The following is a 56059-nucleotide window of genomic DNA, read 5'->3' as shown; positions in this document are numbered from 1 at the left end:
CCAGCTCTTCGGCCACCTCCGCCGCCGATCGGGGCGCGGGCGCGAGCCGGACCGGCTCCGGGGCGGGCGGCAGCACCTCCTCGTACACCTCGGGCCCGGCGCCGTTCACGGCGGCGCCCAGCACGCCGGCCGCGCGCAGGCGCAGCGTCGGGGTCAGCTGCCCCGCTGCCCGGGCGAGTTCGCCGTGGACCTCGTCGGAGCCGACCTTCTTCGCGTGGCGCTCGACCAGCTTGAGCGCTCGCTCCTGCACCTGGGTGTCCTCGTGCCCGAACGCCTGCGCCACGACCGGCAGCAGTTCCTCCGCGGTATCGGCGTCGCGGGACAGGACCTTGCCGAGCAGCACCAGCTGGGCCCGCACGAGCTTCTTCTCGGCCCGGAACAGCAGCCCTTCGGAGGCCTCGGCCAGCTGCCGCGTGGTCAGGTCGCCGTCCAGCGCCAGGGCGGCGAGCACTTCTTGCGCGTGCGAGGCGACGGGGGAGACCGCGTCACGGGCGAGTGCCGTCCAGTCGGCGATCCGGGCCCGCTGCTCCTCCTGGGTGAGGCCGAGTTCGGTCAGCAGCGGAAGGAAGACCCGGTGGTCCGTGGGGCCCCCGCCGCGCAGCAGCCGGGCCACACAGGCGTCCACCAGGACGGCACGGTCCAGGAAGCCCTCCCGGGTCAGGGCCACGAGCGCGGCCCCCCAGGAATCCGGCCCGTGTCCGAGCGTCCAGCGGACCTCGGAGAGATCGGCGAGGGTGAAGAGCGCGCCGACCAGCGGGGCGAGGTTCGGTTCACGCCGCAGGTGATCGAGGACGGTGCCCCGGTGCCGGCGGAGGCCGATGTGCCGGATCCAGCCGACCACGTAGGCGTCCGTCAGCGGCACCTCGCACCCCGACCGGCTCACCAGTCCCGCCATCAGTTCGTACGGCACACCCGCCGACCCCGGCCGCTGGGCCAGCCGGTGGGCGACATCGGCCAGCCAGCCGCTGTCCCGGTGCTCCAGCGCCCGCAGCAGGGACGCGACGGGCGCCGGGCTCCAGCGCAGGTCCGCCGCCGCGAGCCAGGCCGCGGCCGCCGCCCGGCCCGTGTGGCAGGCGGCCCCGGCCAGGTGCAGCGCCGGATGGATCCGCTCCGACCTGCTCTCCCACCACGGCACCGCCCGCAGCTCCTTGCGCAGCTCCTTCAACTCGGGCAGGAACGCACGCCGTTCGGCATCCGTCATCCCCGTCAGCGCGCTCAGCGTCTCCGCCGTGCGGCCCGCCCGTACCGCCTCCATCAGCGCGGTCATCGCGCACCCCCCTGGATTCCGATCAGTTCCTGGTCCACCACGGCGCCCCGCCGCACCATCCGCACCGCCAGCGCGTGCTTGCACGGGCCCCGCCCGCCCCGGTACTTCGCCCACCACAGACAACTGCAGCTGAGCACCCCCGCCTCGTCCCGCACCCGGTGTGCGTGACCGTCCTCCGCGGTCACCGTGGCCACAGCGCCGTCCAGCGTCACCGCACCGGCCGCCACCAGCGCGCGGGCCGAGCGCAGCCGCGGGTTGTGCTTCTCGACGCGGTCGGCGTCGTAGGGAAGCTCCCGGTGGAAGTAGGCCGCCTCCGCCGTGTCGTATCCGACGCGGCCCGAGGTGCCGAGGCGGACCAGGGCGGCGCGCACCCGCTCGGGAGTGAGGCCCGCGGACGCGGCGAGGTCGGCCACGTCGATGCGGGGTTCCCAGGCGAGCAGCACCGCGATCAGCTCGGCGTCCCCGGCCGCCTCCTCCGTGGCGAGCGCGTCCAGGACGCCGCCCTCACCGGAGAAGCCGCGCGAGGCGTCCGGCGACAGCGTGAGCGTGAGCCGCATGCCGGGCAGCACGACCTCCCAGGCGGCGGCCGTGCCCGCCGCTCCGCCGACCGCGGGGCCGTACACCCGCAGGGCCGTCGCATGGCGCAGCACTCGCTGCAGCGCGGCCAGCCGCTGGGGCCCGGCAGGCACACCGCGCCCGGCACCGGCCGCGTCGTCGGCCGCAGCCCCCGGCCCACCGGGACCACCCAGCGCGGGCCGCCCGAGGCCCGCCGTGCCCCGCCCGACCTCGGCAGCCCGCGCAGGAAGCGCACCGCCTCGTCCGCCGGCAGCTCGGCTCGCAGGTCGAACCCGGCCGCGATCACCTGCGCCTCGGCGAAGCCGCGCAGCCACCGGTCGGGCAGCGGCACCTTCTTCTCCACCACCGGCCCGTCCAGGGTGGTGACCGCCAACTCGTCCGGACCGACCCGCAGATGGAGGGGATCGTCGGTCCCGATCCGGGACAGCGCCTCGCGCAGCGGGTGGTTCACGTCCACGTTGGTCGTGCCGTGCCCCACCTCGCCGCCGTCGAGACCCGGGGTGAGAACGTCCAGACGCGCGTACACCCCGCCGCAGCCGGAGAAGGACTCGAAGCGCAGCCGGTCGCCGTTGCCCGTCACCACCGGGTCGAGCGAGGCGCGCAGCTGCGGCTGGTAGTAGCGCGCGGCCGCCACGTCGGCCACCGCCAGCAGGGCTGCGGAGGCGACCTGAGGTGAGGTCAGAAAGCCCGCGAAGAAGCGCGGATGGTCCTCGACACCCCTGGGCGTCGCCCCCCGGGACGTTTCCAGCCCGAGGCGGCGGCCGTCCGTGTCGGAGTGCAGCGCGGAGGGTCGGCGATAGGCCACGGCCTGCAGTGATCGCGTCATGGAAAAACCGTAGAGGCGACCACTGACAATGGGCCTGACCTGCGAAGACGCCCACTCGACAGGGAAGTTGGCGGACGCGGAACCGCGCCGCGCACCGGGGGATGACGCCGGTGCGCGGCACGGTGACGAGGGTACGGGACCGGGCGGCCTCGACGGTCCGGCCCGCCGACCCGCACGTGCTGCGGTGGTCGGGCCGGAGGCGTTCCGGCGGTCGAGCCGGAGGCGCCGGGGGCCGGTCCGCCTGTGCTCTACTGGCCGACCAGGCCGGGCCGCAGCGTCTGGGTGAACAGCACCGTGCCGTCCTGCTCGCGCAGCCGTACCGTCAGCTCGCCGCTGCCGCCGTCGATGTCGACCTCGCCGAAGAACTGGTAACCACCGGCGGGCGAGACGTTCGACGCGGTCGGCGCCTTCACGAACACCCGCTCCGGACCGAACGTGCCGTCCAGCGCGCTGGCCGGGAACGCGCCGGCGTTGAGCGGCCCCGAGACGAACTCCCAGAACGGCTCGAAGTCGGTGAACGCGGCCCGCGAGGGCTGGTAGTGCTGGGCGGAGGTGTGGTGCACGTCCGCCGTCAGCCACACCGTGCCGGTGATCCGCCGGTGCTTGACGAACCGCAGCAGCTCGGCGATCTGCAGCTCCCGGCCGAGCGGGGCGCCCGGGTCGCCCTGCGCCACCGCCTCGAAGTTCGGCCTGCCCTCCGTCGAGTCCGGCACGACCAGCCCGATCGGCATGTCCGCGGCGATCACCTTCCACACCGCCCGCGACCGGGACAGCTCCCGCTTCAGCCACTCCAGCTGCTCACGGCCCAGGATGCCCTGCGGGTCGACGGTCTGGGCGTCGGGCGAGTTGGCGTTGCGGTAGGTGCGCATGTCCAGCACGAACACGTCCAGCAGGGGGCCCTGGCGCAGCACGCGGTGGACGCGGCCCTCCTTCGCGCCCGGGCGCAGCGTGGAGATCGGGAAGTACTCGCTGAACGCCCGCCGGGCGCGCGCCGCCAGTACGTCGACGCTCTTCTCGGTGTACCGGGCGTCGGTGGAGGCGATCACCTCGCCCGGGTACCAGTTGTTGCGGACCTCGTGGTCGTCCCACTGGATGATCGACGGCACCTGGGCGTTGAACCGGCGCAGGTTCTCGTCCAGCAGGTTGTAGCGGAAGTTGCCCCGGAACTCCGCGAGGGTCTCGGCGACCTTCGCCTTCTCCTCCGTGGTGATGTTCCGCCAGGTGCTGCCGTCCGGCAGGGCCTGGGTCGCGGCGATCGGGCCGTCGGCGTAGATGTTGTCGCCGCTGCACAGGAAGAAGTCCGGGTCCAGCTTCGCCATCGCGTCGTAGATCCGGTAGCCGCCCCGGTCGGGGTTGATGCCCCAGCCCTGGCCCGCCAGGTCGCCCGACCACAGGAACCGCACGCCGTCCCGGCGGCGCCGCGAAACGGTGCGGAAAGTGCCGGTCACCGGCTCTCCGGTGCGCCGCGGGTCGTCGGGGTCGGCGAGCAGCACGCGGTAGTGGATCTGCTCGCCGGACGGCAGCCCGTGCAGCCGGGTGGTGCCGGTGAAGTCGGTGTCGGGGCCCAGCAGCGGGCCGTGCCATCTGCGCGGGTCGCGGAACGACTCGGTGGCCGACGTCTCCACGATCATCCGGGCGGGCCGGTCCGAACGCACCCATACCAGGCCGGAGTCGACGCCGATGTCGCCCGCCTGCACGCCCCAGCCCGCCTCGGGGCGTCCGGAGCGGGCGAACGCGGGCGCCGCGCCTAGGCCCACGGGCAGGGTCAGGGCCGCCGACGCGGCCAGGGAGCCGCGCAGAACGCTGCGACGGCCGGGAAACGGACGGTGTGACATGGCTGCGCCTCCTGGAATGGGATCCGGCCAGTGTGCAGAGCCACACCTACTGGTGCGCGGCGGCGCGCACGCGAACCGCGAGTGAACAACGGTCCCTTGCAGCGCACGTGACACGGCCCGACCCGCGTGTGAGAGAGAGCTGCACCCGCCCGCGTGACACGGCCCGACCCGCGCGCCAAAGGGCTTGACCCGCGTGCCTGACACGGCCCGGCCCGCGCGTGTGACAGGGCTGGACCCGCACGCGTGACACGGCCCGACCCACACTCGTGACGGGGGCGCTGGACCCGCGTGTGTGAGATGGCTTGACCCGCGTCCGCGACACGGCCCGGTCCGCGCTTGTGACCGGGCTCGCTCTGCGCGTCTGCGATGGCTCGACCCGCGCGCGTGACGCGGTCCGACCCGCGCGCGTGACACGGTCCGACCGGCGCGCGGGACACGGCTGTGGCCGGCGTGCGTCACACGGCCGGACCGGCCGTCACGCGGTGAGCGCCTCGGCCATCGTCCGGACGCCCGCCCGGATCCGCGCCGGCGGCAGATGCGCGTACCCGAGCACCAGCCGGACAGCCGAATCGCCGGTAAGCGTGTGTGTGCAGGCGCTGAGCGGGCGTACGGCGATCCCGGCGCCGGCCACCCGCTCCAGGAAGTCGCCCTCCGGGCCGTACCGTTCGGGCAGTTCCGCGATGGCGTGCAGGCCCGCGGCGATGCCCGATACCCGTGCCTCCGGGAAGTGCTCAGCCAGCGCGCCGACCAGGGCGTCCCTCCGCTCGCGGTAGGCGCGCTGGCAGCGGCGCAGCTGCCGGTCGTAGTCGCCGCGCTCCACGAAGTGCGCGAACAGCGCCTGGTCGAGGGAGGGATGGCCGAGGTCCATGGTCCGCTTGCGCTCCACGACCTCCTCGGTCAGCGCCTCGGGTACGAGCAGCCAGCCCAGCCGCAGCCCGGGTGCGAGGGACTTGCTGACCGAGCCCGTGTAGGCGACGCGTTCCGGATCGAGGCCCTGGAGGGCACCCACGGGCGCGCGGTCGTAGCGGAAGTCCCCGTCGTAGTCGTCCTCCAGCACCAGGCCGTCCACCGACCGTGCCCAGTCGAGCAGTTCGGTGCGCCGCCGGGCGGAGTACGCGATCCCGGTGGGGTACTGGTGGGAGGGCGTCGTCACCACGGCCCGTACGCCGGACGTGCCCAACGGACCGAGGGCCAGGCCGTCCCCGTCCAGCGGCAGCGGCACGGTGGCCAGTCCGCTCGCCGCGTACAGGGCGTCGTGCTGCGGGCTGCCCGGGTCCTCGACGCCGATCGTGCGCATCCCGCGCGCGTGGAGCACGTGTCCGAGGAGGGCGGACGCCTGGGCGACACCGGAGACGACCACGATCCGCTCCGGGTCGGCGACCACGCCCCGACGGCGGGCCAGCAGCCCGGCGAGCGCGACCCGCAGCCGGGGCAGTCCGCGCGGGTCCGGGTAACCGAGGTCGTGGTGCGGCAGTTCCGCCAGCACGGCCCGCTGTACGGCGGCCCAGGCGGCCCTCGGGAACAGCGACAGGTCCGGCGTGCCCGGCACGAAGTCGACAAGGGTGCCGGGGGAGCGCGGAGCGAGGTCACGCGCGTGCGGCCGGGCGGCTCGTACGGCGTCCCCGACCCAGGTGCCCGCGCCCCGTCCGCTGCGCAGGTACCCCTCCGCCACCAGCTGTTCGTACGCCTCCGTGACCAGGCCCCGTGACACGCCGAGGTCGGCGGCCAGATCCCGGCTGGACGGCAGGCGGGTGCCGGGTGTCAGCCGGCCCGAGCGGATCGCCTCGCGCAGCGCCGCCTGGAGGGCGCGGCCACGCGCGCGTGCCGGCGCGGAGGCGGCGGGCAGGAGCAGTTCCCAGGCGGCGGAGCCCGTGAGGCCGGTCGCATTGGTCCCCGATGACGTCATGGAAGTGGACCTTAAACCGGACCGCCGTGATCCCTAGCGTCGGCGTCATGAAGCCCAGCTCCGTCCGCAAGACCGCCACGACGGCGTACGGGACCGCGTCGGTCGCCGCGCGAGGCGGCGCCACCGCCGCTGCCCGTGGGTCCGTCCCGGCCACCTCCCGCAGTGCCACCCCGACCGGCACCTGTGTGAATGGCTCTAGGGCCCGCGTGAATGCCTCCACCGCCCGCGTGACTGGCTCCACCGCCCGCGCCGCGCTCCTCGCCGCCCTCGCCTGCGTGCTCGTCGGCGGTTCCTTCACCGCGAACAGCGTCCTGGTCCACTACCCGTACTCCGGCGGCCAGTTCCTGCGCTACGCGCTGGCCTGCCTGCTGCTCGCCCCGCTCGCCGGACGGGACGGGGCCGCGCGCCTGCGCGCGCTCGGCCGCCGCCAGTGGGCCCGCCTGGCCCTGCTGGCCGCCGTCGGCATGGTCGGCTTCAACCTGGCCGTCCTCGCCGCCGAACGCGGCGCCGAGCCCGCGGTCCCGGGGGTCTTCGTCGGCTGCGCACCGGTCGTGGTGGCCGTCCTCGTCCCGCTCCTCGGCCGGCGCCGTCCGCAGCATGCGGTGCTGTACGGCGCGCTGCTCGTCGCCGTCGGCGCGTTCACCGTGCAGGGGTGGGGCCGCACCGACGGATCCGGACTCGCCTTCTCGGCGTGCGCGCTGGGCGGCGAGGTGGGGTTCGCGGTGCTCGCCGCGCCGGTGCTGCGGCCGCTCGGGCCGCGGTTGCTGGCGGCGACTGTCTGCGGCGTCGCCGCCGTGGAGGCCGCGCTCGCCGGACTGGTGCTCGACGGCGGGGCATGGCTGCGCCGCCCGGAAGCCACCGAGACCGCCGCGCTGGTGTGGCAGGCGGCGGTCGTCACGGTCGTCGGGTTCGTGTGCTGGTACATGGGCATGCAGCGGCTCGGCACGGAGCGGGCCACGCTGTTCTCCGGGCTCATCCCGGTCGCCGCCGCCTGCACCGCGCCGCTCGTCGGCACGGGCGAGTACGGGCCCGCTCAGGCTGTGGGCAGCGCCCTCGTGGGAGCCGGGGTCGCGCTCGGTTCCGGTGCGCTCGGTTCGCGGGGGCTCGGCTCGGGTGTGCTCGGCCGGTGGCGGTCAGCGGCTTCCGTCGAGGATGACGCGGGAGACGAGCGCCGGGTCGTCGTTCATCGGGCAGTGCCCGCAGCCGGGCAGCCGCACCAGCCGGGCGTGCGGCATGATCCGCTTGGCCCGGATCCCCTGGCGGCGTACGAGGAGCCGGTCGCGGGTTCCCCAGGCGACGGTGACCGGAATGCCGGACAGGTCGTCGGTGAACTGCACGGTGGTGCCCGCCTGGAGCGTCGCGTCGAAGCCGGTGGCCCCGGCCAGCGCGAGCGTCTCGGCGACCACGGCCTCGGGTGAACGGCGCGCCGGGCGGCCGTAGATGGTGCTCGTCAGCGCGGTACGGCCGGCCGCCGAGCGGGACAGCCGCTCCACCAGGGGCAGCGGGAGCCGCTGGGCGATGCCCCGCATCGTGAGCAGCAGACCGAAGGCGTAGCGCCGCTCGGCCTCGCTCCAGAAGCCGGCCGGGGAGAGGGCCGTGACGGACCGGACGAGCTTCTCGCGGCCCAGTTCCAGGGCCAGCAGGCCGCCCAGCGAGTTGCCGGCCACGTGCGGGCGGTCCAGCTCCAGCGCCTCGAACAGGGCGCCCAGTACGGAGTTCGTCGTGGGCAGGTCGTAGTCGAGGCCGGCGGGCAGGCCCGGAGACGCGCCGAAGCCGGGCAGGTCCACGGCGATCACCTCGCGCTCGGTCGCCAGGATGTCCACCACCGGGTCCCAGGCCTGCCGGTGATGGCCGATGCCGTGCAGCAGCACCAGCGGTTCACCGTGTCCCACGCGCGCGTAGGACACAGTTACGTCCTCCGGACCGCGCGGAGTGGGGACCGGGAAGGAGACGGTGGTGGACATGAGTGCTCCTCGGTGGGCTGCTGACGGACGCCATAGACAGCTTGTCAGCAATTACTACCGACGGGTAGCCCTCTGGTGTCGTGCGACCCGCACGAGCGTCAACGGCCGTCGCGACAACGTCAACGAGCCCGGCGCAGCTCGAAGTTGAAGTCCGCGTGCCCGAAGTGCCGCATCAGGTCCAGCCACAGTGGCAGCAGCATCTCCACGGACCGCGCCGACCGGATGCCGCCGAGGTCCAGCACCCGGTCCGCCGGCCAGCCGAACTCCCCGAGCAGCTCGATCACCTGCTGCTTGGCACCGGTGTCGTCCCCGCACACGAACAGGTTGTGCTCGCCCGGGACCCGCCCCGGATCCACCATCACCTGACAGTTGACGGTGTTGAGCGTCTTCACCACGCGCGCGTGCGGGAAGGCGCGCTGGATCTGCTCGCCCACGCTGTCCGACTCCACCGGGTCCAGCCGCACCTGATCGCCCTCGAACGCCAGGGGGTTGCAGACGTCCACCAGGAGCTTGCCGTCCAGGTTCTCCGCGCCCGCCGCCCGCAGGGCCTCGAGCGCGACCCGGCCGCCCACGGCGTTGATCACGACGTCACCCGCGGCCGCGGCGTCCGCGAACGTCCCCGCGCGCGAGCGGTCCTCCGTGGCCGTGGCCCACTCCTGCGCGACGGGGTTGTCCTTGGTGCGCGACCCGAGGATCACCTCGTAGCCCAGTTCCACGAGTCTGCCGGCCAGTGTGCGGCCTACCTCGCCCGTGCCCAGCACCGCGTACCGCATCGGTCACCTCCGCATCCCGGCCGCCGGCCACCGGCGGTCCGCGATCATTGTGGTCGGGGCCACCTGTGGACGCGGCGATTCCGCCTGGACACCCGCAGGTGTGTCGGATGGGATGGGCCGGTGACCACCGACACCGTGACCGACGTCTTCGAAGAGAACCGGCCCCTCCTCATGGGAGTCGCCTACCGCATGCTCGGGCGTGTCGCCGACGCCGAGGACGTGGTCCAGGACGCCTGGCTGCGCTGGTCCCGCGACGATCGCACGCAGGTCCGTGAGCCGCGCGCCTATCTCGTGCGCATCACCACCCGTCTGGCCATCGACCGGCTGCGCACGGTGCAGGCCCGCGGCGAGGCGTACGTCGGCCCCTGGCTGCCCGAGCCGTACGTCACGGACTTCGGCGACACCGTGCCCGACACCGCCGACCGTGCCGTGCTCGCCGACTCCGTCTCCCTCGCCGTGCTCGTGGTGCTGGAGTCGCTGTCGCCGCTGGAGCGCGCGGTCTTCGTCCTCCGGGAGGCCTTCGGCTACCCGTACGCCGAGATCGCCGCCCTGCTGGACCGCGGCGAGGCGGCGGTACGGCAGCTCGCAGGGCGGGCCCGCCGGCACGTCGAGGAGCGGCGGCCGCGCTACGAGGTCGACCCGGTACAGCGCCGGGAGCTGACCGAACGGTTCCTCGCCGCCGCGGCCGGGGGCGACCTCGACGAGCTGATGGCCTTGCTCGCCCCGGACGCCCGCCTCGTCGGCGACAGCGGCGGCAAGGCGAAGACGCCGCGCCGGATCCTGGAGTCCGCCGACAAGGTGGGCCGCTTCCTGGTCGCGGTGGCCCCCCAGGGCGTGCCGGATCTGTCCATCCGGCTCATCGAGATCAACGGCGGTGTCGCCGTGCTCGTGCTGTCGGGGGACAAGCCGGACAGCGTGTTCCAGGTGGATGTGGCCGACGGCCGCGTGACCACGGTGTACATCATGCGCAACCCCGACAAGCTGCGTTACCTCGCGGCCCTCTGAACACTCCCTTCCCATAGACCACAGAAATTCACTTCACCCACTCGGCCACCAAAGCCCCCGTCGTACGACGGGGGCTTTGCCGCGATGTCACACATGCGCACGCGTACGAACGCCTTGTGAACGCTCAGCGGCGCGACCCCGGTGTGTCCGCCGAGGGATCGAGGATTGGTCTTGACCAAGGGTGAGGGCCGCCCTATGGTCGCAGAGAAGTGCAACAACCTTTAATAAACAAGGGCGCTAAAAACCGCCGGACCACGGCTCTTGCGGAGGACAGGGTGGGGACCACGCAGCTGGAAACGGTGCCGGAACCGAAGTACTGGCATCTCAAGACCGTGCTCAGTGAGGCACTGGACTCCGAGTTCTCGGTCGGTGAGATCCTGCCCAACGAGCGCGACCTCGCCGCCCGCTTCGGCGTCGCCCGCGCCACGCTCCGCCAGGCCCTGGAGCAGCTGGAGCTGGAGGGCCGGCTGCAGCGCCGTCGCGGGGTCGGCACCACCGTCGCGCCGCCGCGCGTGGGCGTGGCCGTCGGCTCCGAGCGGCACGTCTGGCCGGGGGCCGGCGACGACGCCTGGCAGGCGGCCGATTCCGAACAGGCCGCGCCGCCCGCTGCCGTTGCCGCGGCACTGGAGACCGGGTCCGCAGAGGTGCACGTCGTGCGCCGGTCCCGGATGTCCCACGGCCAGCGCGTCGCCACCGAGCTGCTCTACATCCCGGCTGCCTCGGTGCCCGACCTCACCGCGATCGACGCGCCCTCCGGCCCGGCACGCGCGCGTGCGGTGCTGCGCGAGCTGCAGCGCCTGGACCTCGAGGGCCAGGACCGCGCCGTCGAGCTGGGCTCGGCCCGCGCGGACGACGCCAAGGACCTCGACCGGCTGCCCGGCTCGCCCGTCCTGGTCGTCACCACCCGCTTCTTCGCCGGGGGACGCACCGCCGCTCTCTCCGTGGCGACCTACCGCGCCGACACCTGCCGGCTCACCTTCGGCGACTCGCCCGACGTCGAGATACACCACGACCCGGAGCGGCGCGCTTCCTGACGCACGCATTCCCCTGCGCCCCGGAACTCCGCCGGGGCGCAACGCGTTTCACCGGCAACGGGACCGGCGACGACCGCCCCAGCGGCTCGCCGTTGCATCCGCTCACCCGCCGCAGCGGCCGGCCCTCGCCCTGCGCCTGCCCGCCTCAGCGTCGCGCCGTCACCGTGCCCTCCACCGCGAACAGCTGCTCCTCCACATGGTCCAGGGCCAGCCGCAGCGCGCCCGTGGCGACGGCAGCCTCGCCGAGCAGGGAGAGTGTCACCCGGGGCGGCCGCAGGCAGTAGCGCTCGAGCTCACGGCGCAGGGGGTCGAGCACGCCGTCCAGGCCGGCCGCCCAGCCGCCGATCACGACGAGTTCGGGGTCGAGGGCGAGCACCAGCGCGGCGACGTCGTGGACGAGCCGCTGGATGAACCGTTCGACGGCCGCCCGCGCCCGCTGGTCGCCTTTCCGGGCAAGCGCGAACACCTGGGCGACCGCCTGCTCGTCCAGCGGGTGCAACGGCTCGTCCGTGGTGGACAGCAGCGTCTCCGGGGTGACCTCCCGCCCCAGCAGATGCAGCGCGCCGATCTCCCCGGCCGCCCCGCCGTACCCCCGGTGCAGCCGCCCGCCGATCAGCGAACCCGCCCCGGGACTCAGCCCGGCCAGCACGAACACCATGTCCTCGGTCTCCGTCGCCGCGCCCTTCCAGTGCTCGGCCACGGCCGCCGCGTTGGCGTCGTTCTCCACCAGCACCGGGCACTTGAAGGAGCGGCTGAGCCGTTCGCCGAGCCGCAGGCCCGTCCACTCCGGAAGGGCCGTGCCCAGCCGTACCGTCCCGTCGGCCTCCACGATGCCCGGCGTGCCGACCCCCACGGCCCGCAGCGAACCACGGGAGATCCCGGCCCGCCGCAGCAGTTCCGCGACCGCGCCGCGCAGCCGCTCCAGCCGCTCGTCCGCCGGGGCCGTCTCGTCGACCTCCTTGGCCTGCGCGCCCAGCACCCGCCCGTCCAGGTCGGACAGGAGCGCGGCGACCCGGTGCGCGCCGATCTCCAGGCCCAGCAGATGCCCGGCCTCGGCCCGGAACCGGAACCGGCGCGCGGGCCGCCCCTGGCGGCGTGCGGTGCCCTCCTCGGCCGCCTTCTCGACCACGAGCCCCGCCTCGATCAGCCCCTCCACGACCCCCTCGACGGTCGGCCGGGACAGGCCCGTGACCCGGGTGATCTCGGTGAGCGTCGCGCAGTCCGTGGCACGCAGCGCGTGCAGCACCACCGCGGAATTGATCCTTCGCAGCAGCGAGGGATCGCCGCCGGTCAGCTGGCCCACCGTCCGTCCTCCCAGCTCGCGGGCGTGTTGGGCGGATCGTACTCGGCCCGGCCCACCCCGGCGAGTGCCGGGCTCGCCCCGATCCGGCGGCCCGCCGCGGATCAGCCCGGCGCGACGAACCCCGACTCGTAGGCGGCGATCACCGCCTGGGTGCGGTCGCGCGCCCCGAGCTTGGCCAGTACGGCGCTCACGTGCGACTTCACCGTCTCCGTCCCGACGACCAGCCGGCCGGCGATCTCCGCGTTCGTCAGCCCCCGTGCCATGAGCCGCAGCACCTCCGCCTCCCGGTCGGTCAGCCGGGCCTCGGACAGCGGGTCGCCCGCCCCGCGGCCGTCGCCGTACCGGGCGGCGAGCCGGCGCACCGACGCGGGGAACAGCAGCGACTCGCCCTCCGCGACCAGCCGCACCGCGTGGACGATCTCGGCCGGCCGGGCCCGCTTCAGCAGGAACCCGTCGGCACCGGCGCGCAGCGCCTCGTACACGTACTCGTCGTCCTCGAAAGTGGTCACCACGAGGATCTTCGGCGGCGATTCGACGGTGCGCAGCACCGCGCGCGTGGCCTCGATCCCGTCCAGCAGCGGCATGCGCACGTCCATCGCGACCACGTCCGGCCGCAGTTGGCGCACCAGCGGGATCACCGCCGCCCCGTCGGCCGCCTCACCCACCACCTCGATGTCGGGCTGCGCCTCCAGCACGGCCCGCAAACCCGTGCGGACCAGAGGTTCGTCGTCGACGAGGAGTACGGTCACCGGCATCCGGCCAGCCTAGATCAACTGAGCGGCAGCTCCGCGCGCACCTGCCAGTCGCCCTCGTCCGGCCCGGTACGGGCGTTGCCCCCGAGGAGGGCGGCGCGCTCCCGTATGCCGCGCAGTCCGCTGCCCCGTCCGGGCCCGGTTATCGCGGCCGGAAGCGGGTTGCGGACCTCCAGGGCGAGCGTGCCGTCGGCGACGGTCACCCGGACCCGTACGGGCACGGCCCCCGCATGCCGCAGCACGTTCGTGAGCGCCTCCTGGAGGATGCGGTACCCCTCGCGCGAGACCGGCCCCGGGAGCGCCGCCACGGGCCCGGTCACCTCGGCGTCGACCTTGGCGCCGGAGGCACGCGCCGAGTCCAGCAGCCGGTCGGCGTCGGTCAGCGTGGGCCGGGCGCTCACCGGCCGCCCCGACTCGCGCAACACCCCCAGCACGCGGTCCAGATCCTCCAAGGCGGCCCGGCCGGTCTCCTCGATGGCGGCCAGCGCGCGGTCGGTGAACCCAGGATCTCCGGCCGCCCGCGCGGCACCCGCCTGCACCACCGCCACCGTCAGCGCGTGCCCGATGGAGTCGTGCAACTCCCGGGCGATCCGGGTGCGTTCCAGCAGCTGCTCGGTGCGCTCCTCCAGCGCCGCCAGCCGTTCGACGGCGGACGGCCCGAGGAGCCGGCGCGCACCCGCCGTGACGAGCGCGCCGAAGCCGACGACGGCGCCGTAGAGGGCGAGCAGGGGGAACGGTATGAGGAGGGCCACCCAGGCCTCGTCCGGCGGCAGCCGGTCCAGCAGAGGCACATCGGAAGGGGCCCCTCCCCACGCGCGCTTCGCCAGGTCGTACACGATGACCGGCAGCCACACCATGGCGTACACGGCCGTCACGCCGAGGAGCATCCGCAGCTCCAGCCACAGGACGGTGCGCCACCGGTCCCGCCAGGCCGCCGACGGTGTCACGGAGATGCCCGGATCCTCCTTGCCGGGCGTCAGCAGCAGCCGCGCCTGCACCCCTTCGCCCATCCGCACGGCCGGCACGAGGCCGAGCGGGACGAGGACCAGCGCCGGCACCCAGGGAGTCGACATGTCGATGAACAGCCACATGCTGACGATCAGCATCGGCGTCCACAGGTGCAGCAGGCGCGTGTACGTCGTCCCGCGCAGCAGCGGGCGCAGGAAGCGGATCACGTGGGCGGCCATGCGGACATCGTGGCAGGCGGCACTGACAACGCCCTCCCCCGCACGGGGGAGACGATCTCCACCGGCGGGGGAGGCCCCGATCCCCGCGCCAGGCAACGCTGTTGCCATGACCAGCATCGACCTTCGGGACCTCACCAAGGAGTACGGCGGCCGACGGGCCGTGGACGGCCTCAGCGTCAGCGTCCGCCCCGGCCGCGTCACCGGCTTCCTCGGCCCCAACGGCGCCGGGAAGTCCACCACCATGCGGCTCGTCCTCGGCCTCGACCGCCCGACCTCCGGCACCGCCGGCATCGGTGGCCGGCCCTACGCCGAACTCGCCGAACCCCTGCGCCGGGTGGGCGCCCTGCTCGACGCGCGGGCCGCCCACGGCTCCCGCACCGCGCACGCCCATCTGCGCGCGCTGGCGGCGAGCAACCGCATTCCCGTCCGTCGGGTCGACACCGTCCTGGAGGAGACCGGGCTCGCGTCGGTGGCACACCGCCGGGTGAAGACGTACTCCCTCGGCATGCGCCAGCGGCTCGGCATCGCCGCCGCCCTCCTCGGCGACCCCGAGGTGATCCTGCTGGACGAGCCCGCCAACGGCCTCGACCCCGAAGGCATCGTCTGGATCCGCACCCTGCTGCGCCGGCTCGCCGCCGAGGGCCGTACGGTCCTGGTCTCCAGCCACCTCATGAACGAGACCGCCGCCTTCGCCGACCACCTCGTCATCCTCGGCCGGGGCCGCCTGCTGGCCGACACCCCGGTCCAGGAGTTCATCCACGCGCGCGTACGGCCCCAGGTCCGCATCCGCACCACCGACTCCGCCGCCCTCGGCGACCTGCTCGCCCGCCACGGCCACGACGCCTCCCGAGACGAGCACGGCACCTGGACCGTGCACCACGCCCGCGTGGACGACCTCGGCCGCCTCATGTCGGAGGCGGGCGTACCCGTACTGGAACTGACCGCCCAGGAGGCCACCCTGGAGCAGGCCTACTTCGATCTGACCGCGGCCGAGACCGAGTTCACCGCACAGCCCCAGGAGGCCTGACCATGCCGTTCACCCCCGTCCTGCGCGCCGAGTGGATCAAGATCCGTACGCTGCGCTCGCTCGTCGGCAGCCTGGCCGCGATCCTCCTGGCCACGGCGGCGTTCTCGGCGCTCGCCGCCGCCGACAGCGACGACACGGACCCGTTGTACTCGGTGTTCTTCGGGATCAGCTTCGGACAGATCGCCGCGATCGCCTTCGGGACGACGGCCGTCTCGTCGGAGTTCCACGGCGGCGCGCTGCGGCTGACGCTGGCCGCCGTGCCCGACCGGTGGCGCTGGTTCGCCGCCAAGGTCACGGCGATCGCCCTTCCCGTGCTGGCGGTGGGGCTGCTCACCGGCCTGGTGACGCTGATCGTGGGCAAGACCGTCCTCGGCGCGTCCGGTCCGACCTGGACCGAGGGGCTGCGCGGAGCCGTCGGCTGCGGCCTGCACCTCACGCTGATGGCGCTGTTCGCCGCCGGACTCGCGGCCGTGCTGCGCAGCGGCGTCGCGACGCTCTCCGTCCTGATCCCGTTCCTGCTGATCGTGTCCTTCGTCATCGGCGACCTGTCCGCCGGCATCGCCGACTACCTGCCCGACCGGGCCGGCCAAGTCGCCCTGCACAGCACGTGGGGCGGCTCGCTCGGCCCCTGGACCGGGCTCGCCGTGACCGCGCTGTGGACGGCGGCGGCGCTGCTCGCGGGAGCGTGGCGGATCCATCGCCGGGACGCCTGACGGCCCGCCACATGTCAGTGGGGCCCGCTTTACTGGATCACATGGACATCGCGAAGTGTCTGACCGTCATCGACCTGCTGTCCGCCCGGGAGTTCCCGGCGGAGGACAGCAGGTCGGATCTCGGCACGGCGGGGCCCGGGTACAGCATGGCGGTGTTAGAGACGAGCCGCGGGATGAGCGCGGCCGAGCCCTGGGTGCGGGAGCGGGCCGCCGCCGACATGCACGCGCTCCGAGAGGCCATCGCGCAGCGGCTGAACGACCGCTGGGGCGAACAGCCGCCCTGGGGTCAGCTGACGGTGCGGTTGCGCATGGGGCGGGGCGAGGCGATACCGGAGCCCTGGGCCAGCCTCAGCCTCCACACCGACGAACTCGACGTCTGGCGGGCGGAGGAGGCCGGCCGCTGGGTCGCTCTCGGCGTCGCCGACCGGGACGGCACCGACGAGATCCGGCTGCTGGCCACGGTCACGGAGATAGACCCACCGTGACCCGACGGGCCCGGACGGTCCCCGCTTGGGTCCGCGGGAGGCCCGGTCGGCCGGAGCCGGCCCGATCCGGAAGACAGGTCCTAAACGCGCGCGGCGTCCCGCAGCCTGGCGAACTCCTCCGCCATCGTCGCCGCCGTCCAGTGCGCATTCAGTCCGCTGGGATTGGGCAGCACCCACACCCGCGTGTCCCCGATCGTCCGCTCCTGCGGCCCCACCTGAGCCTTGCGCTCCCCGAAGGCGGCCCGGTACGCGGTCACCCCGACCACCGCCAGCCACCTGGGCCGCCACCGCGTCACCCGGGCGGTCAGCAGCCGCCCGCCCTCCACGTACTCCTCGGCGGTCAGCTCGTCGGCCCGTGCGGTCGCCCGCGCCACCACGTTGGTGATGCCCAGCCCGTATGTCAGCAGCTCCTGCTGCTCGGCAGGCTTCATGAGCCTCGGCGTGAAGCCGGACAGGTGCAGCACCGGCCAGAAGCGGTTCCCGGGGCGGGCGAAGTGGTGGCCCGTGGCCGCCGTCATCAGGCCCGGGTTGATGCCGCAGAACAGCACATGGAGGCCGTCCGCGACCACGTCCGGGACGAGACGGTCGCGGGCGGCCTCCAGTTCCGCCTGGGTGAAGCGGGTCAGAGGATCGCTCCGGGGGTGTACCCGGCGGCCTCCGGGTGCTGCTTGACGATCTCCTCGATCCGGCCGACGACCACGCCGACCTGGGAGGCGGCCGCGCCGGTGAAGGACAGCTTGTCGGCCATCAGCGCCGCCAGCTGCTCACGGTCGAGCGGCAGCCGCTCGTCGGCGGCGAGCTTGTCGAGCAGGTCGTTGCGCTCGGCGCCCTGCTCGCGCATCGCGAGCGCGGTGGCGACGGCGTTCTCCTTGATCGCCTCGTGCGCGACCTCGCGGCCCACACCGGAGCGCACGGCGCCCATGAGCACCTTGGTCGTGGCGAGGAACGGCAGGTAGCGGTCCAGCTCGCGGGCGATCACGGCGGGGAAGGCACCGAACTCGTCGAGGACGGTCAGGAAGGTCTCCAGCAGGCCGTCGAGCGCGAAGAACGCGTCCGGCAGCGCGACCCGGCGCACCACCGAGCAGGACACGTCGCCCTCGTTCCACTGGTCGCCCGCCAGCTCGCCGGTCATCGAGGCGTAGCCGCGCAGGATGACCATGAGGCCGTTGACGCGCTCGCAGGAGCGGGTGTTCATCTTGTGCGGCATCGCGGACGAGCCGACCTGACCCGGCTTGAAGCCCTCGGTGACCAGCTCGTGCCCGGCCATCAGCCGGATCGTCTTGGCCAGCGACGACGGCGCCGCCGCCAGCTGCACCAGCGCGGTGACGACCTCGTAGTCCAGCGAGCGCGGGTAGACCTGGCCGACCGAGGTGAACGCCTGCGAGAAGCCCAGGTGCCCGGCGATCCGGTCCTCCAGCTCGGCCAGCTTGCCGGCGTCCCCGCCGAGCAGGTCCAGCATGTCCTGCGCGGTGCCGACGGGACCCTTGATGCCGCGCAGCGGGTAGCGGCCGAGCAGCTCCTCGACGCGGCCGTGGGCGACGAGCAGCTCGTCGGCGGCGGTCGCGAAGCGCTTGCCGAGGGTCGTGGCCTGCGCGGCCACGTTGTGCGAGCGGCCGGCCATGACCAGCTCGGCGTACTCGCCGGCCAGCTTGCCCAGCCGCGCCAGGACGGCCACCGTACGGTCGCGCATCAGCTCCAGCGACAGCCGGATCTGCAGCTGCTCGACATTCTCGGTGAGGTCACGGGAGGTCATGCCCTTGTGCACGTGCTCGTGCCCGGCGAGGTCGTTGAACTCCTCGATCCGCGCCTTCACGTCGTGCCGGGTGACCTTCTCGCGCTCGGCGATCGAGGCCAGGTCGACGGTGTCGAGGACGCGCTCGTAGTCGGCGATCGCCGCGTCCGGCACCTCGATGCCGAGGTCCTTCTGGGCCCGCAGCACGGCGAGCCAGAGCTGCCGCTCCAGCCTCACCTTCTGCTCGGGCGACCAGAGCGTGGCGAGCTCGGCGGAGGCATAGCGTCCGGCGAGGACGTTCGGGATGCGGGGCTTGGCGGGCGCTGAAGTCACGTGTCCAGATTCTACTGGCGATTCGTGCAGGCCAGCGCCATGGGGTCGTTCGGCGGAAGCTACGAGAGCCGCGTCACGTGGCCCGGTCGGTCCCGGGCGGGGGGCCGGGAGTGCTATGCCTGCCCCTCGTACGGCAGCAGTTCCGGACGCTTCGGCGGGCGGCCGTCGCCGGAGGAGCGGCCGGTGAGGCGGCGGCCTATCCACGGGATCAGGTGCTCGCGGGCGAACCGTGCGTCCGCGACGCGCCGGCTCGCCCAGCCCGGCGGGGGTGTCGCCGGCATCGGCGTGCGCCACTCGACGTCCTCGGCTTCGTAGCCGAGCGACTGCCACACCGCCTCGGCGACCCGGCGGTGCCCCTCGGCCGTCAGATGCAGCCGGTCCACGTCCCACAGCCGCGGGTCGCCCAGCGACGGTGCCCCGTACAGGTCGACGACCACGGCGCCGTGCTTGTCGGCCAGGTCGTCGACGCAGGCGAACAGCTCCTCCATGCGGGGCCGGAACCGCTCCAGCACCGGGCCCTGCCGGCCCGGGCTGCGCATCAGCACGAGCTGCTTGCAGCTGGGCGCCAGGCGTTCCACGGCCTCGGTCAGCAGGCTCCGCACCCTGCCCATGTCGCACTTGGGCCGCAGCGTGTCGTTGAGCCCGCCGACGAGCGTGATCACGTCGGCGTTCATCGCGGCCGCCACGTCCACCTGCTCGTCGACGATCTGCCCGATGAGCTTGCCGCGCACGGCGAGGTTCGCGTACCGGAAGCCCGGGGTGCGGGCGGCCATCCGCCCGGCGAGGAGGTCGGCCCAGCCCCGGTAGCTGCCGTCGGGCTGCAGGTCCGACATGCCTTCGGTGAAGGAGTCGCCGACGGCGACCAGGCTGGTGTGCGCGGGAGGCGTGGAGTTCGTCTGCATGGCGACAGCGATGCTATCCCGACGCCATACCCGCCGGTCGGTCACCCCGGTCGGTCACCCCGGCCAGCCCCGCACCGGTTGTCTGGTCGGTCCGCCACCGGATACCTGGTCGGTCCGCGACCGGTCACGCCGCGCGGTCCGGCACCGGTCACGCAGGGCGGCCCGGCACCGGTCACCACCTGTCGGTCCGGGGCCGGGCACGCGGTGGTGGTCCGGCGTGGTTCACACGGGCTGCCCGAAGAGCTCGCGCAGGACGTCCTCCATCGTCACCAGCCCGGCCAGCCGGCCGTCCTCGCCGAGTACGGCCGCCAGGTGGGTCCGGCTGCCCCGCATCGCGGTGAGCACGTCGTCCAGCGGGGTGCTCTCGCGCACCCGCGCGATGGGCCGCATGTCGCGCAGCCGGAACGGCACGTCCCGGGGCGAGGCGTCCAGCGCGTCCTTGACGTGCAGATAGCCCACGATCCGGCGGCCCACGTCGACCACCGGGAACCGGGAGAAGCCCGACTCGGCCGACAGCCCCTCCAACTGCTCGGCGGTGACGCCCACGCGCGCGTAGACCACGCGTTCCAAGGGCACCACGACGTCCCGCACCGGTCGGCTGCCCAGCTCCAGGGCGTCGTGCAGCCGTTCCTGCGCGCGGCCGTCGATCAGGCCCGCCTGGCCGGCGTCCCGGACGATCTCGGCGAGTTCGGTGTCCGAGAACGTCGCCGTGACCTCGCCCCTGGCCTCCACCCTGAGCAGTTTCAGCAGGCCGTTCGCGAAGGCGTTGACCGTGAAGATCACCGGGCGCAGGGCGCGGGACAGGTCGACCAGCGGCGGACCGAGCAGCAGCGCGCTGCGCACCGGTTCGGCGAGCGCGATGTTCTTGGGCACCATCTCGCCCAGCAGCATGTGCAGATAGGTCGCCAGGGTCAGCGCGATCACGAACGACACCGCGTGGCCCGCGCTCTTGGGCACCCCTACCGCGTGGAAGACCGGCTCCAGCAGGTGCGCGATGGCCGGCTCCGCGACCACGCCCAGCACCAGCGTGCACAGCGTGATGCCGAGCTGGGCGGCGGCCAGCAGCGCGGACACGTGCTCCAGCCCCCACAGCACGCGCTTCGCCCGCCGGTCGCCCTCCATGGCGAGCGGCTCGATCTGCGAGCGGCGCACGGAGATCAGCGCGAACTCGGCGCCCACGAAGAAGGCGTTCACGACGAGGGTCGCCAGACCGATCAGCACCTGTACGACGGTCATCGCGCCCCCTCCGTCCACTCGTCGCTCGGCGCGTCGTCCAGCGGGGCGTGCAGCAGCACCCGCGCGGCCCGGTGGCCCGAGGCGTCCACCACGTCCAGCCGCCAGCCGGCGACCTGGACGATGTCCCCGATCTCCGGTATGCGGCCCAGCTCGGTGGCGACCAGGCCGGCCAGCGTCTCGTACGGCCCCTCGGGCACCCGCAGGCCCACCCGCGCGAGCTGGTCCGTGCGGGCGGCGCCGTCGGCGGAGTACAGGGCCCGGCCCTCCTCGTCGGCCCCGGCGGGGGCGAGGTCGGGTGTCTCGTGCGGGTCGTGCTCGTCGCGCACCTCGCCGACGACCTCCTCGACGATGTCCTCCAGGGTCGCCACGCCCGCCGTACCGCCGTACTCGTCGATGACGACGGCCATGGTCCGCTTGCCGCCCAGGCGGTCCAGCAGCCGGTCCACGGTGAGGGATTCCGGCACCAGCAGGGGCTCGCGCATCACCTGGGTGACGGAGCGGAAGGGCCGCTCCCCGGCGGGCAGCGCCAGGACGTCCTTGATGTGGGCGATGCCGACGACCGCGTCGAGGCCGCCGCGATAGACCGGGAACCGGGACAGGCCCGTCGCCCGGGTCGCGTTCGCCACGTCCTCGCAGGTGGTCTGGGTGTCCAGGGCGACGACCTGGACGCGCGGGGTCATCACGTTCTCCGCCGTCAGGTCGGCCAGGTTCAGGGTGCGGACGAACAGTTCGGCGGTGTCCGCCTCCAGCGCCCCCTCCTTCGCGGAGTGCCGGGCCAGGGCCACCAGTTCCTGCGGCCCGCGCGCGGAGGCCAGCTCCTCGGCGGGTTCGATGCCGAACACGCGCACGACACGGTTGGCCGTCTCGTTGAGGTGCGTGATGAAGGGGCGGAACGCGGCGCTGAACCAGCGCTGCGGGCTGCCGACCCGCTTGGCCATGGCCAGCGGTGAGGAGATCGCCCAGTTCTTGGGCACCAGCTCGCCCACGACCATCAGGAACACCGTCGACAGGGCCGTGCCCAGCACCAGCGCGACCGAGCTCGCCGTGGTGGACGACACCCCCATCGCCCGGAACGGTCCGGCGAGGAGCTTCGCGATGGACGGCTCGGCGAGCATGCCGACCACCAGGTTGGTGACGGTGATGCCGAGCTGCGCACCGGACAGCTGGAAGGTGAGGCTCTTCACGGCCTTGAGCGCGCCCGCCGCCCCGCGCTCGCCTCGCTCGGCGGCCCGCTCCAGCTCGCCGCGCTCGACCGTGGTGAGCGAGAACTCCGCCGCCACGAAGGCGCCGCAGGCGAGCGACAGCAGGATCGCCACCAGCAGGAGCAGCACTTCGGTCATCGGGTCACCCCTCTCCCATGATCGGGCAAGGCGGGGCGCGACGCGCGGTGTCGCCGACGGAGAGGACCGTCCATGGGAGGACGCTCACAACCTTTCATCAAGGGCCGAGTGCTCCCTCAATGGTAAAGGATGGGCAAAGAGTCGCGGGTCTTCAGTCCGTGAGCGCCGTGAGCGTCTTCAGCCCGTGAGCGTCTTCAGCCCGTGAGCGTCTTCAGTCCGTGAGGGGCTTCACCCAGCGCCGCCAGTGGTCCTCGCGGCGGTAGCCGGTCGCGGCCCAGGTGTGGTGGGCCCGTTCGTTGGCCTCCAGGACCATCGCGTCGACGCGCCGGCCGCCCAGCGCGGCGAACCGGCGCTCCGCCGCCTCCAGCAGGGCGGTGGCGATGCCCTGCCGACGGTGGTCCGGATGGACGGCCAGGCGGTAGGCGGAGCAGCGCCAGCCGTCGAACCCGGCGATGACCGTGCCCGCCAGGACGCCGTCACGCTCGGCGAGGAGCAGGGCCTCGGGGTCGGTCGCGATGAGCCGGGCCACTCCGTCGTGGTCGTCGCTGATGCTCGTCCCCTCCGCCGCCGTACGCCAGAAGTCCAGCACGGTGTCGATGTCCGAGAGGGTGGCGCGGCGGATGTGAAGATCGCTCATGGGGCGAGCCAAGCAGACCGCCGGGCCGCCCGGCGAGCGTATTTCCCGCTGCGGGGCGCTCACACGGGCTCCTCCCGCAACCGCTCCATCACCGGCGCGAACGCCTCCATGAACGGCTCCAGGACGGTCAGATACGAGAACCCGAACCGCTCGCGCAGCGCCCGCACCCGCGCGACGACCTCGTCCAGCGGACCGGCCAGCACGATGGGCAGGTCCAGAGCCTGCTCCAGGCTCAGCTGCGGCTGCCGCTCCAGCAGCGGCTTGAGCGCGACCTCGGGATCGTCGGTGACGGCCACGAGCTGCACGAGCAGGTTCAGCTCCGCCGGCTCGGCCCGGCCCGCCGCCAGCTCCCGGTAGCGGGCCACGCGCCGGTCCACCTCCTCGGCGGTCACCGGCTCCAGCTTCCCCGTCGCGCTCCCGGGCACCATCCGCGCCCCGGTGAAGCCGACGATGTCCGCCCGCTCCGCGCTCAGCCGCAGCGTCCGCTCACCGTCACCGCCGATCAGCAGCGGCACCCGGCGCTGCGCCGGACGGGGCTCGTACTCCTCGGCGCCGAGCAGCCGCTCCAGTTCCGCCACCGTGCGCCGGAGGCGGTCCACGCGCTCGCGCGGAGTGCCGTACGGCAGTCCGGCCGCCTCATGCTCGGCCTGTACGTATCCGGTGCCGAGGCCGAGTTCCAGGCGGCCGCCGGCCAGGGCGTCCGTGGTCGCCACCTCGCGGGCCAGCAGCGCCGGGTTCCAGAAACCGGCGTTGAGGACGAGTGTGCCGAGCCGGGGCCGCTCGGTCGCCTCGGCGGCCGCGACCAGCGCCGGGAACGGCGCGATCATGCCGAGGTGGTCCGGGACCAGGATCACGTCGTACCCCAGCTCCTCGGCGCGACGGCACTTCGCCCGCCACTCGGCGGCGGGCGCGGGCGTGAGCAGATTGACCCCGAAGCGGAACGGACGCGGCATGAACTCTCCCAAGTGGTGAGCGACTTGATCCCCGATGCGATCCCCGATGCGATCCCGGTCGCGATTCCATCACGGGTGCGGCGTCCCGGCACCGGGGCCGACCCGCCCGTACCCGGTCGTGTGCGTTCGCGCCCGTACTCAGTCGTGTGAGTTGGCGCCCGTACTGTCGTATGAGCTCTGGCCCGTACTCACTCGTGCGCGATCGCCGCCAGGACGTTCATCCGCGAGGCCCGCAGCGCCGGCAACAGGGCTGCCACGATGCCGACCACCGCCGAGCCGATCACGACCGCCACGACGGTGCCCCAGGGGATCGCGAGCGCGGTCAGCCCCTGCAGGGCCAGCACCTGCTGGGTGCACACGCCCCACACCAGGCCCAGCCCCAGCCCCAGCACCGCGCCGAACACCGCGATCACCACCGACTCCAGCCGGATCATCCGGCGCAGCTGCCGTCTGCCCAGCCCGATCGCGCGCAGCAGCCCGATCTCCCGGGTGCGCTCCACCACCGACAGCGCGAGCGTGTTGACCACCCCGAGCACGGCGATGATGATCGCGAGCCCGAGCAGCGCGTACACGAGATAGAGCAGGACGGCGATCTGATCGTGCACCAGCTTCTTGTAGTCGGCCTGGTCGCGCACCTGGACCTGCGGGAACGGCTCCAGCGCCCGCTCGAGCCGAGGGCGCAGCTCCTTCGCGTCGGTACCCGGGGACGCGTTGACGTAGAGGGCGGAGTCCTGGCCGCGGGGCACGTACGTGTCCATCGTCGCCATGCCGAGGAAGACGCCACCCTGCGGGCCGAAGCCGTCACCGGCGCCCTGGTCGGTGAGGGCGCCGACCGTCAGCTCCGCCCGGCGCCCGCCCGGGAACTCGACCGGCAGCACGCTGCCCACCCGGACCCCGTGGTCCTTGGCGAAACGGGCGTCCATGGCGAGGTGCCCGTCCGCCAGCGCGGCCGCCGAGTCGCCCCGCGCGTAGGTGAGATGGGCGACGTCGTCGAGGCGGGGACCGTACCCGGAGGCCGCGGTCTTCACGCGGTCCCCGTCCGGCAGCCGTAGCGCGATCGGGCTGATCCGCGTGCGGACCACGAGCCCGACGCCGGGCGTGGCCTCGACGGTGTCCGTGAGTTCCTTGGTGAACGGCGTGAAGTTGGCGCTCTGGACGACATAGTCGGCACCGAGCGTCTGGTCGATCTTCTGGTCGAACGAGGCGGACATGGACGCGCTGGCCACCGACATCCCACCGACCAGCGCGAGTCCCACCATCAGCGCGGCCGCCGTGGCGCCCGTGCGGCGCGGGTTGCGCAGGGCGTTGCGCTGGCTCATCCGGCCGACCGACCCGAACAGCGCGGGGAAGGCACCGCCCAGGACGCGGATCACGGGCCGCACCAGCAGGGGACCCGCGATGACGGTCGCGATCAGCGTCAGCACCACGCCGAGCCCCAGCAGCGAGCCCGCCGAGCCGGTCTTCGTGGCCGCCGCGCACCCCGCCAGCGCGGCCGCGCCGGCCACCCCGACCACGGCCCCGACGACCGCCCGCACCTTCAACGGCTTGCCCACACCGGCGACTTCGGCGTCCGCCAGCGCCGCCATCGGCGAGACGGCCGCCGCCCGCCGCGCGGGCAGGTACGCGGCGACGAAGGTGACGCCCACGCCGACGGCGTACGCCGCGACCGGCGTCCCCCAGCCGATCACCATCTCCGTGGCCTTCAGGTTCATCCCGAACGCGCTCATCAGCCGGATCAGCGCGACCGCCAGCCCGACCCCGGCCGCGAGGCCCAGCGTCGAGCCGACCAGCCCCAGCAGCAGTGCCTCCGTGAGCACCGACCGCCGCACCTGCCGCCGGTCGGCGCCCAGCGCCCGCAGCAGGCCGAGTTCACGGGTGCGCTGCGCGATCAGCATCGAGAAGGTGTTGACGATCAGGAACACCCCGACCAGTACGGCGATCCCGGCGAAGCCCAGCATCACGTACTTGATCACGTCCAGGAACCCGCCGAGGTCGGCCGCGGCCGACTTGGCCTGCTCGTCGGCGGTCTTCAGGTCGTAGGTGCCGCCACCGGTGCCGATCGCCGCGGCGACACGGCGCTTGAGCTCGGTGTCCGTGACGCCCTTGGCCGCGTCCACCGAGATGCTCGTGGCCCGGTCGGCCGAACCGAGCAGCTCGCGGCCGGCCACCGCGGGGTCGAGGAAGACGAGGGCCGCGCCCGGGTTGGTGGTGGTGAACGTGGCGATGCCGACGACCCTGACCCGGAAGCTGCCCGGCTGCGCCTGCACCGTCAGCGTGTCGCCGATCCGTACGTGCTTCTTGTCGGCGGTGTCCGCGTCCAGCAGCGCCTCGCCCGCGCCGCTCGGCGCGTGACCGGAGGTCAGCTTCACCGGGCTGCGGTGGGTGACGTACCAGGAGGTGGCGATGGTCGGGGCGCCGGTGGTCGGGCCGACCGACTTGTTGTGGCTGTCGACCACGACGACGTTCTGCACCGACACGTCCGCATGGGCCGCCGCGACCCCGTCGACCTTCACCACCTGGTCCTTGAGCGCGGCGGGCACGGTCTGGACGGCGCCGGTCGGCACGGGGGACTTCAAGTCCTCCTTCGGCTCGACCGTCACATCGGCGGCGGTCGAGGCGAACAGCCGGTCGAAGGTGCGGGTGACCGTGTCGGAGAAGATCAGGCTGCCCGCGACGAACGCGACGGACAGCACGACGGCCAGCGCGGACAGCGCCAGCCTGCCCTTGTGCGCGAGGAAACTGCGCAGGGTCGCCTTGAGCACCGGGTCAGTCCTCCTGCGCCAGGGCGTCGTCCTGCGCCGGGGCGTCGTCGCCGAGCCGGCCCCGGACCACGTCGAAAGCCTTCATGCGTTCCAGTACGGCCTCCGCCGTCGGCCGCTCCATCCGGTCCACGATCCTGCCGTCGGCGAGGAAGAGCACCAGATCGGAGTGGGCGGCGGCGCCCGGGTCGTGCGTGACCATCACGACGGTCTGCCCGAGATCGTCCACGGCACTGCGCAGAAAGCCCAGCACCTCCAGACCCGCCCGCGAGTCCAGGTTGCCGGTGGGCTCGTCCGCGAAGATCAGCTCCGGCCGGGAGGCCAGCGCCCGCGCGCAGGCCACGCGCTGCTGCTGACCGCCCGACAGTTGCGCCGGGCGGTGCGTGAGCCGTCCGCGCAGGCCGAGCGTGTCGATGACCTGGTCCAGCCACTGCCGGTCCGGCTTGGCGCCCGCGATGTCCATGGGCAGGGTGATGTTCTCGGCCGCGTTCAGCGTCGGGATGAGGTTGAACGACTGGAACATGAACCCGATCCGGTCCCGCCGCAGCCGGGTCAGCTCCCGGTCCTTCAGCCCCGTGATCTCGGTGTCGCCGAGCCACACCTGACCGGCGGACACGGTGTCGAGCCCCGCCAGACAGTGCATCAGCGTGGACTTGCCCGAGCCGGACGGGCCCATCACGGCCGTGAAGCGGCCGCGCGCGATGTCCACGTCCACCGAGTCCAGGGCGAGTACGGCGGTCTCGCCCGAGCCGTACGCCTTGGTCAGCCCGCGGGCGCGGGCCGCGATCCCACCACCGGACGCACCGCCCGGAGCGTCCTTCTCAGCAGATGTGTACAAGACCGCCTCCCGGTCCCCTCGACATCCCGACACACCGGGTCCGGGCCGAGCCTAGTGTGATCGGCCCCACAGCCGAAATACGTCCTGGGGCCGAGGAGGCGTACCGCGTGTAAGGGGCAACTTTCCGCGCGTTCGCGTGAGGCGCTCGGCTCACTCGGGGGGCCGCCAGGCGGTGCCCAGCGTGCAGAAGGAGGTGGGCAGCGTGGGGCCCTTCTCCGGAATCAGCACCTGCCGGAGCGGGCCGAGTTCGAAGCCGGCCTCGCGCAGCGCGGCGACTGGCTCACGGGCCAGATGGCAGCCGCCGTTCACCGCGGGCCACAGCGTACGGTCCAGGGCGCGCTGGGTCAGCGTCATCATGCGGCCGCCGCCCCGGCCGTGCTCGAAGAACCGCACCTGGCCGCCGGGTTTGAGCACCCGCCGGACCTCGCCGAGCGCCCGCTCCACGTCCCGCACGCTGCACAGCACCAGCGACAGTACGACCGCGTCGAAGCCCTCGCTCTTGACCGGCAGCGCCTCCGCGGTCCCCGGCACCACGTCCACCAGCACGTCGGCGCGCAGCGCGGACTCCAGCGCCAACTTCCTCAGCAGCGCTTCCGGTTCGATGGCGACGACCTCGGCGACGGTCTGCGGATAGTGCGCGAAGTTCAGCCCGTTGCCCGCGCCGATCTCGATCACCCGCCCCGACAGCCCGGCGAGCAGCCGCTCGCGCAGCCCGGCCATGCCGAACCGGGTTTCGGCGCCCACGCTGATCCGGGCGTAGTAGCGGGCGAAGACCGGATGGTGGACGGGACCCCGCGTGACCTGGCCGGAAGCGGAGGAAAGCAACCGCATGACAACCTCCCGGAGCTGGACGGCCTGGGAACAGTGTCCCCCGTACGACGCACACGCACCCTCGGCCCACGCCGCGGAACTCCGCCCCGGCCCCCTCCAGGGGCTCCGCCCCCGGACCCCCGCCAGGTGCTCCGCCCCTGGACCCCGACCTCGCCCACCCACCACCCGACTCGGTCGGCTGGAAGGGAAACGACTCGACTCGGTCGCCTGGAGGGGGAACGGCTCGACTCGGTTGGCTGGAGGAGGAATGACTCGGTCGACTGGAGGGGGAAGGACTCGGCCCGTGCGCCGCCGCGCTGGGCTCTGCGGCCGGGCGCGTAACCCCGGCTACTGCGCTGTCGCGTCGGGCTGCGTGGCCGGGTGCGCAACTCCGGCCACTGCGCTGTCGCGCCGGGCACTGCGGCCAGGCGCGTAACCCCCGCTACGGCGCCGCCACGCCAGGCTCCGCGGCCGGGCGTGCAACCCCGGCCACCGTGCTGCCGCACCCGGCTACGACGCTGCCGCACCCCGGCTACGCTGCGCGCCAGGCTCCGCGGTCGGGCGCGCAACCCCGGCCGCCGTGCTGCCGCACCCCGGCTACGACGCTGCCGCACCCCGGCTACGCTGCGCGCCAGGCTCCGCGGTCGGGCGCGCCACCCCGGCCGCCGCGCTGCCGCACCCGGCTACGACGCCGCACCCCGGCTACCGCACCGCCGCACCAGGCTCAGCGGCTGGGCGCGCAACCTTGGCTAGTGCGCTGTGGTCGTGCGCGCAACCCCGGCTACGCTGCGCGCCAGGCTCCGCGGCCGGGCGCGCCACCCCGGCCACCGTGCTGCCGCACCCCGGCCACCGTGCTGCCGCACCCCGGCCACCGTGCTGCCGCACCCCGGCTACTGCGCTGCCGCACCCCGGCTACTGCGCTGCCGCACCCCGGCTACTGCGCTGCCGCGCCGGGCTCCGCGGCCGCGCGTGCCGTTCCGGCTACGGTGCCTCCCGCGCCCCGAATGCCTTCGCGTCCCAGACGCCGTCCAGGGGAGGTGCCAGCCAAGTCGGCGCGGCCGTGCGGAAGTCGGTGGGGGGCAGGTTGCCCGCGCCGGAGGGGATCGCGCCGAGCAGGGGGGCGTCGGCGACCTCGGAGAGGTCGGCCACGTTGCAGCGGGAGGCCAGGTCCGGGGACTCGGGCCAGCTGCCGATCACGACGCCGGCCAACTCCAGGCCACGCGCCCGCAGTTCACGGGCCGTGAGCTCGGTGGAGTTGAGGGTGCCAAGACCGGCCGGGGCGACGACCAGCACCGGCGCGCCGAGCAGTTCCGCCGCGTCCGCCAGCGTGCCGCCCGCCGCGTCGAACCGTACGAGCAGCCCGCCCGCGCCCTCCACCAGCACCAGATCGTGCTCGGTGGCCAGCTTGGCCGCGGCCTCGGCCACCTCGTGCGGGTGCACCGGGGCCATCCCGGCCCGCCGGGCTGCCGTGCCCGGGGCCAATGGCTCGGGGTAGCGGGCCAGTTCCGCGGTCGTGACCGGTCCCGCGAGCCGCGCGACCTCGTCGGCGTCCCCGCGCTCGTCCGGCCGTACCCCCGTCTGCGCGGGCTTCAGCACGGCCACCGAACGCCCGGCCGCCAGCGCCGCGGCGGCGACGGCGGCGGTCGTGACCGTCTTGCCGACCTCCGTGCCCGTCCCCGTGATCACCAGTACCGGCATCTCAACCCTCCCGCGCCGCGGCGCACACCGCGCGCGCGATCCGTGCCACGTCCGCGTCACCCGTGACGTACGGCGGCATCGTATAGACCAGGTCGCGGAACGGGCGCAGCCACACGCCCTCCCGTACGGCCGCCCGGGTGGCCGCGGCCATGTCCACCTCGTGGTCGAGCTGGACGACGCCGATGCCGCCCAGGACGCGGACGTCCTTCACCCCGGGCAGGTCGGCGGCCGGCGCCAGCCCCTCCCGCAGGCCCGCCTCGATCCGCCGGACCTCCGCGCGCCAGTCCTGCCCGAGCAGCAGCTCGATGGACGCGCACGCCACGGCGGCCGCCAGCGGATTGCCCATGAACGTCGGGCCGTGAGCGAGAACCGGTACGTCGCCCCGCGAGATCCCGTCGGCCACCCGCGGGGTGCACAGCGTCGCCGCCATCGTCAGATAGCCGCCGGTCAGCGCCTTGCCGACACACATGACATCCGGGGTCACGCCCGCGTGCTCGGCCGCGAACAGCGCGCCGGTGCGCCCGAAGCCGGTCGCGATCTCGTCGAACACCAGCAGCACGTCGTGCGCGTCGCACGCCTCGCGCAGCACCCGCAGATAGGCGGGGGAGTGGAACCGCATCCCGCCCGCGCCCTGCACCACCGGCTCGACGATCACCGCGGCCAGTTCGTCCGCGTGCCGTGCGATCGCCGACCGCAGATGCTCGGCGTACGACTCCTCGTACTCGGCGGGCGGCGCGTCCGTGAACACCTGGCGCGGCAGCACCCCGGTCCACAGCTCGTGCATCCCGCCCTCGGGGTCGCACACCGACATCGGGTTCCAGGTGTCGCCGTGGTAGCCGCCCCGCCAGGTCAGCAGCCGCTGTTTGCCGGGGCGGCCGAGCGAGCGCCAGTACTGCAGGCACATCTTGACCGCGACCTCGACGGACACCGAGCCGGAGTCGGCGAGGAAGACATGTTCGAGTCCATCAGGCGACATGTCGACAAGGAGCTTCGCCAGCCGGACGGCGGGCTCGTGCGTGAGCCCGCCGAACATCACATGGCTCATCCGCCCGAGCTGCTCGCGCGCGGCCTCGTCGAGGACGGGGTGGTTGTAGCCGTGGATCGCCGACCACCAGGACGACATGCCGTCGATCAGCTCGCCCGAGCCGTCCGCGAGCCGCAGTCGGACCCCGCTCGCCGACTCCACGACGAGCGGTTCGACACGCCCGGGCATCGGGCCGTACGGATGCCACACGTGCCGCCGGTCCAGCTCCAGCAGTTCGGGCACGCTCAGGCCGGGCCGGGCCGGCCGCTCCGGCCGGTCGTGCTGATCAGGCATTGGGCGCGAGATCCGTTCCGGCGCCCCGGCGGCGCACGGCGACGAGGTCGGTGCGCGGCTCGGCCGCGGCCGGCACGGACGCCGTACCGCACACCCCGCCGCCCGCGTGCGAACCGCACCCGGCCTCGGCCTGCGAGCCGCAGCCCGCGTCACCGTGCGAACCGCAACCCGCCTCCGCGTGCGAGCCGCAGCCCGTCTCCGCGTGCGAGCCGCAGCCCGTCTCCGCGTGCGAGCCGCAGCCGCCCGCGGCGGCGTCCGCCCGGTGCTGGGGCAGCGTCACCTGGTCGGCGCCCTCCACCTCGAACCCGGCGTCCGCGATCATCTCCAGGTCGGCCTTGCCGGCCTGGCCCTCGCTGGTCAGGTAGTCGCCGAGGAAGATGGAGTTGGCCAGGTGCAGCGCGAGGGGCTGCATCGTGCGCAGGTGGACCTCGCGGCCGCCCGCGATACGCACCTCCACGTCCGGGCAGACGAACCGGACCATCGCGAGGATGCGCAGGCAGCGCTGCGGGGTGAGGTTCCACTCCTTGGCGAGCGGGGTGCCCTCGAACGGGATCAGGAAGTTCACCGGAACGGAGTCCGGGTCCAGTTCGCGCAGCGAGTAGACGACGTCGACGAGGTCCTCGTCGCTCTCGCCCATGCCCGCGATCAGACCGGAGCAGGCGGACAGACCGGCCGCGTGCGCCTTCTGCACCGTTTCCACCCGGTCGGCGTACGTGTGGGTGGTGGTGATGTCCCCGTAGGTGGACTCGGAAGTGTTCAGGTTGTGGTTGTAGGCGTCGGCGCCGGCCTCGCGCAGCCGCTCGGCCTGGCCGTCGGAGAGCAGGCCCAGGCAGGCGCACACCTCGACGCCCTCGTTCTGGTCCTTGATGGCCTTGATGGTCTCGGAGACCCGGTCCACGTCCCGGTCCGTCGGGCCGCGCCCGGACGCCACCAGGCAGACCCGCTTGGCGCCGCCGGCCAGGCCCGCCGCGGCCGCCTGGGAGGCCTCGTCGGGCTTGAGCCAGGTGTACTTCAGGATGCCGGCCGTGGAGCCGAGCCGCTGGGAGCAGTAGGAGCAGTCCTCCGGACACAGGCCGGACTTGAGGTTGACCAGGTAGTTGAGTTTCACGCGCCGGCCGAACCAGTGCCGGCGCACCTTGCCGGCCGCGGCCACCACATCGAGCAGGTCGTCGTCGGAGGTGGCGAGTACGGCGAGCGCTTCCTCGCGGGTCGGCAGCTCGCGCCGAAGCCCCTTGTCCACCAGCGTGTTCAGCAGGTCCATGAGGTCCGATCCTGTCCTACGGGACCGCCCCCGGCCAAGGAGAGAATCGACAACGGAGCCGGATCACCGTGTGGGTATTGCCACACCATGCGTGCCCGGCCGGGCCGCTAGGGTCTGTCCGCTACCTACAAATGCCCCCGGAGGACACATGGCGTTCGGCTGGATCGACGAGCAGGCCGAGGCGCGCAGCCGTGCCGGACTCGTACGGACCCTGCGCCCGCGTCCGGCCGATTCGCCGCTGCTGGACCTGGCGAGCAACGACTATCTGGGCCTCGCCCACCACCCCGAGGTCGCCGAGGGCACGGCCCGGGCCGCCCGGACCTGGGGCGGCGGCTCCACCGGCTCCCGGCTGGTCACCGGCACCACCGAGCTGCACACCGAGCTGGAGCGCGAACTGGCGGACTTCTGCGGCTTCGAGGCGGCTCTGGTCTTTTCGTCCGGTTATGCGGCGAACCTCGCCGCGGTCACCGCGCTGGGCCCGCACGGCTCGCTGATCGTGTCCGACGCGGGCAACCACGCCTCGCTCATCGACGGCTGCCGGCTCGCCCGGGGCACCACACAGGTGGTCGGGCACGCCGACCCGGAGTCCGTGGACAAGGCGCTGGGCGCGCACGAGGGGGCGGCGATCGTCGTCTCCGACACGGTGTTCTCGGTCGACGGCGACGCGGCTCCGCTGGCCGCGCTGGCGGAGGCGTGCCGGGAGCACGGGGCGGGGCTGGTCGTGGACGACGCCCACGGGCTTGGCGTGCTGGGCGACGGCGGCCGGGGCGCCCCGCACGCGGCGGGTCTCGCGGGCGCCGAGGACGTGGTCGTCACGGCCACCCTGTCCAAGTCGCTGGGCAGCCAGGGCGGGGTGGTGCTCGGTCCGGCGCGGGTGATCGACCATCTGGTCAACGCGGCGCGCACGTTCATCTTCGACACGGGCCTGGCCCCCGCGGCGGCCGGCGCGGCGCTGGCTGCGCTGCGGCTGCTGCGGCGCGAGCCCGCGCGGGCGGAACAGGCTCGCGCGGTCGCCGCCGAACTGCACGCACGCCTGACCGCCGCGGGTCTGGAAGCGGTGCGTCCGGACGCCGCGGTGGTCTCGGTGCGGGCTCCCTCCCCGGAGCAGGCCGTGCGATGGGCGGCCGACTGCCGTACGGCGGGCCTGGCCGTGGGCTGCTTCCGTCCTCCTTCCGTGCCCGACGGCATCTCACGGCTGCGGCTGACCGCCCGTGCGGACCTCTCCGAGGCCGAGATCGAACGCGCTGTACGGGTGATCGGCGAGGCGCGACCATGAGTCGGCGTGACACGGCCGGACATCGCCCGAAAATGATCGGATCTGATTGGGAACTGGTCGGGTAGGGGTCAGTGGGCGTCGGTGCTCACCGGAGCGCGGTCACGAAGTCCGCCCAGCTCTCGGGGGAGAAGAGCAGCGCGGGTCCGGCCGGGGCCTTGGAGTCGCGCACGGCGAGCAGTCCGACCCCGGGGCCGGAGTGCGGCCGGGCCGTCTCCACGCAGTTGTTCGCTCCCGTGCTGTAGCTGCTGCGCAGCCAGCGCACGTCGTGCAGATCGGTACTGGCAGGGAGGTTCCGAGGCAGTGCTGTCATGGTGCCTCCTTACGCGCCGTCACCTATCTCGGCGATGTAATCCAACGAGTCCTCGGGTGAAAGGGCGTGGATCCGAAGGGTGTCGAAGGCCTCCGCGTAGGCCTGGAGGTCTTCTTTCCGTTCCAGGTAGAGGCTACTCGTCAACTGGTCGAGAACAACAACGTCCAGATCAGAAGTGCTCGGAAATGAGAAAATAACGAAAGGCCCCGTGAGGCCGATATGCGCCCCCGCACCGAACGGCAGAACCTGGAGCCTGACCTGGGGCAGACGCGCGGCCTCCAGCAGCCGGCTCAGCTGGCGCCTCATCACCTCCGGACCGCCGACCTCGCGCCGCAGCACCGCCTCGTCCAGTACGGCGTCCAGCCGCAGCGGCGGATCGGCGCGCAGCACGTCCTGCCTGGCCAGCCGCACCTCCACCAGCGTGTCCAGGCGCTCCTCGTCCACCCCCTCCACCGCCGCCCGGGTCACCGCACGGGCGTACTCGGGCGTCTGCAGCAGACCCGGGACGACCGTGGTCTCCAGCGTGCGCATCCCGCTCGCCTGCGACTCCAGGCTGATGAAGTCCCGGTAGGTGGGCGGCAGCACCCCCCGATAGGCGTGCCACCAGCGGTGCCGGGCGTCCGCGTCCTCCGACCCGGCCAACATCAGCAGCAACTCGCGCAGTTGCCGGTCCCGCACTCCGTAGGCGTCCAGGAGTAACCGCACATCGGCCGGTTTGACCCCGCTGGCACCGGTCTCGATACGACTCACCTTCGACTGGTGCCAGCCCACGAGGCGGGCGGCGTCACCGCTGGTGAGTCCCGCACCGGTGCGCAGCGTGCGCAGCTCGGCGCCCAGTTTGCGGCGCCGGACCGCGGGACCGTTCTGCATGGGGTCCTCCTTACTCCTTCCGGGCCGCCCAAATACGGTCTCTCGTCGCAGAGTTCACCGCTTTGAGCGACAGATATATGCATATCTTGGTGGATCGCTCCCGTTGAACGGCCCGGTGATGGCAATCTGGCGACGAAGCACCAGTGCGGGACCGTACTCGAACCATCCGCTCCTCGCCGGACCGCGGTTCCGTGGGAAAGGGACGACGTCGCCATGGCAGACCATCTGGAAGCATCCGTCACTCTGCCGAGCGATCCCGCCTCGGTCTCCGCGGCCCGCTCCTACGTGGTGGGCACCCTCGCGGAGTGGGGGCTGCCGTCCGACACCGAAGTGGCCGACACCGTGCGGCTCATCGTCTCGGAACTCGCGACCAACGCCGTACAGCACACCTTCGGTCAGTCACCCACCTTCACCGTCGACATCACCCTGGACCGCGACGAACACCTCCGCATCGGTGTGACGGACAGTCATCCGCGCCTTCCGAAGAGACTGCCCGCCGCCGTCCAGCAGGACAACGGGCGCGGCATGGTCATCATCCGCTGGCTCACCGCCGAGTGCGGCGGCAAGCTCCGCATCCGCCCCACCCGCGAGGGCGGCAAGACGGTCTCCATCGAACTCCCCTGGAGCATCCCGACCGCGCCGCTCACGGCGGCGGGGCAGCAGGAGCCGTAGCCCGTCGCACGGCTGCCGGCCTCATGTGGCCCTTCCCGCCCGGCCGAACGCCCCCCGCAGCAGGGCCCGGAACGCGTCGGCGGCCGGGGCGACCTCGTCGGCGCGATAGGCCACCGAAATCGTGCGGCTCAGCCGGCCCGCCTCCAGGGGGCGCATGCCGACGGGAGTGACCGCGGTCCGCGCCACCATCTCCGGTACGACCGCCACACCCAGCCCGGCACTGACGAGCGCGCACACGACGGCGTAGCCGGGCGTCGGCACCAGCAGCGCCGGGGTCGCCCCCGCCTCGGCGAGCAGGGCCTCCACCGCCCGCCGCGCCGCATGATGCGGAGCCATGCTGATGAGCGGCTGCCCGGCCAACCGGTCCAGCGGCAGCCGGGAGGAAGCACTGCTCAGCGCGTGGCCCGGCGCGGTCACCAGGACCAACTCCTCCACCAGTACCGGCTCCAGGCCGACCGAGGACGGCACCGGGGCCGTCTCGCCCGGGTGGTAGGCGTGGGTCAGCGCCAGGTCCACCTCGCCGGCCGCCACCGCGGTGACCCCGGCCGGCGGATCGTAGTCGGCGACCGACAGCCGCACGTCCGGGTGCGCCCGGCGGAACGCGCTCAGCGCGGGCGGCAGCAGATGGACCCCCGCCGTCGGAAACGTACCGAGCCGCAGTGCCCCGCCGGACAGCCCGGTCAGGAGCGCCAGCTCGTGCCGGGCCATCTCCAGCTCGTCCAGCACCCGGCGTGCGCGCGCCACCAGTACCTCGCCCGCCTCGGTGAGCCGGGCCCCGCGATGGTGCCGGACCAGCAGGGCCGTGCCCGCCTCCCGCTCCAGTTTGGCCAGCTGCTGGGAGAGAGCCGGCGGCGTGTAGCCGAGCCGGTCGGCGGCCCGGGTGATGGATCCGGCCTCGGCGACAGCGACCAGCGCGGCCAGCCGGTTCGGGTCGTACATGAATCTCAGGCTAAAGCAATGCTTAAGGCTCACCCAGCGGAATCGAAATACCTGCTGAAGGCCCCGCCGGGGCACGCTGGCCGCATGGACGGACAGCTCATCGCCTTCACCGGGATCGCCGCCGGACTCGTCGCCATGCCGGGCGCCGACTTCGCGGTGGTCGTACGCAACGCACTGGTCTCACGCCGCGCCGGCGCGGTCTGCGGGCTCGGCATCGCGGGCGGCCTGCTGGTGCACACCACCCTGGCGGTGATCGGGGTCGCCGCCGTCCTGGTCGCCGTGCCCGCGCTGTTCCACGCGCTGCAACTGCTGGGCGGCGCGTATGTGCTGCAGCTCGGCGTGCGCACCCTGTGGGCGCTGCACCGGCCCGCCGCCGTGTCCGAGGAGGTCCCGGGCGGAGCGGCGCACCCGCTGCGGCAGGGCTTCGTCACCAACGTCCTCAACCCGAAGGCCGCGCTGACCTTCCTCAGCCTGCTGCCCCAGTTCGTGCCCTCGGGCAGCCCCGCCCTGCCCAGGACGCTGCTGCTCGCGCTGATCATCTGCACGCTGGCCCTGGTGTGGTTCCAGGCGGTGGCCCTGCTGGTGGACCGGCTCGGCCGGTGGCTGCGCCGTCCCCGGGCCGCCCGCACGCTGCAGGCGGGCACCGGGGCGGCGCTCACGGTCCTCGGGGCGGCCCTGCTGCTGGAGCCGCTCCTGCCCTGAGCCGGCGTCAGCTGACCCGGCCGTACCAGACGCTCCTGGTCCAGATCTTCTCGAGCTTCACCACGTCACCGGTCTTCGGGGCGTGCCAGATCTTCCCGTGGCCGGCGTAGATGCCGACGTGGTAGACGCTGGAGCCCGAGTGGAAGAAGACCAGGTCACCGGCCTTGCGGTGGCCGGCCGAGATGTGGTGCGTCTTGTTGTACTGCTGGGCCGCCGTGCGCGGCAGGGTCTTGCCCGCCTTCTTGTACGAGTACAGCGTCAGCCCCGAGCAGTCGAACCGGCGCGGCCCGGTGGCCCCGTAGCGGTACGGGGAGCCCTTCTTGGAGGCCGCGACCTGGAGTGCTTTCGTCGCCATGGTCGCGGCCGAGGCGTCGGTGGCGAGGCCGGGGACCGCGATGGAGCCGCCGACGGCGGCCAGGGTGAGAGCCGAGGCCGTGCCGGCCCGGGCCATCAGCGACGGGACACGATTGAGCGCAGTCATGCGCAACCCTTCGTCAGCCGCCTGTGAAGGATGACCTGTCGGATTCGGGCTGGCGAAGTTGCCCGGCCGCGTTGCCGCGGCTTCACCCCAAGGACCGCTCGATGCGGCCGCTCGTCTGTGCGACGAACGTCCGTTCCGGCGACCCGTCTTGCCTGGGTCCTCCACTCCTGCCGATCCACTCTGTCGACCGGTCATCCGGGCGGCGGCAGGACTCGGCGTCCGCCCGGACCGCCCCGCCGCGGTGGCGGGGGCTTGTCGTCAGTCAGGGATCTTGACTCACAACTGTCCGAAAATCCCAATGGAATCGGGGATTTGTGGCGTTACTCACCACTCACCCGTTCGGGTGGACGGTGGTGTGTTCGAGGCGTCGTCAGGTCCCTTGCGTAGGCCCGGACCTGGGGCGGAGCATCCGAATCGCGAACAGCAGGACCGCGCGATGCGCAACTCGGGAGGCCCGGAACAGGATCCGGAGATACACCGGTCGGCGGTCCGTCGTTCGGGCCGTTTCAACACCGGTCCGGCGGGGCCCTCGACACGAGGGCCCCGCCGGACCGGACGCGCGTCCGCGTCAGCCGACGCAGTCGGGCGGGAGCGCGACGCGCGCGGCCCGGCGCTCACCGTCCAGCACCCGCAACGCCCGTGCCAGCGTGTCCCCGTGCAGCTCCGTCTCGCCCCGCTGGTGCATCAGCGTGAGCGCGTCGCGCAGTTCGGCCGCCTTGCGCACCAGGGCCTGCGCCGCGCGCAGCCCTCGGTAGGTGTCACCGTCCCGGGCGGGGTTGATCCGGCCCAGCAGGTCGACCGCCTCCAGGTAACGGTCGATCAACTCGCCCTCCGCACGCGTCAGCGCGGGCAGCGGCGGGAGTTCCTCCGGCAGCATGGACCGCTCACCTCGCCCCCGGCGCGCCGGGCGCGTCCTTGCGGCTCGCCACGACGCCGTCCACCAGCCCGTACGCCATCGCTCCCGGGGCGTCCAGGACCAGTTCGCGCTCCAGGTCCCGCCGGACCTGCCCGGCGGTGCGCCCGGTGTGCCGGACCAGCATCTCCTCCATCAGCGAGCGCGCCCGGGCCAACTCCTCGGCCTGGATGAGCAGGTCGCTCGGCTGTCCCTGGGCCGGCTCGGGCAACGCGGGCTGTTCGAGCACCACGCGGGCGCCGGGCAGGATGAACCGCTTGCCGGGCGCCCCGGCGGCGAGCAGCACCGCGGCGGTCGAGGCGGTCTGGCCCAGGCCGTAGGTCCCCACGTCGCAACTGACGTACCGCATCGTGTCGTAGACCGCGGTCATCGCGTGGAACGAGCCGCCGGGGCAGTTGAGGTACAGCGTGATGTCCCGGTCCGGGGCCGCGTGTTCGAGCTGCATCAACTGTGTGATCACGTCCGTGGCCGCCGTGTCGTCGAGGGGCGTTCCGAGAAAGACGATCCGGCTCTCGAACAGCTTCGAATACGGATCGAGTGTGCGGTGGCCCGTGTGCGTGCGCTCGGTGAACTCGGGCAGGACGTGACGGGCGGACGGTCGGGTCATGGGCATACCCCTCCTCGCGACAGGGCCTTCGGCGGCCTCGCTTCTGTAAAAAATGTACAGGACGTACGTCACGTTATGATGGGGGCATGGCCTACGAGATTCCGGTGACGCAAGCCAGGGCTGAGCTCGCCGACCTGATCAACCGGGTGGTGTACGGCGGTGAGCGTGTCGTCGTCACACGGCACGGCAAGCCGCTCGTCGCGCTGGTCTCGGCCGCCGACCTGGAGCGGCTCGACGCGCTCGACGCGCCGGCCGAGGAGCCGGTGATCCGCTCGGTCTCCGGGGTCCGCGAGGTCACGCCGGCGACCCAGGAGCGGCAGCGCTTCGGCATCGCGGCGGAGCACCGGGGGCCCGGCGTCTCGTAGTTCGCCGCGTCGTGCGGCCGGTCGTGTAGCCGGTATGGGTGAGCCCATCCCGCGGTCATGTGTTGATCAAGGTCTGGTTAACGTCGCTGAAACTCCGGCGAACTAGCCTGCCGATCCACGCCACCAGGGGTTTTTCTGCCCGAGTTGATCATCGTCGGGCGATTTGCGTGTGTGTTACACCTGTCCCGTCGCGGTGGCTGCGGCAACCGGACCCCGCACGGTCCGGAGCAAGGACTGTGAGGTGGGACGTGCAACTGACCCCGCACGAACAAGAGAGGCTGCTCATCCACGTGGCGGCCGACGTGGCCGAGAAGCGCCGGGCCCGTGGGCTCAGGCTCAACCACCCGGAGGCGGTCGCCCTCATCACGTCGCACATCCTCGAGGGCGCGCGGGACGGCCGCACCGTCGCCGAGCTGATGTCGTCCGGCCGTAAGCTCCTCACCCGGGACGACGTCATGGACGGGGTCCCCGAGATGATCCACGACGTCCAGGTCGAGGCCACCTTCCCCGACGGCACCAAGCTGGTCACCGTCCACGAGCCGATCATCTGAGGGGCCGCGATGATTCCCGGAGAAGTTCTGTTCGCGGACGGCCCGGTCGTCTGCAACGAGGGCCGCGAGGTCACCCGGCTGACCGTGCTCAACGCCGCCGACCGGCCCGTCCAGGTCGGCTCCCACTACCACTTCGCCGAGGCCAACCCCGGCCTGGAGTTCGACCGCGCCGCCGCACGCGGCAAGCGGCTGAACGTAGCCGCCGGCACCGCCGTGCGCTTCGAGCCCGGCATCCCCGTCGACGTCGAACTCGTCCCCCTCGCCGGCGCCCGGATCGTGCCGGGACTGCGCGGCGAGACCGGAGGTGCCCTCGATGCCTGAGATCTCCCGCGCCGCCTACGCCGACCTGTTCGGCCCCACCACCGGCGACCGCATCCGGCTCGCCGACACCGACCTGCTGATCGAGATCGAGGAGGACCGCTCCGGCGGCCCCGGCCGCGCCGGCGACGAGGCGGTCTTCGGCGGCGGCAAGGTCATCCGCGAGTCCATGGGCCAGTCCCGGGCCACCCGCGCCGACGGCACCCCCGACACCGTCATCACCGGCGTCGTCATCGTCGACCACTGGGGCATCGTCAAGGCCGATGTCGGCATCCGCGACGGCCGGATCACCGGCATCGGCAAGGCCGGCAACCCCGACACGATGGACGGGGTGCATCCGGATCTGGTCATCGGCCCGGAGACCGAGGTCATCGCCGGCAACGGACGCATCCTCACCGCCGGCGCGATCGACGCGCACGTCCACTTCATCTGCCCGGGGATCGCCGACGAGGCGCTCGCCTCCGGCATCACCACGCTGGTCGGCGGCGGCACGGGCCCCGCAGAGGGCTCCAAGGCGACCACCGTGACCCCGGGCCCCTGGCATCTCGCCCGGATGTTCGAGGCGATGGAGGCCTACCCCGTCAACGTCGGCTTCCTCGGCAAGGGCAACACCGTCTCCCACGAGGCGATGCTGTCCCAGATCCGCGGCGGCGCCATGGGCCTGAAGCTGCACGAGGACTGGGGCTCCACCCCGGCCGTCATCGACGCGGCGCTCACCGTGGCGGACCGCACCGGCATCCAGGTCGCCATCCACACCGACACCCTGAACGAGGCCGGTTTCGTCGGCGACACCCTCGCCGCGATCGCGGGCCGGGGCATCCACTCGTACCACACCGAGGGCGCCGGCGGCGGGCACGCGCCGGACATCATGACCGTGGTCTCGCAGCCGAACGTGCTGCCCAGCTCCACCAACCCGACCCGGCCGTTCACCGTCAACACCGCCGAGGAACACCTCGACATGCTGATGGTGTGCCACCACCTCAACCCGGCCGTCCCCGAGGACCTGGCCTTCGCCGAGTCCCGGATCCGGCCGTCCACCATCGGCGCGGAGGACATACTCCACGACCTCGGCGCGATCTCGATCATCTCCTCCGACTCCCAGGCGATGGGACGGGTGGGCGAGGTCATCCTGCGCACCTGGCAGACGGCCCATGTGATGAAGGGCCGGCGGGGCGCGCTGCCGGGCGACGGACGCGCCGACAACCGTCGCGTGCGGCGGTACGTCGCCAAGTACACGATCAACCCCGCGCTCGCCCAGGGACTCGCCGCCGAGATCGGCTCCGTCGAGACCGGCAAGCTCGCCGACCTGGTGCTGTGGGAGCCCGCCTTCTTCGGGGTCAAGCCGCTCCTCGTCCTCAAGGGCGGGCAGATCGCCTACGCGCAGATGGGCGACGCCAACGCCTCCATCCCCACCCCGCAGCCGATCCTGCCCCGGCCGATGTATGGCGCGATCGGGCGGGCCCCCGCCGCCAACTCCGTCAACTTCGTGGCCCCGTCGGCGATCGAGGACGGGCTGCCGGAGCGACTCGGGCTCGGCAAGACGTTCGTGGCGATCCGGTCGACGCGGGCGGTCACCAAGGCCGACATGCGCGAGAACGACGCCCGTCCGGACGTGCGGATCGACCCCGACAGCTTCGCCGTGCACATCGACGGCGAGCTGGTCGAGGCGACACCGGCCGCCGAACTGCCCATGGCCCAGCGTTACTTCCTCTTCTGATGGGGTCGTGATGTCACGGGCAGCACTTCTCGTCCTGGCCGACGGCCGCTTCCCCGCCGGAGGGCACGCGCACTCCGGCGGGGCGGAGGCCGCCGTCAAGGCGGGCCGGATCACCTCGGCAGCGAGCCTGGAGGACTTCTGCCGGGGGCGGCTGCACACCGCCGGGCTCGTCGCGGCGGCGCTCGCGGCCGCCGCCGTACTCGGCGCGGACCCACGGGAGTTGGACGCGGCGGCGGACGCCCGGACGCCGTCACCGGCGCTGCGGGGCGCCGCACGCAGGCTCGGCCGGCAGCTGCTGCGGGCGGCACGGGCGAGCTGGCCGTCCGGCGAACTGGACTCCCTGGCACGGGAGTTTCCCAAGGGCGCCCATCAGCCGGTTGTGCTGGGTGTTGCTGCTCGGGCGGCTGGGCTTGCACCCGAGGATGCGGCGCACTGCGCGGTGTACGAGAGCGTGAGCGGGCCGGCGACGGCGACTGTGCGGTTGCTGAGTCTTGATCCGTTCGACGCGACCGGGGTTTTGGCGCGGTTGGCGCCGGAGCTGGATCGCGTTGCGGATTCGGCGGTGGAGGCGGCGCGCAGAGTGTTCGACGAAGGCGTCGACGCCCTGCCGGCCGCGTCGGGGCCCCTGCTGGAGATCGGGGCGGAGTGGCATGCGGGCTGGCCTGTGCGGTTGTTTGCGTCCTAGGGGAGCGCCCCCGCCGCCCCTACCCGTCCCATCCCAGGGGCTCTGCCCCTTCGACCCCGCCAGGGGGCTCTGCCCCCTGGACCCCCGATCGGCCTGAACGGCCTCGTCCTCAAACGCCGGACGGGCTGGATGTCGCCGACCTTGGCAGAAAACTGGAGCTGCTGAAATGCACCTCGACCACTCCCACCACGGCCCCTCCGCCGTCAGCGCCGACGCGCACCGCCCCGACGGCTCGCGCCGCGCCCTGCGCATCGGGCTCGGCGGGCCCGTCGGATCGGGCAAGACCGCCACCGTCGCCGCGCTCTGCCGGGCGCTGCGCGACGAGGTGTCGCTGGCCGTCGTCACCAACGACATCTACACGCGCGAGGACGCGGAGTTCCTGCTCCGGGAGGCCGTGCTGCCGCCCGAGCGGATCACGGCGGTGGAGACCGGCGCCTGCCCGCACACCGCGATCCGTGACGACATCTCCGCCAACCTCGAAGCCGTGGAGGACCTGGAGGACGCGGTCGGGCCGCTGGATCTGATCCTCGTGGAGTCCGGCGGGGACAACCTCACCGCGACCTTCTCCAAGGGGCTGGTGGACGCGCAGATCTTCGTGATCGACGTGGCCGGCGGCGACGACATCCCGCGCAAGGGCGGACCCGGCGTCACCACCGCCGACCTGCTGGTCGTCAACAAGACCGACCTGGCGCCGTACGTCGGCTCCGACCTCGCCCGGATGGCCGCCGACGCGAAGGAACAGCGGGCCGAACTCCCGGTCGTCTTCCAGTCGTTGCGCGCCGAGGCCGGTGTCGTGGACGTGGCCGCGTGGGTGCGGGAGCGGCTCGCCGCGTGGACGGCATGACGGCGACCGGAGGCGCGGGCATGGCCGCGACCGGTGTCCGGGCGCGGGCGCGGATCGTCGCTCGGGCCGACGGGCGCGGCGGTACCGCGCTGCCCGTGTTGGACGGCGACGGGCCGCTCGCGCTGCGCCGGACCCGGGGGAGTGGCGCCGAAGCACGGGTCATGGTCGTCGGTGCGATGAGCGGGCCGCTCGGCGGTGACCGTTTCGCGGTCGAGGCACAGGTGCAGGAGGGCGCCCGGCTGCACGTCGGGTCCGCCGCCGCCACCATCGCCCTGCCGGGGCAGGTCAAGGCCGAGGCGCGGTACGACGTACGGCTCGACGTTGCCGACGGCGCCGAGCTGAACTGGCTGCCCGAGCAGCTGATCTCGGCGTGCGGCAGCGAGCTGTACGTCACCACGCGGGCCGAACTCGGCGCCGGGGCACGGCTGGTGCTGCGCGAGGAGCAGGTGCTCGGGCGGGTCGGGGAGCAACCCGGGCGGCTCACCAGCCGGCTCGCGGTACGGGTTGCGGGCCGGACCGTGCTGGACCAGGAGTTGGCCTGCGGCCCCGGGGCGCCGGGTGGCTGGGACGGGCCCGCCGTGCTCGCCGGACACCGATCGGTCGGTCAACTGGTCGTCGTGCGGCCCGAGTTCGGGGAACGGCAGCCCCCCGCACGCATGCTGGGGGAGTGCGCCGCGCTGGTGCCGCTCGCCGGGCCCGCCGTCCTGGTGAGCGCCGTTGCCCCGGACGCGCTCAGGCTGCGACGGCTGCTGGAGGAGGCGCTGACGCTGCTGTGTTAGCGGCGGCACGGCCGCCCTGATGGCTCTCCGGTCAGCGGGACGTGACCGTCCGTTTATCGGATTGGTAAAGAACGTCTACGAACCCTGTTCTCAGACGGCTCACAGCCGAGAGGATCCCCGCCTGACCATTCGCAGCGATGTACGGGGAGGGGCCCTCTTGAGGGACATCAGACCGAAGAGCCGTCTGCTGGCGCTCAGTTCAGCCGGAGCGCTGGTCACCGCGACTCTGATCGCCGGCGCGGTGTCGGCGCCCGCGGCCAGCGCCGACAGCCGTCACGCGCAGAGCCGCGAGGCCCTGGGCGCCGAGATCGCCGCCGCCCGCGCGGCCAAGGCCGGTATCGACTGGAAGGACTGCCCCGCCGACTGGGGGATCGAGCAGCCCATCCAGTGCGGCTGGGTCTCCGTGCCGCTCGACTACGCCAAGCCGTACGGCAAGCAGATCAAGCTGGCCGTCGACCGTATCGGCAACACGGGAACCAAGGAGGAGCGCCAGGGCGCCCTCGTCTACAACCCGGGCGGTCCCGGTGGCTCCGGTCTGCGCTTCCCGCGCCGGGTGACCACCAAGAACCCGATCTGGGCCAACGTCGCGAAGGCGTACGACTTCGTGGGCTTCGACCCGCGAGGCGTCGGCCACTCGGCGCCCATCTCCTGTATCGACCCGCAGGAGTTCGTCAAGGCGCCCAAGGCCGACCCGGTGCCCGACACCGAGGCCGACAAGACCGCCCAGCGCAAGCTCGCCCGCGAGTACGCGGAGGGCTGCGGCGAGCGCAGCGGCGCGATGCTGCCGTACATGACCACGCCGAACACCGCCCGCGACCTGGACGTCATCCGGGCCGCGCTCGGCGAGAAGAAGCTCAACTACCTGGGCGTCTCCTACGGCACCTACCTCGGCGCCGTCTACGGCACCCTCTTCCCGGGCCACCTGCGCCGGATGATCGTGGACAGCGTCGTCGGCCCGTCCCGCGAGAACATCTGGTACGAGGCCAACCTGAACCAGGACATCGCCTTCGAGGGCCGGTGGAAGGACTGGGAGGACTGGGTCGCCGCCAACGACGCCGCCTTCCACCTCGGCACCACCCGCGACGCCGTCCAGGCCAAGTGGCTCGAGCTGCGCGCCACCGCCAAGAAGAGCCCCATCGGCGGGGTCGTCGGCCCGGCCGAGCTGATCTCCTTCTTCCAGAGCGCCCCGTACTACGACTCCTCGTGGGTGCCGGTCGCCTCGGTGTTCAGCAAGTACGTCGCCGGTGACACCCAGGCGCTGGTCGACGCCGCCGCACCCGACCTGTCGGACACCGCGGGCAACATCTCGGCGGAGAACGGCAACGCGGTCTACACGGCCGTCGAGTGCGCCGACGCCAAGTGGCCCACGAGCTGGAAGAAGTGGGACCGGGACAACACCCGGCTCAACAAGGACTACCCGTTCATGACCTGGGCCAATGCCTGGATGAACCTGCCCTGCGCCACCTGGCCCAGCAAGCAGCGGACGCCGGTCGAGGTCACGACGCACCACGGCCTGCCGCCGGTGCTGATCGTGCAGTCCACGCGGGACGCGGCGACCCCGTACGCGGGCGCCGTCGACCTGCACCGGCGCTTCAAGGGCTCCCGCATGATCACCGAGAAGGACGCGGGCTCCCACGGTGTGACCGGCCTGGTCAACCCGTGCATCAACCAGCGCGTCGACGCCTACCTGCTGAACGGCACGCTGGACACCTCCGACGTGACCTGCACGCCGCACGCCACGCCGAAGCCGTAACCACACCGCTGCCACGGCGACGAGGGGCGGGCCGGAATCTCCGGCCCGCCCCTCCTCATGACTCACGGCCCGTCAACTCAGTGGTGCCCGAGGAAACTTGCGCTCCTTCTTCGCGGCCGCCTGCTCGGCCTTGACGACCGCCGCGTACTGGTCGACGTACTCCTGCTCGGACAGCGTCAGGATCGCGTACATGATCTCGTCGGTGACGGCCCGCAGGACGGCCTTCTCGTGCTCCATGCCGGCGTAGCGGGAGAAGTCGAGCGCCTTGCCGAAGCGGATGACGACCGGATGGATGTGCGGGATGATCTTGCCGGGCGGCTGCGCCTCGAACGTGCCGATCATCGCGCACGGTACGACGGGCACCCCGGCCCTCAGCGCCATCACGGCCACTCCGACCTTGCCCTTGTACAGCCGCCCGTCGTGCGACCGGGTCCCCTCCGGGTAGATGCCGAGCAACTCGCCCTTGCTCAGCACCCCCAGGCCCTCACGGATGGCTGCCTGCCCCGCCTCCTTGCCGGACCGGTCCACCGGGATCTGGCCCGCGCTGCGGAAGAAGAACGCGGTCAGACGGCCCTTGACGCCCGGTCCGGTGAAGTACTCCGCCTTGGCGAGGAACGTGATGCGCCGCTTCAGCATCGCCGGCATGAGGAAGTGGTCGGAGAACGACAGATGGTTCCCGGCGACGATCGCCGGACCCGACGCCGGTACGTTCTCCAGGCCCTCGATCCTGGGCCGGAAGACCAGCCTGAGCAGGGGGCCCAGCAGGACGTACTTGAGCAGGTAGTAGAACAACGGCTCGCCCCTCACTCCACAGGTTCACTGCTGACCAGGCTCGTGGCGAGACGTAATCGCAGCTCCGCTGACGCGTCAACAGGGCGGGAGCGATTGCCGGAGAATGCGCCGAGGCGTCATCGCGCCGGGCCGAGCACCTCGTCGGCGCTGCGGGGCTCTGTGCGCGGCTGCTCGTTGAGCTTGTGACGCGCGATGGAGGAATGCCGGTAGACCTCCTTGCGGGCCCGCATGATGTTGCCCAGGGGGGCGTGCTCCGCGGTGACCCGCCAGGGGGTGAAGGACAGTGAGTCCATCTTCTCCAGGTTCTCCGGGCCGGATATGTCCTGCCGCGGCAGCCGCAGCTTGGCAACGGTGACGGACGGCGAGAGCTTCTCGGGCCACTCCACGGTGAGGTCCTCCACCGGCATGCGTTCCAGGTCGGCGCAGAGCTGGACCTGGATGTCGAAGGCGTAGGGCCGCTCCCGCAGTTCGGCCTCCAGCGCCGGCCGGAAGACCTCTGCCGCGGAGGTCGGGTCGATGGCGCGCCGGACCACCGCGGCGGCGGCGGACGGGTCGGGGGTGAAACGCACCTTGGCCATGTAGTCGCCGTGCCGGACCGCGCCCATCGTCCAGTAGCTCGACAGCAGTATGTTCGCGGGAGGGGTCTTCGACAGGCGCAGGAAGGCCAGGAACTCGTCCCACGCCCAGTTGTCCTGGTCCAGGGTCCCCTTTCCGGTCACGAAATCGGTGTAGAAGCGATGTGCTCCGGGTCGTCCCTGGGCGAAGTAGGCCGGCGCGTCCAGGAACAGTTCCTGGATGAACAGGTAGTGCTCGACCGTGTTGCAGAAGAAGATCGGTCCGTTGATGTTGGCGTAGTCGAAGGTGCCCGTGTCCGGTTCGTCTTCCAACAGGGTCGGACCGGGGATGTCGAACATCTTCAGCGCCAGTCCGGTGGCCGCGCCCAGGCGTGCGTCGGCTCCGGCGTGGGGCGAGCCGTTGGAGAAGCGGATGAGCGCCTCGTGGGTTCCCGGGGTCGCGTAGATCCCCTGGGCGTACTCGGGGAGCAGCCCGTCCAGGATCTCCACCTCCCCCCGGACCAGCCCGTAGCCCTTGGCATGGGCGTCGCGCAGGGCCCGTCCGGTACCGCCGGCCTCGACCGACTCGGCGATGTACTGCTCAGTCTTTCCGATCACCGTCTGCACGTTCTCGTCGAAGTGCGGATCGTCGTTCTCGACGTCCGGTGTGTAGCGGACGAACTGTGCTGCCATGACGTCGACCTCTCTTCCCGGAGACCGTGATCGCACTTCAGGGGCCGGGAATGTGTCCTCAGCCCTCCAGTTCGGAGAGCCAGCGCAAGGCGCGCAGACCCGGCACGAAGCAGTACTCACCGCCTCGGGTGACCACGAAGCTGGGCAGGTTGTGCAGGCGGCGCCGGACCGGCTTCTCCGGGATGGTGACGGTGCCGGTTCCGCCGTGGTGCCCGGCTACCGGGTCCTTCTCGCCGGGGTAGCCGATGAAGTTGCCGTCGTTGATCCATTCGGCCTTGATGAACTCGAACTGCCGCTCCAGGTGGGCTCCGAGGAAGACTCCGACCAGGCCGCGGTCGGCGCCGTCGTCCTCCAGCACGCCCTCGGGCAGCGGCGGGCCGTAGGTGGTGCCGCGGCGGATGAGGCGGTGCATCCGCGCGTCGCCGATGATGGTGGAATCGCGGGGGTTGGCGCGCCGGATGTGCGCACCGGCGGGGCACCGGAACCCCCGGTCGTCGTTCTCCCGGTACAGGAAGTTGTTGACGCGGTGCGGATCGGCCGCCAGTTCCGGATCGTCGTGCTCCGGCGACAGCGCCAGGGGCGCTCCGCTGGGCCAGCGTCCGACGAACTTCGCCGCCAGGAGTGCCTCCTCCTCGGCGCTGGAGGTGTTCGCACGCAGGTAACGGCGCCAGGCCGCCACGTTGGTGTGGGCCTTGCGAACGGCCGCGTAGGTGCCGTTGCGTCCCAGCACCTCGGGTTGCGGCATGGGTGGCAGATTGCCGGTCTCGTCGGGGTAGCCGAGGATGAACTCACCGGCCTTGATGGGGGCTTCCTGCGGGTTGGAGCCGGGCAGCCCGACGCCCTCGATGTTCGGATGGCTGATCCCGTCACGGAATCCGAAGGTGGTGCGCCCGGTCGGGAGCTGGCGGACCTCCTGCTGCCAGATCACCTGGACACCGGGCGTGTCCTCGAACGCGACTCGGACCCGCTCCAACTCCTTGTCCAGTTGCGCCGCGTCGGAGGAGAGGGCGCTCAACGCGATGTGGACCTCGCCCGTTCCGAACGGTGCCTCCCAGTGGTCCGGCGCACTCTCGCCCACGTCGCCGATCAGCTCCGCCCGAGCGGCCATGCCCTCGCGGAACGGCTGCGGGAAGCTGTCCAGCGACTCCTGGGGCACCCCCAGGGCCTTCAGCCCCTCGTAGGTGAAGGCCACGGCAACCCAGGCATCCTGGCTCCGGTCCGTGCTGGGCAGGCCGACCGCGGTCAGCGGGAGCAGCCGCCGCAGCAGGGCACGCCCGGCGGCCCGGTCGTCGACGCGCAGGAAGAGGTACTTTCCCTCGTACGGGACGGGCCGTGGGCGCAGTGCTCCGCTTTGGATGTCATCGATCTCGACGTGTACGGTGCCCGCGCTGCCACTTGCTGTCGTGTCCATGATGCCTTGTGCTCCACATCAGTCCTGGCCTGGGCAGCCCTCGGCGGGCGACCCGCGCCCGCCGACGCGCTCCGTCAGCATCGGGTCGGCTGTGAGTGCCGGTTGCGCCGCTCGCGACCTGCCTAGCTCGAGGCCAACTCCAGCAGGTTCTGGAAGGCCGGTGTGGCCACCAACTGCGCATTGGCCGGGTTCTCCAACGCCGCCCGGAACTCAGGGGTGTCCAGCACCCGTTCGAAGGCCTCGTCCACTTCGTGGTCCTTCCAGATCTGCCGAACGGTCAGATCGGGGTAGGCGCTGAAGAAAGCCCCCGCGGGCGCCTGGTGGGCAAGGAACCACTCCTTCACCCCTGGATCCTTGATGCCGGGGAACCCCTCGGTGTGCGAGAAGACCTCTTCAAAGATCTGCCCGACCACCGTCTTGGCGAAGTCGTCGATGTACGTGTCCCAGGAACCGTCGAAGACACTGGCGAACATGAATCGGGTGCCGTTGTCGAAGATCACGTACCGTGCGTCGTGCAAGGTGCCGATCTCCCGTATCGCCGCACGGTTCCCCGAGTCGGCCGACCTACCTTCGATATCGGCCAGCAACGCACGCAGCGCTTCCGTGTGCCCCGGCTTGATCTTGGCGAATACGGTGAACTCGCTGCAGACCCCTTCCGACGCGCCTGGCCGATCGGGGTGTGCTGACTGGGGTGAACCTGGTGTCGGAGTCATCGTCGGATTCACCTGCCACGGACCGGTGCGAGGGTCACCAAGCGCCTGGACGTGAGCCGCCATCGCCCTCACATGCCAATCCTCACGGAGTGAGCTCCGCCTCGCATCTTCAGCCCCTGGTCGATGCGATCACCCGGGACGGGTTACTTCACCGTCCCCACCAGGGGAGATTACGCTCCGTGTCGGGATTCCGTCACGCTGCTGAGAAGCGGCGCGACCGTTCGGAGTCTCACGTGCCGACCGACCCGCCGACACGGTCCACGGACGGCGGGTCGGCTCTGTGCGTCGGTGGCGTCCGGGCGCTAGGCCGAGGCTTCCTCCATCAGCCTCTGGAAGGCGGGCGTGGCCACCAGTCGCGCGTTGGCCGGGTTTTCCAGCGCCTCGTGGAACTCGGCGGTGTCCAGCACCTCCTGGAACGCGTCGTCCACGCGCTGGTCCTTGTAGATCTGCTGAACGGTCAGATCGGGATAGGCGCTGACGAAGACCCCCGCGGGCGCCTGGTGGGCGATGAACCAGTCCTTCACCCTGGGATCCTTGACGCCGGGGAACCCCACGCTGTGCGAGAAGACCTTGTCGAAGCGTTCCCCGACGACCGTCTGGGCGAAGTCGTCGATGTAGTTGTCCCAGGAGCCGTCGAAGACGCTGGCGAACATGAATCGGGTGTCGTTGTCGAAGATCACGTGCCGTGCGTCATGCAGGGTGCCGATCTGGCGCACCGCCGCATGGACCCTCTCGTCCTCCGCCGCGTCGGCCATCGCGGCGAGATCCTCACGCAACGCATCCGCATGGCCCGGCTTGATCTCGGTGAAGACGGTGAACTCGCTGCAGACCCCATCCGACCTGCCTGGCCGCTCGGGGTGTCCTGACTGAGCTGCACCTGGCTTCGCAGTCATCGTGAAACTCTCCTCCCGCGGATCGGCGCGAGGGGCCAAGCACCCGAACATGAGGCGCCCTTGCCCTCACATGCCAATCCTCACTGCGGACGCAGCACCTCGCATCCTCAGTTCTGCCACGCTCGTGCCCTCGGAAGCTCCTGAGGACAGATCCGATCAGGCGAAGGAAGATGGAAGGCGGGAAGGGCGGGTATGCCGCCGTCGCCACCTCGGGCACACTTCCTCGCAGCCGTGAAGACAATGGCGCAGCTGATCACAGAACAACCCATTGCACGGCACAGACAGGTCGAGTCACCTGCTCCCGCCAAGCCCGCTCCACTGGATCGCCATCCGGAGGCAATCATGGGCGCAGTTCTCGGTGACGTCCTGGGCTTCGCGGCCGCCGTCGCGGTCAGCCCGCTCCCGATCATTGCCATCATCCTCATACTCGCCACGCCCCGAGGGCGTCTCAACGGCGTCCTGTTCACCGTCGGCTGGATCCTGGGGCTCGCGGTGCTGGGCGCGGTGATGCTGGCGATCGCTTCCCCGGCAGGTGCCTCCGCCCACAAGCACCCGGCCACCTGGGTGGGAGCACTCAAGCTCGCCCTGGGCGTGCTCCTCGTCGTCTTCGGCGCCCGGCAATGGCACCGGCGCCCAAGAGATCCCTCGCAGGCCCAACTGCCGAAGTGGATGAGCGCGATCGACCGCCTCACACCCCTCAAGGTCTTCGCACTCGGAGTCGGCCTGGCCGCGCTCAACGCCAAGAACGCTCCGCTGACCATCGCCGCGGGCGCCGCGATCGGCTCGGCAGGACTGCCGGTCGGGCAGCAGATCGCATCGCTGGCGATCTTCGTCGTGATCGCCACCCTCGGCCTGCTGGCCCCCCTGGCAGTCTTTCTCCTCGGGGGAGAGCGAGCCAAGACCACGCTCGGCAACTGGAAAGACTGGGCAGCTCAGCACAATGTCGCTGTGATGGCCGTCCTGTTCTTCGTCCTCGGCGTGAAACTGCTCGGAGACGGCATCTCCATCCTGACCTCCTGACGGGCTTGGCCAGGCATTGCGGGAGAGGTCTGGGCCGGGCGTTGTTGACGAAGCCGACGTCGTCGGCCTGGACGCGCAGAGTCAGTGCGTCCGGTTCGGCTTCGAGTTTCCACTCGCATTCGGAGAAGCGGACGGTTCCGTGGGTGTCGGACCACTCGACGTGGCGCACGGCCGGCATCTGGCCACCGCCATGGCCGGCCGGTGTCTGATGTGAAGCAGAGCATGTAGTAGCGGCTGCCCGACCGCACCGCGGAGCGCAGGCTGTCGGCGAAGGCAGCGCGGTCTTCGTCGCTGAAGATGTGGAACAGCCCGCAGTCGAGCACGGTGTCGAACAGCTCCCCGAGCTCACCCAGCCTGCGGGCATCGTGGTGGAGGAAGCGGGCCGTGAGGCCCCGCTCGTGCGCCTTGTTCTCCGCGGCCCGAAGGGCCCGGGAGGCGAGATCGACGCCGGTGGCGTCCAGCCCCCGTGCGGCGCACATCAGCACGTGTTCACCGGTTCCGCACTCGACGTCCAGCACCCGGCCCCGCACGAACCCCGCCTCGGCGAGCGCGAGGAACGCCGGCTGAGGTCGGCCGATGTCCCACGGTGGTGGGCTGGTGTACATGTCGTCGGGACGCGCCCACGGCGTGCCGGAACCGGCATGGGAGTATGCCGGCGGCGATGTCCCTTCGGCAGCTGCCCCACTCGACACGACCGCCACTGAACACGCGCGCGGATGAACCCGAGGATCGGAAAAGCCGTCAATCAGCACGTCGGCAATCACCTGATCGAGGGAAAGGGCTCCCGTGCCCCGGTACACGCGAAGACTACGGTCGCGCATACTCATCGCTCTGGCCACAGCCGTGGCCGTCGTCGTGGCCGTCGCGGTCACCATTGCTCTGACGGTCACGACGTACGAGCACACGTCGCCGCGCGCCGCCCGGGACAAGGCGTCGGGATCGGTGGCCGGACCCGTCGACTGCCGTAAGGCGAAGTGCGTGGCCCTCACCTTCGACGGTGGCCCGAGTCCGACGACCCCCAAACTGCTGGACATCCTGAAACGGGAGCATCTGCACGCGACCTTCTTCGTTCAGGGCGAGGGCCACATCGGGAAGTACCCCGAGATCCTCCGTCGCATCGCGGACGAGGGACACGAAATCGGCAACCACACCTGGAACCACAAGGTCCTGACCGAGATCGACACGGACGACGCCCGTCAGGAACTGACCCGCACGCAGAACGCCATCGAGAGGATCACGGGCACCAAGCCCATCCTGATGCGTCCGCCGCAGGGCCGCACCAACCGCAAGGTGGCCAAGGTCTGCGAGGAGTTGGGTCTGGCGCAGGTGCTGTGGAGCGTCACGGCCAAGGACTACGAGACGACCGACTCGGCCCTGATCACCAAGCGGGTGCTCGACCAGACCGACCGCGACGGCATCATCCTGCTGCACGACCTGCACAAGGGCACCGTGCCCGCCGTCCCGGGGATCCTCAAGGCTCTCAAGCAGCGCGGCTACACGATCGTCACGGTGTCGCAGCTCCTCGCCCCGGCGAAGCCCCAGCCGGGGATGGTCTACCGGCCCTAGGAGTGGATGCGGGTGCTCAGGGGGTGACGCAGCCGGTCCTCGGCCGTGCGGGGGGTGGGGCGGAACCGGTGCGGTCACGCGACCGCGAGAGGGAATCGGCGCCGGCGCTCGGCCGGGCGATGACGGCGGCCGTCGTGGAAGAACTGGACGTCGGCCGGCTCGCCGGGCCACCGGGTCGTGGCTCGGGCGAGCGGCCGCAGGCGTGTGCCGAGGGTGCGTCAGCCCGTGTACGCCGCGAAGATCTTCGCGAACTCGTAGGGCGACTGCGGCACGTTCGTGCACTGGTACAGGGCCCCGGTGCAGGCGTTACGGTCCCGGGTCGCCTCCCAGAAGGCCAGCTCCCCGAGGTGCTTGCCCTGCGCGAAGGAGACCAGCTGGCGGGCGTCGGTCTGGTCGTAGACATGGCCGTCGTCGTTCTGGCCGAGCATCGGCGTCACACCGGTCATCGCCCAGAGCTGGGCGTCCGACTTGGCGGGGTACAGCGACCGCAGCTGGGTGAAGGTGGACTGCGCGGCCTGGAGGGCGGCGTCGCCGTAGTCGACGCTCCGGTAGTAGTCCATGGCCATGATGTTCACGAGGTCGAGGTCGACCCCGGCGTCCCGCGCCGTCTTGACCACGTTCAGGCCGTCCGAGGTCAGGCCCTCCGGGAGCACGGGGAGCGTGAGGGAGATCCGCAGCCCGGGGTGGGCCTGCTGCAGACGGGCCAGGGCCTGGGAACGGCGGCTGATCGACGCCGCGTCGGCGACGGCCGCGCCCTCGATGTCGAAGTCGACGTACGTCAGGCCGTACGCGTTCACGACCGCGTCGTACTCGGCGTACAGGGAGTCCACCGAGCCGCAGGCCTGGGCCAGTTCGATGCCGGAGGCGCCGCCGAAGGAGACCTTCACGTCACCGCCGTTCGCCCGGATCGCGTCGATCTGGTCCTTGGCCCAGCCGTCGCGCGGGTCATAGGCGTTGAACCACATGGCCTTGCAGCCGGAGGCGGTGATGAACGCCATGGTGTAGCTCTTGACCCCGCTCGCCGAGGCCATGGCGGGCATGCTCGGGGTGGGCCACGCGCCCATGTCGATGTACGGAGCGGTGTGCACGCCGCCACCCGGCTGGGTGCCTCCGGAGGAGGTCGTGCCGCTGACCGCCGCGCTGTACGCGGAGACGTTGCCCGCGGCGTCCCGGGCCCGCACGCGGAACGAGTAACTCGTGCCCGCCTGCAGCCCGGTGACGGTGTACGAGGTTCCGGTCACCGTGACGGGTGTGCCGCCGTCGCGTGAGACGTCGTAGCCGGCGACGGATCCGGAGTCGTCCGTGGCGGCCGTCCACCGCACCGTCAGCGACGAGCTGGACGCGGAGCCCACGCTCACCCCGCCGGGCACGCTGGGCGGGGTCGTGTCGCCGCCGCCCGAACCGCCCGTGCAGGGCGCGCCGTTGAGCCGGCAGCCGGCCGGCGTGCCGGTGCCGCTCGACACCCACCCGAAGCTGGTGCTCGCACCGGGCGCCAACGAGCCGTTGTACTCACGGTTCTTGAAGGTGTAGTGGTCGCCGCTCCGGGTGAGCAGCGCGTCCCAGTACGAGCCGACCGTGGTGCCGGAGGGCAGGTCGAACTCGACGGTCCAGGCGGACACGGTCGTAGTGCCGCCGTTGGTGATGGTGTAGGCGCCCTGGTAACCGCCGTCCCAGGTCGAGGTCTTGGCGAAGGACGCCGTTGCCGAGCCCGCGGCGAGTGCGGGCGGTGGGGTCAGGAGCAGGAGCAGTGCGCCGAGGAACAGGGCGACGAGTGCCGATGGTCTTCGCATCGCTGCCTCCACTGGGGAGTCGGGCGCCGGGCCGGCGCGCGAGGCCGCACAGGATTGGTCCATACCAAAGGGATGGCATGTACATATCCACTGGCTGGGCTTCGCGTCAAGTGCGCGCACACAAGGCCGTGCTCACGGCCGGGGCCACTCTGGCAGGGGCGTCGGGCTCTCCCACTCGGTCAGCTCCCGCGCATGCCGAAGCGGGGTCCGGCGCTGTGCGTCCGGACCCCGCCCGTCTTCGGCTCGCCGCCGTCTCTAGGGCCTGTCTTCCGGATCTTGTCGGGGTCGCGGGGTCTGGCACGCACATCTGCGGCGTTGTCGTCGGTCGCCGACGCTCCGCGTCGACTCCCTCCTCCGCCTTGCAGCTGCACGCAC

At 72.2% G+C, this 56059-nt stretch carries 52 protein-coding genes, 2 pseudogenes and 1 riboswitch (1 of these 55 cut by a window edge); of the genes and pseudogenes, 19 read left to right on the top strand and 35 right to left on the bottom strand.

The features are described from left to right. The 4 genes and pseudogenes from ABZ865_RS37715 to ABZ865_RS37700 form a co-directional block, all read right to left on the bottom strand. Positions 1-1267, bottom strand: the 5' portion of a protein-coding gene (locus ABZ865_RS37715; protein ID WP_361240574.1) for a DUF6493 family protein. 1397 nt of this gene lie to the left of the window's left edge; only the first 1267 of its 2664 coding nucleotides appear in the window; the start codon lies at positions 1265-1267; the stop codon falls past the left edge of the window. After that, positions 1264-2669 (bottom strand): annotated as a pseudogene (locus ABZ865_RS37710) (SWIM zinc finger family protein). The gene ABZ865_RS37715 and the pseudogene ABZ865_RS37710 overlap by 4 nt, the downstream one beginning before the upstream one ends. 248 nt (positions 2670-2917) lie before the next feature. Further along, entirely contained in the window at positions 2918-4504 is a 1587-nt protein-coding gene (locus tag ABZ865_RS37705; protein WP_361240571.1) for an alkaline phosphatase D family protein, read from the bottom strand. Between the two features lie 475 nt (positions 4505-4979). Continuing rightward, positions 4980-6410: a PLP-dependent aminotransferase family protein gene (locus ABZ865_RS37700; RefSeq protein WP_361240568.1), complete on the bottom strand. Its 1431-nt coding sequence runs from the start codon at positions 6408-6410 to the stop codon at positions 4980-4982. Here ABZ865_RS37700 and ABZ865_RS37695 point away from each other — a divergent pair. Further along, positions 6401-7474 (top strand): annotated as a pseudogene (locus ABZ865_RS37695) (EamA family transporter); the annotation flags it as partial. The gene ABZ865_RS37700 and the pseudogene ABZ865_RS37695 overlap by 10 nt on opposite strands. 69 nt (positions 7475-7543) lie before the next feature. Here the strand turns inward: ABZ865_RS37695 and ABZ865_RS37690 are convergent. Both ABZ865_RS37690 and ABZ865_RS37685 read right to left on the bottom strand, forming a co-directional pair. Next, complete coding sequence (locus ABZ865_RS37690; RefSeq protein WP_361240565.1) at positions 7544-8374, bottom strand: alpha/beta fold hydrolase; 831 nt, start codon at positions 8372-8374, stop codon at positions 7544-7546. Between the two features lie 119 nt (positions 8375-8493). After that, entirely contained in the window at positions 8494-9147 is a 654-nt protein-coding gene (locus ABZ865_RS37685) for an NAD(P)-binding domain-containing protein (protein WP_361240563.1), read from the bottom strand. A gap of 120 nt (positions 9148-9267) precedes the next feature. Between ABZ865_RS37685 and ABZ865_RS37680 the strand changes: the two genes are divergently transcribed. After that, positions 9268-10152 (top strand): RNA polymerase sigma-70 factor, encoded by an 885-nt coding sequence (locus tag ABZ865_RS37680; RefSeq protein ID WP_361240560.1) that lies wholly within the window; start codon positions 9268-9270, stop codon positions 10150-10152. A gap of 275 nt (positions 10153-10427) precedes the next feature. Further along, positions 10428-11186: a GntR family transcriptional regulator gene (locus tag ABZ865_RS37675; RefSeq protein ID WP_361240557.1), complete on the top strand. Its 759-nt coding sequence runs from the start codon at positions 10428-10430 to the stop codon at positions 11184-11186. A 145-nt stretch (positions 11187-11331) separates the two neighbouring features. On the opposite strand, the gene ABZ865_RS37670 is transcribed toward ABZ865_RS37675, so the two are convergent. The 3 genes from ABZ865_RS37670 to ABZ865_RS37660 form a co-directional block, all read right to left on the bottom strand. Further along, the gene (locus ABZ865_RS37670) at positions 11332-12489 is read right to left on the bottom strand and encodes an ROK family transcriptional regulator (RefSeq protein WP_361240554.1); all 1158 of its coding nucleotides are present in this window, start codon (positions 12487-12489) and stop codon (positions 11332-11334) included. A gap of 101 nt (positions 12490-12590) precedes the next feature. After that, on the bottom strand, positions 12591-13244 hold the full coding sequence (locus ABZ865_RS37665; protein ID WP_361240551.1) for a response regulator transcription factor: 654 nt from the start codon (positions 13242-13244) through the stop codon (positions 12591-12593). 14 nt (positions 13245-13258) lie between these two features. After that, positions 13259-14416, bottom strand: a complete 1158-nt coding sequence (locus tag ABZ865_RS37660) for a histidine kinase (RefSeq protein ID WP_361240870.1) — start codon at positions 14414-14416, stop codon at positions 13259-13261. A 118-nt stretch (positions 14417-14534) separates the two neighbouring features. Between ABZ865_RS37660 and ABZ865_RS37655 the strand changes: the two genes are divergently transcribed. The 3 genes from ABZ865_RS37655 to ABZ865_RS37645 are packed head-to-tail and all read left to right on the top strand — an operon-like array spanning position 14535 to position 16653. Further along, positions 14535-15455: an ATP-binding cassette domain-containing protein gene (locus ABZ865_RS37655; protein WP_361240548.1), complete on the top strand. Its 921-nt coding sequence runs from the start codon at positions 14535-14537 to the stop codon at positions 15453-15455. A gap of 2 nt (positions 15456-15457) precedes the next feature. Further along, positions 15458-16168 carry an ABC transporter permease gene (locus tag ABZ865_RS37650; RefSeq protein WP_361240545.1) on the top strand — a complete coding sequence of 237 codons (711 nt, stop codon included), beginning with the start codon at positions 15458-15460 and terminating at the stop codon, positions 16166-16168. A 41-nt stretch (positions 16169-16209) separates the two neighbouring features. Next, a complete protein-coding gene (locus ABZ865_RS37645; protein ID WP_361240542.1) occupies positions 16210-16653 on the top strand; it encodes a hypothetical protein in 444 nt (147 codons plus the stop codon). Between the two features lie 80 nt (positions 16654-16733). On the opposite strand, the gene mug is transcribed toward ABZ865_RS37645, so the two are convergent. The 13 genes from mug to bioB form a co-directional block, all read right to left on the bottom strand. After that, the gene (gene mug / locus ABZ865_RS37640; RefSeq protein ID WP_361240867.1) at positions 16734-17279 is read right to left on the bottom strand and encodes a G/U mismatch-specific DNA glycosylase; all 546 of its coding nucleotides are present in this window, start codon (positions 17277-17279) and stop codon (positions 16734-16736) included. Then, on the bottom strand, positions 17276-18718 hold the full coding sequence (gene purB, locus ABZ865_RS37635) for an adenylosuccinate lyase (protein WP_361240539.1): 1443 nt from the start codon (positions 18716-18718) through the stop codon (positions 17276-17278). The genes mug and purB overlap by 4 nt, the downstream gene beginning before the upstream one ends. 113 nt (positions 18719-18831) lie before the next feature. Then, the gene (locus ABZ865_RS37630; protein ID WP_361240537.1) at positions 18832-19620 is read right to left on the bottom strand and encodes an SGNH/GDSL hydrolase family protein; all 789 of its coding nucleotides are present in this window, start codon (positions 19618-19620) and stop codon (positions 18832-18834) included. Positions 19621-19842: 222 nt separating this feature from the next. Beyond that, positions 19843-20856: a hemolysin family protein gene (locus ABZ865_RS37625; protein ID WP_361240534.1), complete on the bottom strand. Its 1014-nt coding sequence runs from the start codon at positions 20854-20856 to the stop codon at positions 19843-19845. Beyond that, positions 20853-22196: a hemolysin family protein gene (locus ABZ865_RS37620; RefSeq protein WP_361240531.1), complete on the bottom strand. Its 1344-nt coding sequence runs from the start codon at positions 22194-22196 to the stop codon at positions 20853-20855. Before ABZ865_RS37620 ends, ABZ865_RS37625 begins: the two co-directional genes overlap by 4 nt. 211 nt (positions 22197-22407) lie before the next feature. Continuing rightward, a complete protein-coding gene (locus ABZ865_RS37615) occupies positions 22408-22833 on the bottom strand; it encodes a GNAT family N-acetyltransferase (RefSeq protein ID WP_361240528.1) in 426 nt (141 codons plus the stop codon). Between the two features lie 59 nt (positions 22834-22892). Next, a complete protein-coding gene (locus ABZ865_RS37610; protein WP_361240525.1) occupies positions 22893-23786 on the bottom strand; it encodes an LLM class F420-dependent oxidoreductase in 894 nt (297 codons plus the stop codon). Positions 23787-23974: 188 nt separating this feature from the next. Next, positions 23975-26548 (bottom strand): ABC transporter permease, encoded by a 2574-nt coding sequence (locus ABZ865_RS37605; protein WP_361240522.1) that lies wholly within the window; start codon positions 26546-26548, stop codon positions 23975-23977. Between the two features lie 4 nt (positions 26549-26552). Next, positions 26553-27383, bottom strand: coding sequence for an ABC transporter ATP-binding protein (locus tag ABZ865_RS37600; protein ID WP_361240519.1), 831 nt, complete (start codon positions 27381-27383; stop codon positions 26553-26555). A 150-nt stretch (positions 27384-27533) separates the two neighbouring features. After that, positions 27534-28214: a class I SAM-dependent methyltransferase gene (locus ABZ865_RS37595; protein WP_361240516.1), complete on the bottom strand. Its 681-nt coding sequence runs from the start codon at positions 28212-28214 to the stop codon at positions 27534-27536. Positions 28215-29174: 960 nt separating this feature from the next. Then, positions 29175-29891, bottom strand: a complete 717-nt coding sequence (bioD, locus tag ABZ865_RS37590; protein ID WP_361240513.1) for a dethiobiotin synthase — start codon at positions 29889-29891, stop codon at positions 29175-29177. A 1-nt stretch (position 29892) separates the two neighbouring features. After that, positions 29893-31209 carry an adenosylmethionine--8-amino-7-oxononanoate transaminase gene (locus ABZ865_RS37585; RefSeq protein WP_361240510.1) on the bottom strand — a complete coding sequence of 439 codons (1317 nt, stop codon included), beginning with the start codon at positions 31207-31209 and terminating at the stop codon, positions 29893-29895. Beyond that, positions 31202-32470: a biotin synthase BioB gene (bioB, locus tag ABZ865_RS37580; RefSeq protein ID WP_361240507.1), complete on the bottom strand. Its 1269-nt coding sequence runs from the start codon at positions 32468-32470 to the stop codon at positions 31202-31204. Before bioB ends, ABZ865_RS37585 begins: the two co-directional genes overlap by 8 nt. Positions 32471-32618: 148 nt before the next feature. On the opposite strand from bioB, the gene ABZ865_RS37575 reads away from it, so the two are divergent. Further along, a complete protein-coding gene (locus ABZ865_RS37575) occupies positions 32619-33746 on the top strand; it encodes an 8-amino-7-oxononanoate synthase (RefSeq protein WP_361240504.1) in 1128 nt (375 codons plus the stop codon). A gap of 85 nt (positions 33747-33831) precedes the next feature. On the opposite strand, the gene ABZ865_RS37570 is transcribed toward ABZ865_RS37575, so the two are convergent. Further along, positions 33832-34056: a DUF397 domain-containing protein gene (locus ABZ865_RS37570; protein ID WP_361240501.1), complete on the bottom strand. Its 225-nt coding sequence runs from the start codon at positions 34054-34056 to the stop codon at positions 33832-33834. Positions 34057-34065: 9 nt separating this feature from the next. Then, the gene (locus ABZ865_RS37565; RefSeq protein ID WP_361240498.1) at positions 34066-34926 is read right to left on the bottom strand and encodes a helix-turn-helix transcriptional regulator; all 861 of its coding nucleotides are present in this window, start codon (positions 34924-34926) and stop codon (positions 34066-34068) included. 213 nt (positions 34927-35139) lie between these two features. Between ABZ865_RS37565 and ABZ865_RS37560 the strand changes: the two genes are divergently transcribed. Beyond that, on the top strand, positions 35140-35598 hold the full coding sequence (locus ABZ865_RS37560; RefSeq protein WP_361240495.1) for an ATP-binding protein: 459 nt from the start codon (positions 35140-35142) through the stop codon (positions 35596-35598). 21 nt (positions 35599-35619) lie between these two features. On the opposite strand, the gene ABZ865_RS37555 is transcribed toward ABZ865_RS37560, so the two are convergent. After that, positions 35620-36537, bottom strand: coding sequence for a LysR family transcriptional regulator (locus ABZ865_RS37555; protein WP_361240492.1), 918 nt, complete (start codon positions 36535-36537; stop codon positions 35620-35622). An 84-nt stretch (positions 36538-36621) separates the two neighbouring features. Between ABZ865_RS37555 and ABZ865_RS37550 the strand changes: the two genes are divergently transcribed. After that, a complete protein-coding gene (locus ABZ865_RS37550) occupies positions 36622-37239 on the top strand; it encodes a LysE family translocator (protein ID WP_361240489.1) in 618 nt (205 codons plus the stop codon). Between the two features lie 7 nt (positions 37240-37246). On the opposite strand, the gene ABZ865_RS37545 is transcribed toward ABZ865_RS37550, so the two are convergent. From ABZ865_RS37545 to ABZ865_RS37535, 3 genes are all read right to left on the bottom strand, one after another. Beyond that, positions 37247-37720 carry a C40 family peptidase gene (locus ABZ865_RS37545; RefSeq protein ID WP_361240486.1) on the bottom strand — a complete coding sequence of 158 codons (474 nt, stop codon included), beginning with the start codon at positions 37718-37720 and terminating at the stop codon, positions 37247-37249. A gap of 3 nt (positions 37721-37723) precedes the next feature. Next, positions 37724-37948: riboswitch (cyclic di-AMP (ydaO/yuaA leader) on the bottom strand. Positions 37949-38288: 340 nt separating this feature from the next. Beyond that, positions 38289-38597 carry a hypothetical protein gene (locus ABZ865_RS37540; RefSeq protein WP_361240483.1) on the bottom strand — a complete coding sequence of 103 codons (309 nt, stop codon included), beginning with the start codon at positions 38595-38597 and terminating at the stop codon, positions 38289-38291. A gap of 7 nt (positions 38598-38604) precedes the next feature. Then, entirely contained in the window at positions 38605-39240 is a 636-nt protein-coding gene (locus ABZ865_RS37535) for an ATP-dependent Clp protease proteolytic subunit (protein WP_361240481.1), read from the bottom strand. Positions 39241-39326: 86 nt separating this feature from the next. Here ABZ865_RS37535 and ABZ865_RS37530 point away from each other — a divergent pair, with 86 nt between their 5' ends. From ABZ865_RS37530 to ABZ865_RS37495, 8 genes are all read left to right on the top strand, one after another. Continuing rightward, positions 39327-39605, top strand: coding sequence for a type II toxin-antitoxin system Phd/YefM family antitoxin (locus ABZ865_RS37530; RefSeq protein WP_361240478.1), 279 nt, complete (start codon positions 39327-39329; stop codon positions 39603-39605). A 248-nt stretch (positions 39606-39853) separates the two neighbouring features. Next, positions 39854-40156 carry an urease subunit gamma gene (locus tag ABZ865_RS37525; RefSeq protein ID WP_093479411.1) on the top strand — a complete coding sequence of 101 codons (303 nt, stop codon included), beginning with the start codon at positions 39854-39856 and terminating at the stop codon, positions 40154-40156. Between the two features lie 9 nt (positions 40157-40165). After that, complete coding sequence (locus ABZ865_RS37520; protein WP_361240474.1) at positions 40166-40477, top strand: urease subunit beta; 312 nt, start codon at positions 40166-40168, stop codon at positions 40475-40477. Then, positions 40470-42191 (top strand): urease subunit alpha, encoded by a 1722-nt coding sequence (locus tag ABZ865_RS37515; protein WP_361240471.1) that lies wholly within the window; start codon positions 40470-40472, stop codon positions 42189-42191. The genes ABZ865_RS37520 and ABZ865_RS37515 overlap by 8 nt, the downstream gene beginning before the upstream one ends. A 10-nt stretch (positions 42192-42201) precedes the next feature. Continuing rightward, on the top strand, positions 42202-42876 hold the full coding sequence (locus ABZ865_RS37510) for an urease accessory UreF family protein (RefSeq protein ID WP_361240469.1): 675 nt from the start codon (positions 42202-42204) through the stop codon (positions 42874-42876). 166 nt (positions 42877-43042) lie between these two features. After that, positions 43043-43720, top strand: a complete 678-nt coding sequence (gene ureG / locus ABZ865_RS37505; protein WP_361240466.1) for an urease accessory protein UreG — start codon at positions 43043-43045, stop codon at positions 43718-43720. Positions 43721-43740: 20 nt separating this feature from the next. Continuing rightward, a complete protein-coding gene (locus ABZ865_RS37500) occupies positions 43741-44499 on the top strand; it encodes an urease accessory protein UreD (RefSeq protein ID WP_361240864.1) in 759 nt (252 codons plus the stop codon). 157 nt (positions 44500-44656) lie between these two features. Then, entirely contained in the window at positions 44657-46252 is a 1596-nt protein-coding gene (locus tag ABZ865_RS37495) for an alpha/beta hydrolase (RefSeq protein WP_361240463.1), read from the top strand. A 72-nt stretch (positions 46253-46324) separates the two neighbouring features. Here the strand turns inward: ABZ865_RS37495 and ABZ865_RS37490 are convergent, their stop codons facing one another. The 5 genes from ABZ865_RS37490 to ABZ865_RS37470 form a co-directional block, all read right to left on the bottom strand. Continuing rightward, the gene (locus tag ABZ865_RS37490; protein ID WP_361240460.1) at positions 46325-47044 is read right to left on the bottom strand and encodes a lysophospholipid acyltransferase family protein; all 720 of its coding nucleotides are present in this window, start codon (positions 47042-47044) and stop codon (positions 46325-46327) included. A gap of 116 nt (positions 47045-47160) precedes the next feature. Beyond that, a complete protein-coding gene (locus tag ABZ865_RS37485) occupies positions 47161-48291 on the bottom strand; it encodes a catalase family protein (RefSeq protein WP_361240457.1) in 1131 nt (376 codons plus the stop codon). 58 nt (positions 48292-48349) lie between these two features. After that, a complete protein-coding gene (locus ABZ865_RS37480; protein WP_361240454.1) occupies positions 48350-49702 on the bottom strand; it encodes a Dyp-type peroxidase in 1353 nt (450 codons plus the stop codon). A gap of 122 nt (positions 49703-49824) precedes the next feature. Next, complete coding sequence (locus ABZ865_RS37475) at positions 49825-50478, bottom strand: hypothetical protein (protein ID WP_361240451.1); 654 nt, start codon at positions 50476-50478, stop codon at positions 49825-49827. A 239-nt stretch (positions 50479-50717) separates the two neighbouring features. Continuing rightward, a complete protein-coding gene (locus ABZ865_RS37470) occupies positions 50718-51308 on the bottom strand; it encodes a hypothetical protein (protein ID WP_361240448.1) in 591 nt (196 codons plus the stop codon). Between the two features lie 240 nt (positions 51309-51548). Between ABZ865_RS37470 and ABZ865_RS37465 the strand changes: the two genes are divergently transcribed. Continuing rightward, entirely contained in the window at positions 51549-52328 is a 780-nt protein-coding gene (locus ABZ865_RS37465; RefSeq protein ID WP_361240445.1) for a GAP family protein, read from the top strand. Here ABZ865_RS37465 and ABZ865_RS37460 read toward each other — a convergent pair. Further along, on the bottom strand, positions 52241-52933 hold the full coding sequence (locus ABZ865_RS37460; RefSeq protein ID WP_361240861.1) for a class I SAM-dependent methyltransferase: 693 nt from the start codon (positions 52931-52933) through the stop codon (positions 52241-52243). The genes ABZ865_RS37465 and ABZ865_RS37460 overlap by 88 nt on opposite strands. Before the next feature lie 238 nt (positions 52934-53171). Between ABZ865_RS37460 and ABZ865_RS37455 the strand changes: the two genes are divergently transcribed. After that, a complete protein-coding gene (locus tag ABZ865_RS37455; RefSeq protein ID WP_361240442.1) occupies positions 53172-53894 on the top strand; it encodes a polysaccharide deacetylase family protein in 723 nt (240 codons plus the stop codon). Between the two features lie 218 nt (positions 53895-54112). Here ABZ865_RS37455 and ABZ865_RS37450 read toward each other — a convergent pair whose 3' ends face one another. Continuing rightward, on the bottom strand, positions 54113-55684 hold the full coding sequence (locus tag ABZ865_RS37450) for a cellulose binding domain-containing protein (protein ID WP_361240439.1): 1572 nt from the start codon (positions 55682-55684) through the stop codon (positions 54113-54115). Between the last annotated feature and the right edge of the window lie 375 nt (positions 55685-56059).

The organism is Streptomyces sp. NPDC047085, assembly GCF_040643735.1.
Classification (GTDB): Bacteria; Actinomycetota; Actinomycetes; order Streptomycetales; family Streptomycetaceae; genus Streptomyces.
This window is presented reverse-complemented; position numbering and strand designations above follow the sequence as displayed.

Bases quoted from the DNA above. Each gene is read 5' to 3' on its own strand.
- ABZ865_RS37705 (WP_361240571.1), bottom strand. From the start codon at position 4,504: ATGTCACACCGTCCGTTTCCCGGCCGTCGCAGCGTTCTGCGCGGCTCC.
- ABZ865_RS37700 (WP_361240568.1), bottom strand. From the start codon at position 6,410: ATGACGTCATCGGGGACCAATGCGACCGGCCTCACGGGCTCCGCCGCC.
- ABZ865_RS37690 (WP_361240565.1), bottom strand. From the start codon at position 8,374: ATGTCCACCACCGTCTCCTTCCCGGTCCCCACTCCGCGCGGTCCGGAG.
- ABZ865_RS37685 (WP_361240563.1), bottom strand. From the start codon at position 9,147: ATGCGGTACGCGGTGCTGGGCACGGGCGAGGTAGGCCGCACACTGGCC.
- ABZ865_RS37665 (WP_361240551.1), bottom strand. From the start codon at position 13,244: ATGCCGGTGACCGTACTCCTCGTCGACGACGAACCTCTGGTCCGCACG.
- ABZ865_RS37655 (WP_361240548.1), top strand. From the start codon at position 14,535: ATGACCAGCATCGACCTTCGGGACCTCACCAAGGAGTACGGCGGCCGA.
- ABZ865_RS37650 (WP_361240545.1), top strand. From the start codon at position 15,458: ATGCCGTTCACCCCCGTCCTGCGCGCCGAGTGGATCAAGATCCGTACG.
- ABZ865_RS37645 (WP_361240542.1), top strand. From the start codon at position 16,210: ATGGACATCGCGAAGTGTCTGACCGTCATCGACCTGCTGTCCGCCCGG.
- ABZ865_RS37630 (WP_361240537.1), bottom strand. From the start codon at position 19,620: ATGCAGACGAACTCCACGCCTCCCGCGCACACCAGCCTGGTCGCCGTC.
- ABZ865_RS37625 (WP_361240534.1), bottom strand. From the start codon at position 20,856: ATGACCGTCGTACAGGTGCTGATCGGTCTGGCGACCCTCGTCGTGAAC.
- ABZ865_RS37620 (WP_361240531.1), bottom strand. From the start codon at position 22,196: ATGACCGAAGTGCTGCTCCTGCTGGTGGCGATCCTGCTGTCGCTCGCC.
- ABZ865_RS37615 (WP_361240528.1), bottom strand. From the start codon at position 22,833: ATGAGCGATCTTCACATCCGCCGCGCCACCCTCTCGGACATCGACACC.
- ABZ865_RS37610 (WP_361240525.1), bottom strand. From the start codon at position 23,786: ATGCCGCGTCCGTTCCGCTTCGGGGTCAATCTGCTCACGCCCGCGCCC.
- ABZ865_RS37595 (WP_361240516.1), bottom strand. From the start codon at position 28,214: ATGCGGTTGCTTTCCTCCGCTTCCGGCCAGGTCACGCGGGGTCCCGTC.
- bioD (WP_361240513.1), bottom strand. From the start codon at position 29,891: ATGCCGGTACTGGTGATCACGGGGACGGGCACGGAGGTCGGCAAGACG.
- ABZ865_RS37585 (WP_361240510.1), bottom strand. From the start codon at position 31,209: ATGCCTGATCAGCACGACCGGCCGGAGCGGCCGGCCCGGCCCGGCCTG.
- bioB (WP_361240507.1), bottom strand. From the start codon at position 32,470: ATGGACCTGCTGAACACGCTGGTGGACAAGGGGCTTCGGCGCGAGCTG.
- ABZ865_RS37575 (WP_361240504.1), top strand. From the start codon at position 32,619: ATGGCGTTCGGCTGGATCGACGAGCAGGCCGAGGCGCGCAGCCGTGCC.
- ABZ865_RS37570 (WP_361240501.1), bottom strand. From the start codon at position 34,056: ATGACAGCACTGCCTCGGAACCTCCCTGCCAGTACCGATCTGCACGAC.
- ABZ865_RS37565 (WP_361240498.1), bottom strand. From the start codon at position 34,926: ATGCAGAACGGTCCCGCGGTCCGGCGCCGCAAACTGGGCGCCGAGCTG.
- ABZ865_RS37560 (WP_361240495.1), top strand. From the start codon at position 35,140: ATGGCAGACCATCTGGAAGCATCCGTCACTCTGCCGAGCGATCCCGCC.
- ABZ865_RS37555 (WP_361240492.1), bottom strand. From the start codon at position 36,537: ATGTACGACCCGAACCGGCTGGCCGCGCTGGTCGCTGTCGCCGAGGCC.
- ABZ865_RS37550 (WP_361240489.1), top strand. From the start codon at position 36,622: ATGGACGGACAGCTCATCGCCTTCACCGGGATCGCCGCCGGACTCGTC.
- ABZ865_RS37545 (WP_361240486.1), bottom strand. From the start codon at position 37,720: ATGACTGCGCTCAATCGTGTCCCGTCGCTGATGGCCCGGGCCGGCACG.
- ABZ865_RS37540 (WP_361240483.1), bottom strand. From the start codon at position 38,597: ATGCTGCCGGAGGAACTCCCGCCGCTGCCCGCGCTGACGCGTGCGGAG.
- ABZ865_RS37535 (WP_361240481.1), bottom strand. From the start codon at position 39,240: ATGACCCGACCGTCCGCCCGTCACGTCCTGCCCGAGTTCACCGAGCGC.
- ABZ865_RS37530 (WP_361240478.1), top strand. From the start codon at position 39,327: ATGGCCTACGAGATTCCGGTGACGCAAGCCAGGGCTGAGCTCGCCGAC.
- ABZ865_RS37520 (WP_361240474.1), top strand. From the start codon at position 40,166: ATGATTCCCGGAGAAGTTCTGTTCGCGGACGGCCCGGTCGTCTGCAAC.
- ABZ865_RS37515 (WP_361240471.1), top strand. From the start codon at position 40,470: ATGCCTGAGATCTCCCGCGCCGCCTACGCCGACCTGTTCGGCCCCACC.
- ABZ865_RS37510 (WP_361240469.1), top strand. From the start codon at position 42,202: ATGTCACGGGCAGCACTTCTCGTCCTGGCCGACGGCCGCTTCCCCGCC.
- ureG (WP_361240466.1), top strand. From the start codon at position 43,043: ATGCACCTCGACCACTCCCACCACGGCCCCTCCGCCGTCAGCGCCGAC.
- ABZ865_RS37500 (WP_361240864.1), top strand. From the start codon at position 43,741: ATGGCCGCGACCGGTGTCCGGGCGCGGGCGCGGATCGTCGCTCGGGCC.
- ABZ865_RS37485 (WP_361240457.1), bottom strand. From the start codon at position 48,291: ATGGCAGCACAGTTCGTCCGCTACACACCGGACGTCGAGAACGACGAT.
- ABZ865_RS37480 (WP_361240454.1), bottom strand. From the start codon at position 49,702: ATGGACACGACAGCAAGTGGCAGCGCGGGCACCGTACACGTCGAGATC.
- ABZ865_RS37475 (WP_361240451.1), bottom strand. From the start codon at position 50,478: ATGGCGGCTCACGTCCAGGCGCTTGGTGACCCTCGCACCGGTCCGTGG.
- ABZ865_RS37470 (WP_361240448.1), bottom strand. From the start codon at position 51,308: ATGACTGCGAAGCCAGGTGCAGCTCAGTCAGGACACCCCGAGCGGCCA.
- ABZ865_RS37465 (WP_361240445.1), top strand. From the start codon at position 51,549: ATGGCGCAGCTGATCACAGAACAACCCATTGCACGGCACAGACAGGTC.
- ABZ865_RS37460 (WP_361240861.1), bottom strand. From the start codon at position 52,933: ATGTACACCAGCCCACCACCGTGGGACATCGGCCGACCTCAGCCGGCG.
- ABZ865_RS37450 (WP_361240439.1), bottom strand. From the start codon at position 55,684: ATGCGAAGACCATCGGCACTCGTCGCCCTGTTCCTCGGCGCACTGCTC.